Genomic DNA, 56,004 nt, shown 5'->3' with positions numbered 1-56,004 from the left:
CGCCTGTTCACCGTCGAGGAGCTGCAGCTGCGCTTCAGCAACGGCGTCGAGCGCACCTACGAGCGGCTGCTCAGTCGCGGGCTGGGCTACGGGGCGGTGATGGTGGTGGCCATGGAGGACGCCGAGACCGTGCTGCTGATCGAGGAGTACTGCGCCGGTACCGATGGCTACGAGCTGTCGCTGCCCAAGGGGCTGATCGAGCCGGGCGAGGACGTGCTGGCGGCGGCCAACCGCGAGCTGAAGGAGGAGGCCGGCTTCGGCGCCCGCCAGCTCGAGCACATCACCGGCCTGTCGCTGTCGCCGGGCTACATGAGCCAGCGCATCCAGGTGGTGCTGGCCCGCGACCTCTATCCCGAGCGCCTGCCCGGCGACGAGCCGGAGGCGATCCGCGTCGAGCGCTTCAGCCTGCGCGACATCTCGCGTCTGGCGATGGCCGACAACTTCAGCGAGGGGCGCGCCCTGGCGGCACTGTACCTGGTGCGCGACCTGCTGACCCAGCGCGGCGACTACCAGCCGTGAGCCCGACCATGACTCATCCGCTGCTGCCCGCCGTGGTCGAGCTGGTGCGCCAGGCCGGCGCCGCGACCCTGCCGTTCTGGCGCGACGACGTGGCCATCGAGATCAAGGCCGACGCCTCGCCGGTGACCGCCGCCGACCTGGCCGCCCACCGCCTGCTGGCCGACGGTCTGGCGCGGCTGGCGAGCGATATCCCGGTACTGTCCGAGGAAGACTGCGAGATCGGCCTGGCGGTGCGTCGCCACTGGTCGCGCTGGTGGCTGGTCGACCCGCTGGACGGCACCAAGGAATTCATCGCCGGCAGCCCGGAGTTCACCGTCAACGTGGCGCTGGTCGAGCAGGGCCGGGTGCTGTTCGGCGTGGTCGGCGTACCCGCGCGCGGGCTGTGCTACTACGGCGGCGCCGGCCTCGGCGCCTGGCGCCGGGACGATGCCGGCGAGCAGCCGATCGGCGTGCGCATCGCCCCGCCCGAGGCCTTCACCGTGGTCGCCAGCCGCCGCCATTCCAGCCCGGCCCAGGAGCGTCTGCTCGCCGGCCTGAGCGCGCGCTTCGGCGACCTGGCGCTGGCCAGCGTCGGCAGCTCGCTGAAGTTCTGCCTGCTCGCCGAGGGCAGCGCCGACTGCTATCCGCGTCTGGCGCCCACCTCGCAGTGGGACACCGCGGCGGCGCAGGGCGTGCTGGAAGGCGCCGGCGGCGAGGTGCTCGACCTGCACGGCCGGCCGCTGGCCTACCCGGCGCGCGAGGACTACCTCAACCCGCACTTCCTCGCCCTGCCGCAGGCCGCGGAGTGGCGCGAGGAACTGCTGCAGCTGGCCCTGGCGCTGGATTGAGTGCGGGGCATCTAAGCTCATCGGTGCGCATGGCGCACCCTGCGTCGTACCGCCGCGCTGCTTAGCCGTAGGGTGCGCCATGCGCACCCAGAGCCCTGGGTTCGGGCGCTGCCTACTTGTGCAGCACGTACTCCCCATGCAGATGCACCGCCGTCTCGCCGCTCGGTGCGGGGATGCGGATGTCCAGGTACAGGCGTGCGCGGCCGCGGCGGCGGTACAGGGTCTCGAACTTCTTCCAGTCTTCCTCGGCAGGCGCGGCGCAGATCGCCACGGCCTCCTCGACCACCGGCAGCGGGTAGTCGATCTGTCCGCCCTTGATCACGATGTGGCCGTCGTCGATGCCGGCCTCGCGCAGGCGCAGGGTCAGCCAGCCCCAGCCGGCCAGCACGCTGATGCTGTACAGGCTGCCGCCGAACATGCTGCCGGTGTGGTTGACGTTGGGCGCCAGCGGCATGGCCAGGCGCAGTTCGTGGTTCTCCCAGCCGGCCACGCGCAGCTGCATGGCGCGGGTCAGCGGGATGTCGCGGTGGAGGAGGTCTTGCAGGTATTGGCAGTCGGGATGCATGTCCGGGGGGATCCAGGTGCGCTGACAACAGGTGGCCAATGATCCTGCGTCGCGGCGGCCAGTGCAATCGCGCTGCCGCTTCGGCCGGTCATCGGCTGGTGGCTGGCCGCAGATGCCAGCGTTTCCAGCGGGAGTATAGTGAACGGATGCCGGCGCCTGCAGGGCGGCGAGGCGAGTCTGCTGCCGTTGCTGCCGGGCGGGGCTGAACGTACCTGCGGAGGTACTCGCCATGAAAATGCATTCCTTCAATCAGTACTCGCACGACCTGGGGATGGCGGTTCACGACCTCTGGCTCACCGCCAGGGTGAAGTCCGCCCTGGAAATGGCCAGGCCGACCCGTGGTCAGCACATCCACGTCAGGACCCATGCCGGGGTGGTGACCCTGAGCGGGCGGGTCGAATCGCACCGACTGTGCGAGCAGGCCATCGAGCTGGCCCGTGCGGTGCACGGCGTCAGCGAGGTGGATGCCCAGCAGCTGGAAATCTGGATGGTCGCTCCCGGCCATCTGCCCGAAGCGGGCAATGCCGAGGAAGGCGCCGACCACGAGGTCGAGATCGCCAGGCGCCGGGAACGGATCCGGGGGCCTCATGGTGGCGACACGCCCTGATGAAAAAAGCCCCGCCAGCGTGCGCTGGCGGGGCTTTTTCGTGCTGCGGAGGAATTACAGACCGGCAGCGGCGCGCAGCGCCTCGGCCTTGTCGGTCTTCTCCCAGGTGAAGGCGGTGAAGGTGTCGTCGCCGACGGTCATCTCCACCGGGGTGCGGCCGAAGTGGCCGTAGGCCGCGGTCGGACGGTACATCGGGTGCAGCAGGTCGAGCATTTTGGTGATCGCGTACGGACGCAGGTCGAAGACCTCGCGGACCAGCTTGATGATGGTGTCTTCGCTGACCTTGTTGGTGCCGAAGGTGTTGATCGAGATGGAGGTCGGCTGAGCCACGCCGATGGCGTAGGACACCTGGATCTCGCAGCGCTCGGCCAGGCCGGCGGCGACGATGTTCTTGGCCACGTAGCGGCCGGCGTAGGCGGCCGAGCGGTCGACCTTGGACGGATCCTTGCCGGAGAAGGCGCCGCCACCGTGGCGGGCCATGCCGCCGTAGGAGTCGACGATGATCTTGCGGCCGGTCAGGCCGCAGTCGCCCACCGGGCCGCCGATGATGAACTGGCCGGTCGGGTTGATGTGGAACTGGGTGTCCTTGTGCAGCAGCTCGGCCGGCAGGGTGTGCTTGATGATCAGCTCCATCACCGCTTCCTGCAGGTCGCTCTGGCTGATCTCCGGGCTGTGCTGGGTGGACAGCACCACCGCGTCGATGCCGACCACCTTGCCGTTCTCGTAGCGGCAGGTGACCTGCGACTTGGCGTCCGGGCGCAGCCACGGCAGCAGGCCGCTCTTGCGCGCCTCGGCCTGGCGCTCGACCAGACGGTGGGAGAAGCAGATCGGCGCCGGCATCAGCACGTCGGTCTCGTTGCTGGCGTAGCCGAACATCAGGCCCTGGTCGCCGGCGCCCTGGTCTTCCGGCTTGGCGCGGTCGACGCCCTGGTTGATGTCCGGGGACTGCTTGCCGATGATGTTGACGATGCCGCAGGTGGCGCCGTCGTAGCCGACGTCGGAGCTGTTGTAGCCGATGTCGACGATCACGTCGCGCACCAGCTGCTCGAGGTCGATCCAGGCACTGGTGGTGATCTCGCCGGCGACGATGGCCACGCCGGTCTTCACCAGGGTCTCGCAGGCCACGCGGGCGTGCTTGTCCTCGGCGATGATGGCGTCAAGCACGGCATCGGAGATCTGGTCGGCGATCTTGTCCGGATGGCCTTCGGACACGGACTCGGAGGTGAAAAGGGAATATTCGCTCATCTATCGGTTCCTGTTATTACCGGTGGGTGAGTCGGCCTCGCGGCCGTGTCATACAGCAGTGTTCAATTCCGATCCGGGCGGGCGAAGTGCCGTACCTGGATCTGGAAACCGTTGCGCAGGCCCAGATAGAGGCTCTCGCCGCTCTCCAGGCCCGCCTCGGCGGCCCAGCGCGCCAGCTCGTCCTGATCGAAGCCCAGCCACAGATCGCCGCACGCCTCGCGCGCCCAGCCCTGGGCATGGCTGCACAGCTCGGTCAGCAGCAGGCTGCCGCCCGGCCTGACCAGCCGCGCCAGCTGGCGCATCGCCGCGGCCGGCTCGGCGAAGTGGTGCAGCACCATGTTCAGCACCACGCAGTCGGCCGGCGCCTGTTCGTCATGCAGCGCGTCGGCCAGCTTCAGCTCGACGTTGGCCAGTCCCTCGGCCTGGCAGCGCTGGCGGGCCAGCTCGAGCATCGCCGGGCTGCTGTCCAGCGCGGTGACGGCGGCGAAGCGCCGCGCCAGCTCGGGCAGGAAGGCGCCGTCGCCGGGACCGACCTCCAGCGCCGTGGCGCTGAGCGGAAAGTGCAGGGCGTCGAGCAGAGCCAGCAGGCTGTCGCGGTACTGCGGCAGGCCGGCGATCAGGTCCTGCTGGGCGCGGAACTTCTCCACGGTGCGGGCGAAGAAGTCGTGCGCCGCGGCGGCGCGCTGCGCCTGCACCTCGGCGATGCGCGCCTGCACCGCGTCCGGCAGCTGCAGTTCGTCCACTTCCTCGAGCAGCGCCGCGTGCAGCGCGCTGCCGGTCTCGCCGCCGTGCGCCAGGGCGCGGCGGTAGAAGATCGCGGTGCCCTCGCGGCGGGTGGCCACCAGGCCGGCCTGGGCCAGCACCTTGAGGTGATGGCTGATCCCCGACTGGCGCATGGCGAAGATCTGCGCCAGCTCCAGTACGCCGAACGAGTCGCTGGCCAGCGCGCGCAGCACGCTCAGGCGCAGCGGGTCGCCGGCGGCCTTGCACAGGGCGGCCAGTTGCTCGCTCGGGGCGTGGCGGAAGGCGGGCTGCGTACTCATAAGGGGGCGAAGTCTAGTCGGCGCGTCGCGGTGGCGCAATGCCTGTATCAAAAAGTTTTGATATTGGCGCTCGATCACGCTGCGGACGGCGGACCGATTCGCGCGGATCGACCATCTGTGATTGCCCGTTCCCCCGCCTGTGGGCGAAAATGGCGGCCTTTTTTCGTCAAGCCCCCCTGCAGGAGACCAGCGATGCCCAGCCGTCGTGACCGAGCCAATGCCATTCGTGCCCTCAGCATGGATGCCGTGCAGAAAGCCAACAGCGGCCATCCCGGCGCACCCATGGGCATGGCGGACATCGCCGAAGTGCTGTGGCGCGACTTCCTCAAGCACAACCCGCAGAACCCGCAGTGGGCCGACCGCGACCGCTTCGTGCTGTCCAACGGCCACGGCTCGATGCTGATCTACTCGCTGCTGCACCTGACCGGCTACGACCTGTCGATCGACGACCTGAAGAACTTCCGCCAGCTGCACAGCCGCACCCCGGGCCACCCGGAATACGGCTACACCCCGGGCGTGGAGACCACCACCGGCCCGCTCGGCCAGGGCATCGCCAACGCCGTCGGCTTCGCCATCGCCGAGAAGGTGCTGGGCGCGCAGTTCAACCGTCCGGGCCACGACATCGTCGACCACCACACCTACGTGTTCCTCGGCGACGGCTGCATGATGGAAGGCATCAGCCACGAAGTCTGCTCGCTGGCCGGCACCCTGGGCCTGGGCAAGCTGGTCGCCTTCTACGACGACAACGGCATCTCCATCGACGGCGAGGTCGAGGGCTGGTTCACCGACGACACTCCGGCGCGCTTCGAGGCCTACGGCTGGCAGGTGATCCGCAACGTCGACGGCCACGACGCCGACGAGATCAAGATGGCCATCGAGACCGCCCGCGCCGAGACCGAGCGTCCGACCCTGATCTGCTGCAAGACCGTGATCGGCTTCGGCTCGCCGAACAAGGGCGGCAAGGAAGAGTGCCACGGCGCGCCGCTGGGCGATGCCGAGATCGCCGCCACCCGTGCCCAGCTCGGCTGGAACCATGGCCCGTTCGAAATCCCCGCCGACATCCAGGCCGAGTGGGACGCGAAAGAGGCCGGCGCTGCCCGCGAGGCCGCCTGGAACGAGCGCTTCGCCGCCTACGCCGCCGAGTTCCCGGAACTGGCCGCCGAGTTCCAGCGCCGCCTGGCCGGCGAGCTGCCCGCCGACTTCGCCGAGAAGGCCGCCGCCTACGTGGCGGAAGTCGCCGCCAAGGGCGAGACCATCGCCAGCCGCAAGGCCAGCCAGAACACCCTCAACGCCTTCGGCCCGCTGCTGCCCGAGTTCCTCGGCGGCTCGGCGGACCTGGCCGGCTCCAACCTGACCCTGTGGAAGGGCTGCAAGGGCCTGGCCCATGACGACGCCGGCGGCAACTACGTGCACTACGGCGTGCGCGAGTTCGGCATGAGCGCGATCATGAACGGCGTCGCCCTGCACGGCGGCTTCATCCCCTACGGCGCCACCTTCCTGATCTTCATGGAATACGCGCGCAACGCCGTGCGCATGTCGGCGCTGATGAAGCAGCGCGTGCTCTACGTGTTCACCCACGACTCCATCGGTCTGGGCGAGGACGGTCCGACCCACCAGCCGATCGAGCAACTGGCCAGCCTGCGCGGCACCCCGAACCTCGACTGCTGGCGCCCGGCCGACGCCGTGGAATCGGCGGTGGCCTGGAAGTACGCCATCGAGCGCAACGACGGTCCGTCGGCGCTGGTGTTCAGTCGCCAGAACCTGCCGCACCAGGCGCGCAGCGAGCAGCAGATCGCCGATATCGCCCGTGGTGGTTATGTCCTGAAGGACTGCGCCGGCGAGCCGGAACTGATCCTGATCGCCACCGGCTCGGAAGTCGGCCTGGCCGTGCAGGCCTTCGAGGCGCTGACCGCCCAGGGCCGCCAGGTGCGCGTGGTGTCGATGCCGTCGACCAACGTGTTCGACCAGCAGGACGCCGCCTGGAAGCAGGCCGTGCTGCCGCTGGAAGTGTCGGCGCGCATCGCCATCGAGGCCGCGCATGCCGACTTCTGGTACAAGTACGTCGGCCTGGAAGGCCGCATCATCGGCATGACCACCTTCGGCGAATCCGCGCCGGCCGGGCAGCTGTTCGAGGAGTTCGGCTTCACCCTCGACAACGTGCTGGCCACCGCCGAAGAGCTGCTGGAAGACTGATGCCGTCAGGGTGGATGGCTGCGGCCATCCACCGATCCTCGGGTAGGGTGCGCCGTGCGCACCGCCGGTTCGTCTGTGGTGCGCATGGCGCACCCTACGAGGTGCTCCCCCGAGCCGAGCGACAGACACTGCGAGATCCCATGCCCAACCGTCCCTACAAAGTCGCCCTCAACGGCTACGGCCGCATCGGCCGCTGCGTGCTGCGCGCCCTCTACGAGCGCGGCGCGGATGCCGGCCTGGAAATCGTCGCCCTCAACGATCTGGCCGACCAGGCCAGCATCGAGTACCTGACCCGCTTCGACTCCACCCACGGCCGCTTCCCCGGCGAGGTGAAGGTCGCCGGCGACTGCCTGCACCTCAACGGCGACTGCGTGAAGGTGCTGCGCCAGGCGACGCCGGAGGGCATCGACTGGGCCGCACTGGGCGTCGACCTGGTGCTGGAGTGCTCGGGCGTCTACCACAGCCGCGCCGACGGCGAACGCTTCCTCGCTGCCGGGGCGCCGCGGGTGCTGTTCTCGCAGCCGATGGCCAGCGAGCAGGACGTCGACGCCACCATCGTCTACGGCGTCAACCAGGCCAGCCTGAGCGGCGCCGAGCGGCTGCTGTCCAACGCCTCCTGCACCACCAACTGCAGCGTGCCGCTGCTCAAGCTGCTCGACGAGGCGGTCGGTCTCGACTACGTGACCATCACCACCATCCACTCGGCGATGAACGACCAGCCGGTGATCGACGCCTACCACCACGAGGACCTGCGCCGCACCCGCTCGGCGTTCCAGTCGGTGATCCCGGTGTCGACCGGCCTGGCCCGCGGCATCGAGCGCCTGCTCCCCGAGCTCACCGGGCGGGTCAAGGCCAAGGCGATCCGCGTGCCGACGGTCAACGTGTCCTGCCTGGACATCACCCTGCAGACCCGCCGCGACACCAGCGTGGCCGAGATCAACCGCGTGCTGCGCGAGGCCGCCGAAAGCGGCCCGCTGCAGGGCCTGGTGGCCTACACCGAGCTGCCCCACGCCAGCTGCGACTTCAACCACGATCCCCACTCGGCCATCGTCGATGGCAGCCAGACCCTGGTTTCCGGCCCGCGGCTGGTCAACCTGCTGGCCTGGTTCGACAACGAGTGGGGCTTTGCCAACCGCATGCTCGACGTGGCGGAACACTTCCTGCGCGTCGCCCATCGCCCACAGCCCATGTAAAGGACTGAGCCCATGACTGTTTTGAAGATGACCGACCTGGATCTCGCCGGCAAGCGCGTGCTGATCCGCGAAGACCTCAACGTTCCGGTGAAGGACGGCGTGGTCAAGAGCGACGCGCGCATCGTCGCCTCCCTGCCGACCATCAAGCTGGCGCTGGAGAAGGGCGCGGCGGTCATGGTCTGCTCGCACCTGGGTCGTCCGACCGAGGGCGAGTTCTCCGCCGAGAACAGCCTGCAGCCGGTCGCCGACTACCTGTCCAAGGCCCTCGGCCGCGAAGTGCCGCTGGTCAGCGACTACCTGGGCGGCGTCGACGTGCAGCCGGGCCAGGTCGTGCTGTTCGAGAACGTGCGCTTCAACAAGGGCGAGAAGAAGAACAGCGACGAGCTGGCGCAGCAGTACGCCGCGCTGTGCGACGTGTTCGTCATGGACGCCTTCGGCACCGCCCACCGCGCCGAGGGCTCGACCCACGGTGTGGCCAAGTTCGCCAAGGTCGCCGCCGCCGGCCCGCTGCTGGCCGCCGAGCTGGACGCCCTGGGCAAGGCCCTCGACAAGCCGGCCCGGCCGATGGTCGCCATCGTCGCCGGCTCCAAGGTCTCCACCAAGCTCGACGTGCTCAACTCGCTGGCCGAGATCTGCGACCAGCTGATCGTCGGCGGCGGCATCGCCAACACCTTCCTCGCCGCCGCCGGCTACAAGGTCGGCAAGTCGCTGCATGAAGCCGACCTGCTGGACACCGCCAAGGCCATCGCCGCCAAGGTCGCCGTGCCGCTGCCGGTCGACGTGGTGGTCGCCAAGGAGTTCGCCGAAACCGCCGAAGCGACGGTCAAACTGATCGGCGACGTGGCCGACGACGACATGATCCTCGACATCGGCCCGCAGACCGCCGCCATGTTCGGCGAGATGCTCAAGGCCTCGCAGACCATCCTGTGGAACGGCCCGGTCGGCGTGTTCGAGTTCGACCAGTTCGGCAACGGCACCAAGGTGCTGGCCCAGGCCATCGCCGAGAGCCCGGCGTTCTCCATCGCCGGCGGCGGCGACACCCTGGCGGCCATCGACAAGTACGGCGTGGCCGAGCGCATCTCCTACATCTCCACCGGCGGCGGCGCCTTCCTCGAGTTCGTCGAGGGCAAGGTCCTGCCGGCCGTGGCGGTGCTGGAAGAGCGCGCCAAGGCCTGATGCCTGATGGCTCCCACGCTCCGGCGTGGGAGCTGCGCCCGGGACGCTCGGCGTCCCGGTGCATGGACGCCGGAGCGTCCGGGGATGCATTGCCACGCGGGAGCGTGGCAACGATCGTCCGCCAGCATATTGCGCCCGACCTGCCCCTGCGGCAGGCTGGGCACCGATCAAACGACCCTTACTGGGAGCTACACAGATGGCACTTATCAGCATGCGCCAGCTGCTGGACCACGCCGCCGAATACGGCTACGGCGTGCCGGCCTTCAACGTCAACAACCTCGAGCAGATGCGCGCCATCATGGAAGCGGCCGACAAGACCGACTCCCCGGTGATCGTCCAGGCTTCCGCCGGCGCCCGCAAGTACGCCGGCGCGCCCTTCCTGCGCCACCTGATCCTCGCCGCCATCGAGGAATTCCCGCACATTCCGGTGTGCATGCACCAGGACCACGGCACCAGCCCGGACGTCTGCCAGCGCTCGATCCAGCTGGGCTTCAGCTCGGTGATGATGGACGGCTCGCTGATGGCCGACGGCAAGACCCCGGCCGACTACGACTACAACGTGCGCGTGACCCAGCAGACCGTGGCCATGGCCCACGCCTGCGGCGTGTCGGTGGAAGGCGAGCTGGGCTGCCTGGGCAGCCTGGAAACCGGCCAGGCCGGTGAGGAAGACGGCGTCGGCGCCGAGGGCACCCTCGACCACAGCCAGATGCTCACCGATCCGGAAGAAGCGGCGGCCTTCGTCAAGGCCACCCAGGTCGACGCCCTGGCCATCGCCATCGGCACCAGCCACGGCGCCTACAAGTTCACCAAGCCGCCGACCGGCGACGTGCTGGCCATCGAGCGCATCAAGGAAATCCACAAGCGCATCCCCAACACCCACCTGGTGATGCACGGCTCCAGCTCGGTGCCGCAGGAGTGGCTGGCGATCATCAACCAGTACGGCGGCGACATCAAGGAAACCTACGGCGTGCCGGTCGAGGAGATCGTCGAGGGCATCAAGCACGGCGTGCGCAAGGTCAACATCGACACCGACCTGCGCCTGGCCTCCACCGGCGCCATGCGCCGCATGATGGCCGAGCAGCCGAGCGAGTTCGACCCGCGCAAGTTCTTCGCCAAGACCATCGAAGCCATGCGCGACATCTGCATCGCCCGCTACGAAGCCTTCGGCACCGCCGGCAATGCTTCGAAGATCAAGCCGATCTCCCTGGAAGGCATGTTCCAGCGCTACGCCAAGGGCGAGCTGGCCGCCAAGGTCAACTGATCCGGCGCGTTCGCTTCTAGTAGTCCCACAAGGCCCGCCGCGTGCGGGCCTTGTGCTGTCCGGGGTTCAGTCGTCGCGGGTCAGCACTTCCAGCAGCTCGATCTCGAAGATCAGGTTGGAGTTGGGCTTGATGTGCGCGCCGATCTGCCGCTCGCCGTAGGCCAGGTGCGCCGGCACGAACAGCCTGCGCTTGCCGCCGACCTGCATGCCCATCAGCCCCTGGTCCCAGCCCTTGATCACCCGGCCTGTGCCGATCACGCACTGGAACGGGCGGCCCTTGGCGTAGGAGGAGTCGAACTCGGTGCCGTCCTCCAGCCAGCCGGTGTACTGGGTGGTGATCAGGGCGCCCTTGACCACGGCCTTGCCGTCGCCCGGCCGGATGTCCTCGATCTGCAGTTGCTCGCTCATCGCTCGTCTCTCGCTGGCTGCGCCGGTCGTGGCCGGCAGGGTGCGGCGTTTTCGCAGGAAATGCGCGGTCGCGCAAGTTCCGGGCGGGTTGCCGGCGGCCTGCCGTGGCTGCGCCAGCGCCGCGTCCGGCGCTATAGTCGCGGCACCTCCGCCACCAGGTCCGTACTCATGGATGAGTTCAATCCCTACGCCCCGCCGCGCTCGCCGGTGGCCGTCCCGCCCGCGGTGCCGCCGGAGCCGGCCGGCTATGCCCTGTATCGCTGGCTGAATCTGCTGTATGGCGCGGCGATGGGCCTGTCGTTGCTGGTGCTCGCCGGCGGCGGCCGGCTGCAGGCGCTGCCCGTGCATCTGCTGGTGGTGTCGATCTTCCTCGCGCCGCTGCTGAGCTTCGCCCTGGTCCTCGGCCGGCGCCGGCAGGCCTTTCGGCGCTGGCGCTGGTTCCAGGCGGCCGGCAGTGGCGTCCTGCTGCTGTTCTGTCTGCAGGACGTCGTCGGCAGCGGGGTGCTCAATCGCGCCGGCCTGTTCATGACCCTGGCCAACCTGTTCTCCCTGGGCGCCGGCCAGTACTTCCTGGCGCGGCGGCTGTCGCCCGGCGCGGCTGGCGAGGCGGCGGGCTGAGCGCAACGGGGCCGGGCAGCGGGTAGAATGCCGACTGTTCTTCCGTCCAGAGCCGCCCGATGACCCCGCTCAAATACCTCGCCGCCTACCCGCCCCATCTGCAGGAGCAGGTGCGCCGGCTGATCGCCGAAGAGCGCCTCGGCGACTACCTGGCCAAGCGCTATCCCGAGCGCCATGTGGTGCAGAGTGACAAGGCGCTGTACGCCTACGTGATGGAGCGCAAGCAGCGCTTCCTGCGCAACGCGCCGGGGATCGACAAGGTGCTCTACGACAGCAAGCTCGACGTGGTGCGTAACGCCCTCGGCCTGCACACCGCGGTCTCGCGGGTGCAGGGCGGCAAGCTCAGGGCGAAGAAGGAGATTCGCGTGGCCGCGCTGTTCCGCGACGCGGCGCCCGAGTTCCTCGACATGATCGTGGTCCACGAGCTGGCGCACCTGCGCGAGTTCGACCACAACAAGGCGTTCTACCAGCTCTGCGAGCACATGCTGCCGGGCTACCAGCAGCTGGAGTTCGACCTGCGCCTGTACCTGACCTGGCGCGAGCTGGGCTGAGACAGGCCGCGCTTACTGTGCCGCCATCACAACCTTCAGCACCTTCTTGAAGGCCTCGAGGTCCTCGGCGCTGACCCCGGCGAACACCGCCTCCTGCTGGCGCCGCGAGATGTCCCACAGCGCCTCGGTCTGCGCGCGGCCGGCCTCGGTCAGCGCGTGGCCGGCCGCGCTCTCGCTCACCAGGCCCTTCTGCCGCAGGTTGGCCAGCGCCTCCTTGATCTCGCGGGTCGGCATCGCTACCTCGCGCTGCAGGGCGACCAGGTCGAGCTGGGCGCTGTCCTCCAGCACCATCAGCATGCGTGCCTCGCTGGTGCTCAGGCCGGTGGACAGCTGCTTGGGCGCGTAGCTGGCCTGGTAGGCGTTGACCGCCTGGATCATCAGGTAGAACAGGTTGCTGCCCATCAGCCGGCCGTGCATCGCCGGGGCCGGCGCGGCGTTCGGGTCGCTCCTGCGCGGCGCGCGCGGGTGCGGCAGGACCATCGAGTAGGCGCCCTGGTGGTAGAGCAGCGGCGAGCGGCCGAAGTCGTCGAAGGCCACCACCTTGCCGATCAGGATCCAGTGGTCGCCGCCGTCCACCTGCTGGTGGCGCTCGCACTGGAAGCGCGCGGCGCAGTCGGGCAGCAGCGGCGCGCCGCCGAGGCCCGCTTCGTAGCCGATCCCGGCGAACTTGTCCTCCTGCGGGCGGGCGAAGTGGTTGGACAGCTCGATCTGGTCGGCGGCGAGGATGTTCACCGTGAAGTGGCTGGCGGCCTCGAACACCGCGTGGCTGGCCGAGCGCTTGTCGATGCTCCAGAGAATCAGCGGCGGGTCGAGCGATACCGAGTTGAAGCTGTTGGCGGTGACGCCGACCTGCTCGCCGCTCGGGCTGCGCGCGGTGACTATGGTGACGCCGGTGGCGAAGTTGCCCAGCGCGCGGCGGAACACGCGGGGGTCGAAGGCGGTTTCACTGCTGGTGGTCATCGCGGACTCTCCGGTCGTGGCGTCTGGGGCGCGCCTGCGGGCACTTGTGAGATTCAGTCTAGGGCGGCCTGGCGGGCAGGACCAGCGAGCATGTATGCCGGGGCGCCCAAACTACTCAGGGCGAGGGCGGGCCTGGCGGCGACGGGCTGTGCTTGCGCGGCGAGCCGAACAGGCGCAGCGCGCTGACCAGCAGCGGCACGTAGGGCCCGGCCTGGCGCAGCCAGTGGCGCAGGCCGCCGGTGCCGCGGCCGCCGAGGAAGCCGAGCAGGGTGACTCCGGCCAGTCCCCACAACGACGCATGCCGCAGGTTCAGGCGCTGTTGCCAGGCGCGCACCTGCTGCAGTGGCTGGGTCAGGCGCAGGCTCTCATAGTGCAGCTGCTGACGGTGCAGCTCCAGGCGCATGCGTACCAGCGCCTTGCGCATCTGTTGCGGGGAGGTGTGTTCCGGCAGGCGTGGCGGGATCATGGCAGCAGTTGCTCGCGGTCGCGCGCCAGCTCTTCGAGGCTGGCGCTGAAGGGGGAGGCCTGCCGGCACAGGGCGACGCGCAGGCGCCACAGCGCCAGCAGGCAGCCCAGCCCGTGGAACAGGCACAGGGCGACGGTCGCCTCCAGGCGATAGCTGTCCCAGCACAGCAGCAGCACCAGCACGCTGAGGGCGAACAGCAGGAGCAGGCCGAACACCAGGGCCAGGCCGGCGCACAGCAGCTGGCGCAGGCTGGCGGCCTTCTGTTCCTGCAGCTCGATGCCCAGCAGCTCGAGGTGCCCGTGCAGCAGGCCGAGGGCGGCGGCTCCTGCTCCGCGCAGCGCCGAGCTGCCGGCGTCGTTGGCGGGGGCGTCCTGCGTTCCCGCGCTCATCGCTTCAGCGCCGGGCGATCAGCATGCCGAGCAGGAAGCCGATGCCGGCACACAGGCCGAGCGACTGCAGGGGATGCGCCTGCACGTAGTGCTCGGTCGCCTCGACGCCGGCCTTGCAGCACTTGTTCATCGACTCCTCGCCGACCTGCAGGCTGCTGCGGGCGCGGGCGAGGCTGCTCCTGAGCTGTTCGCGCAGCCCTTCGGCCTGGTCGCCGGCCAGGCTGGCCGACTGCTGCAGCAGCTTCTCGGTGTCCTGAACCAGCGCCTGGAAGTCGGCGAGCAGTGGATCCATGGAGGGGTTTTTACGGGCCATGGACGGCTCTCCTCGGGTGGGTGAACCCTGAGTGTAGGACGCCAGCGCGGAATTCTCCCGGGCCGCCCTTCAGGCCGCCGCTGGTCGTGCGTCCTCGCCCGGGCGCAGCAGGCGCGCCGCCAGTTCTCGCAGCGGCTGGAGTTGGCGGCAGATCAGCGCCAGTTCGGTGCGCAGCAGGCGCTGGCGTTCGTCGCCGTCCTCCGGCAGCTGCTCCAGCTCGCGGGCCAGCGCCTCCTCGTCGCGCGGCGGCGCCTCCGGCGCCTGGCGCGCCTGCAGCCCGCGGGCGATGCTCTCGAGGCTGGCGGTCAGGTGGGCGGCGGCCTGCTCGACCAGGCTGCCGTGCAGTTCGAGGGGCTGGCCGGGGCGATGCGCGCCGAGCGCCGACAGGTAGCCGAGCAGGGTGTGCGACAGCGCCAGGCCACGAAAGCCCACGTCCGCCTCGCGGCGGAAGTGGCCCGGCTCCAGGCGCATGCTGGCCAGGCAGGCGGCCAGCGCGGCGTCGGCGTTGTGCGCGTTGCGCCGGGCCAGGCGGTAGGCGAGGTCGTCGCGCTTGCCGCTGGCGTACTGCTGGAGGATCTGCCGCAGGTAGCTGGCATGGCTGTGCAGGGTGCTGGCCATCACGCTGGGCAGGCGGCGGCCCTGCCAGTCGGGGAGGATCAGGAACACGGCGAGGCCGGCGATCAGGCTGCCGAGCAGGGTGTCGACCAGCCGCGGCCAGATCAGCCCGTAGCCGTCGCCGACCTGGTTGAAGCAGAACAGCACCATCAGGGTGATCGCCGCGGTGGCCAGGGTGTAGCGGCTGGCGCGGGTGGCGAAGAACACCACTCCGGCGGCCACCGCGATCAGCGACTGCACCAGCGCGCCGGGGAACAGGTCGAACAGCGCCCAGCCGGCCAGCAGGCCCAGCATGGTGCCGCCGATGCGCTGGACCAGCTTGGTGCGCGTGGCGCCGTAGCTGGGCTGGCAGACGAACACGGTGGTCAGCAGGATCCAGTAGCCCTGGGTCGGATGGATGGCGTGCAGCACGCCGTAGCCGGCGGCCAGCGCCGCGGCCAGGCGCAGGGCGTGGCGGAACAGCAGGGCGGTGGGGGTGAGCTGCAGGCGCAGGCGCTGCCAGACCTCGGCGAGGCTGTGCGGGTCGCGGTCGTGCAGGGTGCTGTCCTGCTCCTCGGCCAGGGTATCCGGGTTGCTCGCCGCGCCGAGCAGGCGCTCGAGGGTGCCGAGGTTGTCGGCCAGCGCGCGCAGGGCGCGCAGCAGCTCGCGCCACTGCGGGTTGTCCTGCGCCTGCAGGTAGGCCAGCGAGGCCTCGAGGTCGTCGCGGGCCTGGGCGCTGGCGCGCTGGTACTCGAATGGCTGGCGCAGCTCGATGGCCCGGGCCAGCGCTCGGCAGGCCTTGCCCTGCTGGCGCAGCAGCAGGCGGCAGCGGAACAGCACGTCGCTGTGGAAGAACGCCTCGGCCAGCGCGGTATAGGGGTAGTGTGAGGAGCTGGCGCGTTCGTGGATGTCCTGGGCGAGGAAGTACAGCTTCAGGTAGCGGCTGACCTGCGGGTTGGCGCGGCCCTTGCCGACGCGGTGCAGGATGATTTCCTTGGCCGCGTTGAGCGCCGCCACCAGGCGGCCGTTCTGCTGCGCCAGCTCCAGGCGCCGGCGCTCGACGTCCAGCTCGCGCACCGGCTCGAACAGCGCCGCCTTCAGGCGCAGGTACTGGTCCAGCTCGCGGAACACCCGGGCCAGCGCCTGCTGCACCGGCTGCTGGCTGAACAGCGCCTGCCAGAGCACCGAGAGCGCGCCGTACCAGGCGGCGCCGGCGACCAGCAGCAGCGGCTCGCGCCACAGGTCGGCGACCTCGCCGCCGCGCTGGTCGACGCCGATCATGGTGTAGATGGACAGGATCAGGGTGGCCGAGGCGATGGTGCCGTAGCGCTCGCCGACCGCGCCGAGCATGGTCAGGGCGAAGGTCGACAGCGCCAGGGCGGCGACGAACAGCCAGGGATAGGGGAACAGCAGCTCGACGGCGAAGGCCGCCGTGGCGAAGCACGCCAGGGTCACCAGCAGCGCGCGCAGGCGGCCGCGCCAGCTGTCGTCGGTCTCGGCCAGGGCGCTGGCGACAATGCCGAGGAACAGCGGGATCAGCAGCTCCATGCTGCCCAGGGTCCAGCACAGCGCCATGCTGCCGGTGAGGGCGACCAGCACCCGCAGGCTGTAGCTGAACTTGTCCAGCGCCCACAGGCGGCGCAGGGAGTGGCGGAGCGAGGTGGCGGGCATGGAGCGTCCTGCAGGCAAGGGGCGGGCGCGGAACCGGCCGGGCCGGCGACCGCTTGGCGAGCATTCTAAACACAGCCGCCCGGCGCGGTGCAGCTCCGGCCCGGCCGGGTGGCGTTCACAGCTCGTCCGGCGCCGCCGGCTCGTCCAGCGTCTCGCCCTCGGCCAGGCGGCGCCCCAGGTGCATGCAGTTGCGCCCGGCGGCCTTGGCCCGGTACATGGCCTGGTCGGCCTCGCGCAGCAGGTCCTCGCAGCACTGGCAGCCGAGGCCGAAGCTGATGCCGATGCTGGCGCCGATGCGGATCTCCACGCCGTCGAGGCGGAAGGGCCGGGCCAGTTCCTCGAGGATGCGCCCGGCCAGTTGCTCGGCCTGCAGTTCGCTGCCGATACCCTCGCAGACCAGCACGAACTCGTCGCCGCCCAGGCGCGCCACCAGGTCGCTGCTGCGCGCGCTGGCCTGCAGGCGGTGAGCGACCTGGACCAGCAGCCGGTCGCCGGTCTCGTGGCCGTGGCAGTCGTTGACCGGCTTGAAGCCGTCGAGGTCGAGGAGGATCAGCGCGAGCATCTCGCGGCGCCGGCGCGCGCGCTGCCAGGCCTGCTCGAGGTGCTGGCGCATGGCCGTGCGGTTGGCCAGGCCGGTGAGCGGGTCCTGCAGCGCCAGCTCGCGCAGGCGTTCGTTGGCGGCGGCCAGCGCCTCGGTGCGCTCGGCCACCCGCTGCTCGAGGATCCGCTCCTGCTCCTGCAGGGCGCGCAGGTCCTGCTGCTGGGCGTCGAGGGTGGCGTCGGCCTGGCGCTGGCGCAGCACGCTGAGGCGCTGCGCGAGGCCGAAGGACAGCAGCAGCAGCTCCAGCGCCGAGCCGAGCAGCAGGGCGTTGACGGTGAAGGCGTTGGACGCCGCCACGCCGAAGTTGCGCAGCGCCAGCAGCAGCGAGCCGCCCAGCAGCATCAGCCCGGCGGCGACGAACACCCGCGCCGCCGGCACCTGGCGGCGCGCACAGGCCAGGCCGCAGCCGAGCAGCAGGACGATGTTGGCCAGGCTGGCGTGGGCCAGCACCTGCAGCATCAGCGGGGCGGCGAGCAGCAGGGTGGCGAGGGTGATCGGCAGCTGCACGGCGAGGGCGATGTTCAGCAGGCGATGCCAGCGTGGCACATGACGTGCGCTGTCGAGGAAGCTGCGGCTGAACAGGATGGCGCCGAGGTTGGCCAGGCCGAGGAAGCAGGGCAGGGCGCGGGTGCCCCAGGCGCCGCCCTGCGGCCACAGGTACTGGGCGCCGAGGCCGGTGAGGGCGAGCATGGCCAGGCCGCCGCTGGCGGCGAACAGCACGTAGAGCAGGAAGCTGCGCTCGCGCAGGGCGAGGAACAGCAGCAGGTTGTAGCCGGCCAGACCCAGCAGGGTGCCGAAGTACAGGGCCAGCAGCAGGCTGGCGTTCTGGTTGTCGTGCAGGAAGGCTGCCGCCGTCCACAGGCGGGCATCGAGGGACAGGCTGCCCGAGCTGTGCGCCAGGAAGTACAGGGTGCGCCGCTCGCCGGGCGCCAGGTGCACGGCGAACAGCGGCGCGCGATGGTCGAGGCTGCGTTGCGTGCGCGGCAGGCTGTCGCCGGCGCTCTGCCGCTGCAGGCCGTCCGCGCCCAGGCTGAACAGCTCGATGCGATCGAGCGCCGGATAGCTGAAGGCGATGCGCCACTCGGCGGGCTGCGCGGCCTGCGACTGCAGCTCCAGGCGCAGCCAGACGCGGTCCGCGGTGTAGCCGAGGTTGAGCTCGCTGCGCCGGAGCAGCGGCTGGAAGTGCGCCTGCAGCGGCGGCGCCGGGTCGCCCGGCCGGACATCGTCGGTCGTGCGGTACAGGGCGAGGTAGGGGTACAGGTCGAGGGCCCGCTCGTGGCCGTCGAGGCGCAGCAGCGGCCTGGCCTCTTCGCCGCGCACCGCCAGGGCGAACAGTGTCAGCAGGGCGAGCAGCAGGACCCGCGCCGCGACCGTGCCGCGGGCAGCCCGCCGCGTTGCCTGCACGCGGTGCCGGCTGGAGTCCTGTGGCATGGGAGCCTCGCGAATTCCGTGGACAGTCGCCCGCGTGCCTGGCTGGCACGCGGCCGTCTTCCAACTGTAGCCACTGGCGGCGCGGCCGGCCGCGGGCAGGGGTGCCGTCAGTCGGCTGGCGCGGGCGTCCGCCGGCGCCTGCGGCTCAGAGGATCCGCGCCTTGAAGTGGCGGCCCTTGACCTTGCGTTCGCTCAGGCGCTGCAGTGCCTCGCGGGCCAGCTCGCGCTCCACCGCCACGTAGGCGTTGTAGTCGTAGAGGGCGATCTTGCCGATGCGTGCGCCCGGCAGGCCGTCTTCGCCGGTGAGGGCGCCGAGGATGTCGCCGGGGCGCAGCTTGTCCTTGCGCCCGCCGTTGATGCACAGGGTGGTCATCGGCGGCAGCAGGCGCGCGTCGTCCAGCGGCTTGAGGTTGTCCAGCCTGGCCCAGTTCAGCGGCGCCTGCTGCAGCGCCTCGATGGCGCTGGCGCGGCTGGCCTCGCTCGGCGCCACCAGCGACAGCGCCAGGCCCTTGGCGCCGGCGCGGCCGCTGCGGCCGATGCGGTGGATGTGCACCTGCGGGTCGCGGGTCAGCTCGAAGTTGATCACCGCCTCCACGGTGTCGATGTCCAGCCCGCGTGCGGCCACGTCGGTGGCCACCAGCACGCAGCAGCTCTGGTTGGCGAACATCGCCAGCACCTGGTCGCGCTCGCGCTGCTCCAGGTCGCCGTGCAGGGCCAGCGCGGAGATCTTGCGCGCGTTGAGCGCGGCCGCGACTTCCTGGCACTGCGCCTTGGTCTGGCAGAACACCACGCTGGAGGCCGGGCGGAAGTGCAGCAGCAGGCGCGCCACCGCGTCCAGGCGCTGGGCGGGATCGACCTCGTAGAAGCGCTGTTCGATCTGGCTGTCGTCGTGCAGCGCCTCCACCTCGACCCGCTGCGGCTGGCGCAGGAAGCGCGCGGCCAGTTGTTCGATGCCCTCGGGATAGGTGGCGGAGAACAGCAGGGTCTGCCGGCGCGCCGGGGTCTGCTCGATGATCGCGGCGATGGCGTCGACGAAGCCCATGTCGAGCATGCGGTCGGCCTCGTCGAGGACCAGACGGTTGAGGCCGTCGAGCCTGAGGCTGCCGCGGTTGAGGTGCTCGAGCACCCGCCCCGGCGTGCCGACCACGATGTGCGCGCCGTGCTCCAGCGAGCCGATCTGCGGGCCGAAGGGCACGCCGCCGCACAGGGTCAGCACCTTGACGTTGTCCAGGCCGCGGGCCAGCAGGCGGATTTCCTTGGCCACCTGGTCGGCCAGTTCGCGGGTCGGGCACAGCACCAGCGCCTGACAGCCGAAGTAGCGCGGGTTGAGCGGGGCCAGCAGGCCGAGGGCGAAGGCGCAGGTCTTACCGCTGCCGGTCTTGGCCTGGGCGATCAGGTCGCCCCCGGCGAGGATGATCGGCAGGCTGTGCGCCTGGATCGGCGTCATCTGCCGGTAGCCGAGGGCATCCAGGCTGGCGAGCAGGGGGGCGGGCAGGGGCAGGGTGGCGAAGGCGTCGGTCACGGGGCGGGCCTGGATGGAAACAAGGCCGGACAGTCTAGCAGGTTGGCGTGTGGGTGCCGCAGAGCGCCGGTTGAGTGGCTCTTGCATCGGGTCCAATGCCGGTTTCGCTGTCGTGCCTGCGGCTGTCGCGATCCGCTCGTTCGGTTGCCGGTGTGCGCAGTCGTGAATGAATAAATTCTTTCCTGAGCCGAAAGGGTGCCGTCGGAGCAGGGGACTTTCGGCACGCTGATTTGTCGCCAAATATTGCTGTGGCTGCCCTGGCATCCAGCACACTCGGCCTATCAGCCGGGCCTGAAATCGGGATTGCCGTTTCCATCGCCGGGGATTGCCGGGGCCGGCGCGACGCCCGCGCCTTGCCGCTGATCCCGGGTGCGGAGGTTTGCCGCTGCGGCAAGCCCGGGAGCCTGGCGGGATGTGCCGGGAATTGCGCTTGTCGAGCACATGCCCCGGACAACGCAGCATGACCTGTCCGGCCGCCCCCGGTCGAGGGGCTCGCCATCGCCGTGAGCCGGCGGAGCGGGAGGCGTCTGGGACGGGCTTCAGACTAAAGTCGGGGATTACTTTTGTCGCAGCCCCTTTGTTAGATTCAGGATGTGGTTCTTTCACCTGCAATAAAAACAATACGGAGAAAGGTAATGGCAGACGATAAGAGCAATTCTGCTGCGTACTGGAAGGCAAACGTTCGCCTTATCACGTGGAGTCTGGTGGTCTGGGCTCTGGTTTCATATGGTTTCGGCATTCTTCTACGCCCGATGCTGATGGGTATTTCAGTCGGCGGAGCGGACCTGGGCTTCTGGTTCGCTCAGCAGGGATCCATCATCACGTTCATCGCGCTCATCTTCCACTACGCGTGGAGGCTGAACAGGCTGGACAAAGAATTCGGCGTCGAGGAGTAAGCCAGCATGAGCCAATTTGTAATCAATATGCTGTTCGTAGGGGCATCCTTCGCGCTCTACTTCGGTATCGCGGTCTGGGCTCGCGCCGGATCGACCAAGGAGTTCTACGTCGCCGGCGGTGGCGTGCATCCGGTAACCAACGGCATGGCCACTGCGGCCGACTGGATGTCCGCGGCTTCCTTCATTTCCATGGCCGGTCTGATCGCTGCCGGCGGCTACTCCACCTCGGTCTACCTGATGGGCTGGACCGGTGGCTACGTGCTGCTGGCCATGCTGCTGGCGCCCTACCTGCGCAAGTTCGGCAAGTTCACCGTACCGGACTTCATCGGTGACCGCTTCTACAGCCGTGGCGCGCGCCTGGTGGCGGTGATCAGCCTGCTGCTGATCTCCCTGACCTACGTGATCGGCCAGATGGCCGGTGCCGGTATCGCCTTCTCCCGCTTCCTCGAAGTGAGCAACTCGGCCGGTATCTGGATCGCCGCTGGCGTGGTGTTCGCCTATGCGGTATTCGGCGGCATGAAGGGCATCACCTACACCCAGGTGGCCCAGTACGTGGTGCTGATCGTTGCCTACACCATCCCGGCGGTGTTCATCGCCTTCCAGCTGACCGGCAACCCGATTCCGTCGCTGGGCATGATCGGTACCCACGTCGAGTCCGGCGAGCCGCTGCTGGCCAAGCTGGATGCCGTGGTCACCGATCTGGGCTTTGCCGCCTACACCGCCGACGCCGACAACAAGCTGAACATGATCCTGTTCACCCTGTCGCTGATGATCGGTACCGCCGGTCTGCCGCACGTCATCATCCGCTTCTTCACCGTGCCGAAGGTGGCCGATGCCCGCTGGTCCGCCGGCTGGACCCTGATCTTCATCGCCCTGCTGTACCTCACCGCTCCGGCCGTGGCTTCCATGGCGCGCCTGAACCTGATGACCACCGTGTATCCGCAGGGTACTTCGGCTCCGGCCCTGGCCTACGAAGAGCGTCCCGAGTGGGTGAAGACCTGGGAAGAAACCGGTCTGATCAAGTGGGAAGACAAGAACAGCGATGGCCGCGTGCAGTTCTACAACGACGCCAACGCCAAGTTCACCCCGACCGCTCAGGAGCGTGGCTGGAACGGCAACGAGCTGACCGTCAACAACGACATCATCGTGCTGGCCAACCCGGAAATCGCCAACCTGCCGGGCTGGGTCATCGGTCTGATCGCCGCGGGCGCCATCGCCGCTGCGCTGTCCACCGCTGCCGGTCTGCTGCTGGCCATCTCTTCCGCCGTGAGTCATGACCTGATCAAGACCCTGATCAATCCGAAGATCAGCGAAGAGAACGAAATGAAGGCCGCACGGATCTCCATGGCGGTATCGATCCTGCTGGCCACCTGGCTGGGTCTGAATCCTCCGGGCTTCGCGGCACAGGTAGTGGCACTGGCATTCGGTCTGGCGGCAGCGACCCTGTTCCCGGTCCTGATGATGGGTATCTTCTCCAAGCGCGTGAACGACAAGGGCGCGATCGCAGGCATGGTTGTCGGCCTGCTGGTCACCATCGTCTACATCTTCATGTACCTGGGCTGGTTCTTCATTCCGGGCACCGCGACCTTCGCCAACACTCCGGACAACTGGCTGTTCGGCATCTCCCCGCAGGCCTTCGGTTCGGTGGGTGCGATCATCAACTTCGCCGTGGCCTACGCCGTGTCGCTGGCTACCGAGGCTCCGCCGAAGGCAGTCCAGGATCTGGTGGAGAGCGTGCGTACTCCGAAGGGTGCTGGTGCCGCACTCAGCCACTAAGCAATAATGCGACCAGAAGCCAGATTAATAATCTGAGCCACGGTTGAAGCAAACATCGGGCTTCCATTTGGAGGCCCGATGTTTTTTGAGGAGGCTATATATGATCTGGCATCTGATTGCCGCAATCTGCGCAGCCCTGGCGGGTGCGGGAATCGCATTGGTATTACGCAGCCTGACGCGCAAGCGGCTGCCGAAGTGGATCATTCCGGCATTCGCGGGTCTGGGGATGCTTTCCTATACCATCCACTATGAATACACCTGGTTCGATGCCAAGCAGGTGCGCCTGCCGGAAGGTTCCGTGATCGTCTCGAGCGAAAAGGGCGACATGCTCTGGCGCCCCTGGACGGCCCTGTTCCCGATGCCGCTGGCCTATACGGTGCTGGATTCCGCCAATGCGCAGATCGAGGAGACCAGTCGCGGGCGCATGGGCCGTTTCGTGCTGTATCGCTTCGAGAAGCAGCACCTGATGTCCACCGTGACCAGCGCCACCTATCAGCTGCTCTGCAGCGAGCAGGCGATGTTCAGGCTCAATGAGGCCGGTCAGGCGAAGTTCGAAACCATGACCAGGCTGGAGCAGGACGCGCCGCTGTATCGGGCCATCTGTGCCGCCAACGGCTGAGCGGCCGCTGCGGACTTAGCGCCCCCGGTCGAATCGATGCATCCGGGGACCGGGCTTGCCGCTTCGAGCGTCTGACAGGAACAACAATCAGGACGGAGAGCTTGTCATGTCGGTTTCGTTCAAGATGGATAACCTGCCCTTCAGTCTGCTGGATGCGCGGGAGCAGGCCTTGCTGAGCGACAGCCTGGAGATTGCCAGCTTCCACAAGGGCGAGGCGATCATCGAGGCGGGCAAGCCGCCGCAGGGCGTATTCGTCATTGCCAGAGGCCGCGTCGCGGAAAGCGATGTGGCCGAGCCGGATGCCGATGGCAAGCCGCTGGCCAGCCACGTTTTCGTGCATTACGAGGACGAGGACTATTTTGGCGGCTGGTCCGCGATCAATGGCGTGGCGATCCACAACTTCATCGCGGTCGAGGAAACCATCGGCCATGTGCTGCCGACCAGGATCCTGCTGGAGCTGATGGCCAGCAACCCGCGGTTTGCCGACTACTTCCAGCAGAGCCTGGCGGCCAAGCGGGAGATCGTCGCGCAGCACGGGCAGGGCCAGGACATGACCGAGTTCATGCTGGCCCGGATCAGCGATGGCATGGTGCGCGAGCCGCCGATCGTGGCGGGCGGCACCAGTCTGCACGAGGCGACCCGCCTGATGCGCGAGATGAAGTCGGACTGCCTGCTGGCGAGGAAGGGCAACCGCTACGGCATGGTGACCCGCACCGACCTGCTCGATGCGGTGGTGCTGAAGGGGATGCCGCTGGCCACGGATGTCGCCGAGATCGCCAGCTACCGCCTGGTCACCGCGGAGCCCGACGACTACCTGTTCAATGCACTGATCCTGATGACCCAGCATCAGATCGAGCGGGTCGTGGTCATGGGCGAGGACGGCGCCCTGGTCGGGGTCGTCGAGCTGACCGATGTGCTCAGCCACTTCTCCAGCCATTCCCACGTCATCGGCCTGCGCGTCGAGCGCGCCAACACCATCGAGGAACTGCGCGAGGCGGCGCTGGGGCTCACCGACCTGATCCGCGCGCTGATCTCCACCGGGGTGAAGATCCGCTTCACCATGGAGCTGCTGGCCGCCATGAACGGACGGATCATTTCCAGGCTGTTCGATCTGCTCATTCCCCAGGACATGCGCCCGCACGTCTGCCTGATCGTGATGGGCTCCGAGGGGCGCGGCGAGCAGATCATGAAGACCGACCAGGACAATGCGCTGCTGGTGCGCGACGGGCTGGAGTGGCCCGGGATGATGGACACCATGCGCCACTTCAGCGAGACCCTGATCAGCTTCGGCTTTCCGCCCTGCCCGGGCAACATCATGGTGTCCAATCCCGAGTGGGTGAACTCGATCGAGGAGTGGGCGCGCAAGCTGACGCACTGGAGTCACAGCTACGATGGCGCGTCGGTGATGAACCTGGCCATCGCCGTGGACAGCAAGCCGATCGCCGGCAACATCGCCCTGTTCAAGGTGGCGAGGAATGCCTTCCTGCGCCGGGTGCAGAGCAACGACATCTTCTTCTCGCACTTCGCCAAGGCCGCGCTGAACTTCGATACGCCGCTGACCATCTTCGGCAACCTGCGCGACAAGGAGCAGCTGGACATCAAGAAGGGCGGCATCTTCCCCATCGTCCACGGGGTCAGGACCATGGCGCTGGAGCAGCGCATCCTGGAGACCAACACCTTCAGGCGCATCGAGGTGCTGGTGGCGATGGGCCGGATGGACAAGGCCATGGGCGAGAACCTCGGCGAGGCTCTGTCGATCTTCATCCAGTTGCGCCTGAACCAGCAGATGCAGCGTATCGAGGCCAGTGCGAAGGGCCAGGACCGGACCCCCAACCTCATCGACCTGCAGAAGCTGAACAAGCTCGAGCGCGACCTGCTGCGCGATGCCCTGCATGTGGTGAAGGACTTCAAGAAGCTGTTCGCGTTGCGTTACCACATCAACGCCTGAGGCGCGGCCGGCACGCGGCCGCTCTGCGCGGCGTCCGCAGGCCCACGCAGGTCGCCGCGCTCAGATGGAGCGCTGCGCGGCCTCGCGGGCGCGCTGCCAGTACCTGACCCGCTCGGCCAGTTCGTCGACCCGCTCGATGCCCATGCGCCGGGCGCGGTTGAACAGGATCAGGGCGATTTCCGCAGTGGCCAGGGCATCCGCCGAGGCGTGATGGCGCTGGGCGATGTCGAGGCCGAAGTAGTCCATCCAGAAATCCAGGCTGCCGCGCCGGGTCAGCACCTCGGGGAACAGCATGGGCGCCAGGTCGGCGACGTCGAGGAAGGGGTTCTCCAGGCTGTAGCCCAGTTCGTGCTTCAGCGCGCGGGTCAGCATGCGCTGGTCGAAGGGCGCGTGGAAAGCCAGCATCACGCTGTCGGCGGCGAACTCCATGAAGCTGAGCAGGGCCTCGGCCGGCGGCTGGCCGGCGGCCAGCTCGCTGGGCGCGATGCCGTGGATCAGCACGGCCTCGTTGACCTTGACCTGGCGGCGCAGGGTGCATTCGAACTGCTGCGCCATGTCGATGGCGCCACCGTCGATGGCGACTGCGCCGATCGAGATGACGATGTCGCGGCTGAGGTTCAGGCCGGTGGTTTCCAGGTCGAGCACCACGAAGCGCTGCCGGTGCAGCGGGGTAGCCAGCGCCGGCGGCGGAGGCGGCGGCAGCGCCCGCAGGCGCTGGCGCTGCTGGTCGTCGAGTTCCAGGTGGCGGCGCTGCAGGCGGGACAACAGGGCGCGGATCGGATTCATAGCTGGTAGCGCACGCTCAGGCTGCTCTGCAGGCGCTGGGCCTGGCGGAAGGACTCGCGCAGGATGCGCCGGTCCAGTTGATTGAGGGTGTCGGGATCGAGGCGGTTGCTCAGCGGCTGGCCGGCGCGCTCCTGGCGCTGGTGCAGCTGCATGCGCGTCATCTGGATGAAGTGGTAGGCCTCCTCGTAGGCGGCGGCGTCCTGGGCCTTGAGCACGCCGCGCGCGCCCAGCTGGCGCAGGCGTTCGAGGGTGTTGCACTCGCCGATGCCATGGGCGAGGGCGAGGATGCGCACCCCTTCGACGAAGGGCATCAGGCCTTCCACCTTGATGTCCAGGGTGTCCTTGTCGTCACCGCGGCTGGCGACGATGAAGTCGCGGAAGCGGCCGATGGGTGGCGGATGGCGCAGGGCGTTGACCGCCATCATGTGCTGGAACAAGCTGTTGCCTTCGATCATCTGCAGCAGCGCTTCCTGGAGCTGCCGGCAGCCTTCGCTCGGCCCCCAGACCGGGCGCAGGTCGAAGAAGATCGACGAGTGCATCAGGTTGTCGCGGGTCGGACTCTGGATCATCCCGCTGAAGCGGCGCAGCCACTCCTGACGCGACAGGCACAGCTCCGGGTTGCCGGCCATGATGTTGCCGTTGCACAGGGCGAAGCCGCAGCGGTCCAGCGCGGCGTTGATCGCCCGGGCCAGCGGCAGCAGGCGCTGGCGGATCCGTTCGGCCTCCTCGGGGCTGGCGGCCTCGAACAGGATGCCGTTGTCCTGGTCGGTGAGCAGCGCCTGCTCGCGGCGCCCCTCGCTGCCGAATACCAGCCAGGTGAAGGGCACGCCGGGATCGCCGTGCGCCTCGATCATCAGCTCGATGACCCGCGCCACGGTGTGGTCGTTGAGCAGGGTGATGATGTGGGTCAGCTGCTCCGGGTTGGCGCCATGGGCGAGCATGTTGTCGATCAGGTGGGCGATTTCCTCGCGCAGTTCGACCAGGGTGTCGATATGCGGCGCCGCGCTGATGGTGCGCGCCAGATGCACCAGGTCGACGCGCTGCAGGGAGAACAGGTCGCGCTCGGACAGCACGCCGACCAGCCGGCCCATCTCCACCACGCAGATGTGGGCGATGCGCCGCCGGGTCATGGTCAGCGCCGCCTCGAAGGCGGTGGCGGTCGGCGGCAGGTGGATGGGATCGGGGGTCATCAGCTCGTCGAGCGGCTGCTGCAGGTCGCCGCTGCCGTCGGCGATCACCCGGCGCAGGTCGCGCAGGGTGAAGATGCCGATGGGGTAGTGGCGGTCGTCGATCATGATCAGGCTGCCGACGTGCTTCTCGTGCATCAGCTTCACCGCATCGCGCAGGCTGATGCCGCTGCGGCAGGTCACCGGCTCGGGGGCGGCGAGGATGTTCAGCCGGGTCTCCAGCGAATAGCGGGCGCCGAGGCTTTCCGCAGCCTGCATCTGCACCTGCTGCTGCACCTGGCCGACCAGGCTGCTGACCCCGCGCAGGGCGAAGTCGCGGAAGGCCTCCGACTGGTTGTAGGTGTGGACGAAGGCGGCGCGGCCGAGCTGCAGGCAGAAGGTGTCCTCGGCGGCGATGTAGTGGCTGCGGGTGGCGCGCTCGCTGACCATGGCCGCCACCGGGAAGCATTCGCCCGGGGCGATCTCCTGGGTGGTCTCCATGCCGTCGCCGCTGAGGGTCGGCCGCTGGCCGAGCACCAGCCCCTGCTTGACGATGTAGACATCCTCGATCTTGCCGTCGCTCGGGCCGACGATCGGATCGCCGGCGGCGTAGAAGCGCAGGCGGCACTGCTCGACCATCTGCGCCAGGTGGCTGAGTTCCATCTGGTTGAACGGGGCATAGCGCAGCAGGAAGTGCATGGTGCCCTGGATGTTCTGCAGGACGGCGGTCTTGCCGACCTCCGCGAAACCATCGTTCTTGCTCATCTTGTGGTTCTCCGGGGGGCGTCCGTTGATGATTCGCGCGGCACCCTGGCGCAGCCCCTGATCTGCGCCAGGCTGGCTGCACTCAGGGCTGCGACGCGATGGCCTGTTCCACGGCCGCGAGCAGTTTCGCATCATCCGGTCCGGTCATGCTGGAGAAACTGGCCACCACCTTGCCCTGGCGGTCGATCACGTACTTGTAGAAGTTCCAGCGCGGCGGCCCGCTCTGCGCGGCGAGGTTGCGGAACAGCGGGATGGCCTCCTGGCCGGTGACCTTCTGCACGGCGCTCATGCTGAAGGTGACGCCGTAGTTGACGTAGCAGACCGTGGCGGTTTCCGCGGCGTCGTCGGCCTCCTGGCGGAAGTCGTCGGACGGCACGCCGAGCACCTCGAGGCCCTGGCCACGGTAGCGCTGGTAGAGCGCCTCCAGGCCCTTGAACTGGCCGGTGAAGCCGCAGTGGCTGGCGGTGTTGACCACCAGCAGCGGCTTGCCGGCGAAGCGGCACAGGTCGATGGGTTCCTTGCCGCGCAGGGGCGGCAGGCTGCCTTGCAGCAGCGGGCCGCAGTCGGCGGCCTGGACACCGAGGCTGCCCAGCAGCAGGGGCAGGCCGAGGAGAAAACGTAAACGGCGCATGGCTGTCTCCGGAGTGGGTCTGTCAGGTACCCATCGGGCCACGCTAACCGCCCGTCGTGTCGCTGGCAATCGGCCATTGGCCGTGTCCGGCCGGTTTTTGCCGGGCCACAACGCACGACGCGCCGCCTCCCGGGGGAGCGCGGCGCGTCGTGGACGGGAGCGCAGGGCGCTCCCGGGTTGCCGGCAGGCCGGCGGGGTATTACTGGGCGTTGCGAGCCTTGAACTCGCGACGACGGCGGTGCAGCACCGGCTCGGTGTAGCCGTTGGGCTGCCTGGTGCCTTCGATGCACAGTTCCAGGGCGGCCTGGAAGGCGATGTTGTCGTCGAAGTTCGGCGCCATCGGCCGGTACAGCGGGTCGTTGGCGTTCTGGCGGTCGACCACCAGAGCCATGCGCTCGAAGGTCTCGCGCACCTGGGCCTCGGAGCACACGCCGTGGCGCAGCCAGTTGGCGATGTGCTGGCTGGAGATGCGCAGGGTGGCGCGGTCTTCCATCAGGCCGATGTCGTTGATGTCCGGCACCTTGGAGCAGCCGACGCCCTGGTCGATCCAGCGCACCACGTAGCCGAGGATGCCCTGGGCGTTGTTGTCCAGCTCGTTCTGGATCTCCTCGGCGCTCCAGCTGATGCTCGGCGCCAGCGGGATGGTCAGGATGTCGTCCAGCGAGGCGCGCTCGCGCTTGGCCAGCTCCTGCTGGCGGGCGAACACGTCGACCTTGTGGTAGTGCAGGGCGTGCAGCGCGGCGGCGGTCGGCGACGGCACCCAGGCGGTGTTGGCGCCGGCCATCGGGTGGACGATCTTCTGCTCGAGCATGCCGGCCATCAGGTCGGGCATGGCCCACATGCCCTTGCCGATCTGCGCGCGACCGGACAGGCCGGTGGCCAGGCCGATGTCGACGTTCCAGTTCTCGTAGGCCTTGATCCAGGCGGCGTTCTTGATGTCGCCCTTGCGGATGAAGGCGCCGGCCTCCATGGAGGTGTGCAGCTCGTCACCGGTGCGGTCGAGGAAGCCGGTGTTGATGAACACCACGCGCTCGCGGGCGGCCTTGATGCACGCCTTGAGGTTGACGGTGGTGCGGCGCTCCTCGTCCATGATGCCGACCTTGAGGGTGTTGCGCGCCAGGCCGAGGACGTCCTCGATGCGGCCGAACAGCTCGTTGGTGAAGGCGGCTTCTTCCGGGCCGTGCATCTTCGGCTTGACGATGTACACGCTGCCGGTGCGGCTGTTCTTGCGGCTGGTGTTGCCGCTGAGGTTGTGGATGGCGATCAGGCTGGTGACCAGGCCGTCCATGATGCCTTCCGGCACCTCGTTGCCGTCCTTGTCGAGGATCGCGTCGTTGGTCATCAGGTGACCGACGTTGCGCACGAACAGCAGGGAACGACCGTGCAGGGTCAGCTCGCCGCCATTGGCCGCGGTGTAGACGCGGTCCGGGTTCATGGTGCGGGTGAAGGTGGTGCCGCCCTTGGCCACTTCCTCGGCCAGGTCGCCCTTCATCAGGCCCAGCCAGTTCTTGTAGGCGATGACCTTGTCTTCGGCATCGACCGCGGCGACCGAGTCCTCGCAGTCCATGATGGTGGTCAGCGCGGCTTCCATCAGCACGTCCTTCACGCCCGCCGCGTCGGTCTTGCCGATCTGGCTGTTGCGGTCGATCTGGATCTCGAAGTGGATGCCGTTGTTCTTCAGCAGCACGGCCTTGGGCGCCGCGGCTTCGCCCTGGAAGCCGATCAGCTGGGCCGGGTTCTGCAGGCCGGTGCTGCCGTTGGCCAAGCTGACGACCAGCTTGCCGCCGTCGATGGCGTAGCCGGTGGCGTCGACGTGGGAGGCGCCTTCCAGCGGCGCGGCCTCGTCGAGGAAGGCGCGGGCGAAGGCGATGACCTTGGCGCCGCGCAGCGGGTTGTAGCCGGCAGTCTTCTCGGCGCCGTCGGTTTCCGGGATGGCGTCGGTGCCGTACAGGGCGTCGTACAGCGAGCCCCAGCGGGCGTTGGCGGCGTTCAGGGCGAAGCGCGCGTTCATCACCGGCACTACCAGCTGCGGGCCGGCCATGCGGGCGATCTCGTCGTCGACGTTCTCGGTGGTGGCCTGGAAGTCTTCGGCTTCCGGCAGCAGGTAGCCGATTTCCTGCAGGAAGGCCTTGTAGGCCACGGCGTCGTGGCCCTGGCCGGCGCGCTCCTGGTGCCAGGCGTCGATCTTGGCCTGCAGCTCGTCACGCTTGGCCAGCAGGGCGCGGTTCTTCGGCGCCAGGTCGTGGATCACGCTGTCGGCGCCAGCCCAGAACTGGTCGGCGCTGACGCCGGTACCGGGAATGGCTTCGTTGGTGACGAAGTCGTAAAGGGCTTTGGCGACCTGCAGGCCACCGACTTGCACGCGTTCAGTCATTGCTTGCCTCACTCTGCTTGGCAGCCGCCTGGGACTGCGGCCACGCCGTTCATGTAGTGCTCGGTCGCTGGATACTACATGAAGCCGGATGAGAAATGTATGAAGGGCAGGGCGCACTTCGACAAAAGTCGTGGAAAACCGCGACCCAAGGCCGATGCGGGGTGGTTGTCCACAGCGCCTGCGGGGCTGTGGCCGGTGGTGCCCGGCGCTTGTCCCCGTTTGGCGTGGATGGGGCTGTGGACAAGCATGGGGCACAGTGCTGCAGGCCAGGCATGGCGCGGCCTGCAGGCGATCGATCGATTCTTGATCAGCGCCGCCGGGGTTATGCACGGCGGACGTGGATGCGCCTGTGGACAACCTCTGGAGCGCTGGCTGCAGCCCAGTGCCGGCGGGGTCTGGCGGCATCTGGCTGTTTTTTGAGCAGGATTTTTTCCACAAGCTGTGGAAAAGCCGCTTTCGCGGCCCTGTGCACAGGCCATTGTTGTCCACACAGGAGGTGGATCAGGGTGTGGACAAGCTGCGCGCAGCTGGCTGCAGGCCACGGCTGGCGTGGCCTGCAGGCGATTGGTCGAATCTTGATCAGCGCCCGGCGGGCACGTCGGCACGGGGTTTTCCACAGCGGCGGGGGATCAGCCTGTGGATAAGCTCGGGATGGATCGCCAGGCCGCGCCAGCCGCGGGCTGCGCAGGGGGTCTGGCGATTTTCTGCACAGCCCGGTCGCTGGCGCTTGTGCACAGTGGAGGTGAACCACCCTGTGGACAACCTCGGGGCAGTCCGCTGCAGGCCGCGGCTGGCGCGGCCTGCAGGGTGTTGATCGAAAAACGATCAGGCGGGACTGGCGGCGCGGCGCAGCCCGCGCAGGCTGTCGAGGCTGAACACGGCGAGGCCCAGCCAGATGCAGGCGAAGGCCAGCAGCTGCGGGCCCTGCAGCGGCTCGCCGAACAGCAGCACCGCCTGCAGCAGCACCAGGGTCGGCGCCAGGTACTGCAGGAAGCCGAGGCTGGCGTAGGACATGTGCCGTGCGGCGGCGTTGAAGCAGACCAGCGGGATCAGCGTCACCGGCCCGGCGGCGGCCAGCCACAGGGCGTCGCTGCCGCTCCAGAAGCCGGGCTGGGCGCTCTGCGCGGCCGGATGCAGCAGCAGCCAGCCGAGCGCCGCCGGCAGCATCAGCCAGGTTTCCACCACCAGGCCGGGCAGCGCCGCCACCGGCGCCTGCTTGCGGATCAGGCCGTAGAAGGCGAACGACAGCGCCAGCAGCAGGGAGATCCACGGCAGGCTGCCGAGCTGCCAGACCTGCTGGGCCACCCCGGCGGCGGCGAGCAGCACCGCCAGCCACTGCAGCGGGCGCAGGCGCTCGCCGAGCAGCAGCATGGCCAGCAGCACGTTGAGCAGCGGATTGATGTAGTAGCCGAGGCTGGCCTCGACCATGTGGCCGTTGTTCACCGCCCACACGTAGGTCAGCCAGTTGGTGGCGATCAGCGCGCCGCTGGCGGCGAGGATGGCGAGGCGGCGCGGGTTGTCGCGCAGCTCGCGCCACCAGCCCGGATGCTTCCAGGCCAGCAGCAGCAGGCTGCCGCACAGCGCCGACCAGAGCACGCGGTGGACGATGATCTCGAGGGCGGGGATCTGCTCGATGGCCTTGAAGTACAGCGGGAACAGGCCCCAGATGAGGTAGGCGGTGAGGCCCAGGACAAGCCCCCGGCGCGGGGTGGCGGTGCTCATGGCGGCTCCAATTATTAGGAAGCTAAGTAAATGAGTGCACCATTCTAGGGCCTGGCCGGGTGGCTGTCTGTGGCGGCGCGGTGCCGGCACGGGCCGCCCGGCACGCCGCCGTCAGCTTTTCCTGACAGTTCAGTACAGGCGCAGCGGTTCCTCGTCGAGCGCCGCCAGTTGCTCGCGCAGGGTCAGCACCTGCTCGCCCCAGTAGCGCTCGCTGCCGAACCAGGAAAAGCTCATGGGAAACGCCGGGTCGTCCCAGCGCCGCGCCAGCCAGGCGCTGTAGTGGATCAGGCGCAGGCTGCGCAGGCCCTCGATCAGCGCCAGCTCGCGCGGGGCGAAGTCGTGGAACTCCTGGTAGCCGTCGATCAGCTCGCTGATCTGGCGCAGGCGCTCCTGGCGCTCGCCGGCCAGCAGCATCCACAGGTCCTGCACCGCCGGGCCCATGCGGCAGTCGTCGAGGTCGACGATGTGGAAGCGCTCGTCGCGGTACAGCAGGTTGCCGGGGTGGCAGTCGCCGTGCAGGCGGATCGCCTGGTAGGGCGTGGCGGCGAACAGCGCATCCAGGCGCGCCAGCAGGTCGCGCGCCACCGACTCGTAGGCCGGCAGCAGGCTGCGCGGGATGAAGTTGCCGTCGAGCAGGGTGGCCAGCGACTCGTGGCCGAAGTTGGCCACCGTCAGCGCCTCGCGATGCTGGAACGGCCGGCTGGCGCCGATGGCGTGCAGGCGGCCGAGCAACTGGCCGAAGCGGTACAACTGGTCAAGATCGCCCGGCTCCGGGGCATGGCCGCCGCGGCGCGGGAACAGGGCGAAGCGGAAACCGGCGTGCTCGAACAGGCTGTCGCCGCCGACCAGCAGCGGCGCCACCACCGGCACCTCGTGGGCTTCCAGCTCGAAACTGAAGGCGTGCTCCTCGCGGATCGCCGCATCGCTCCAGCGCCCGGGGCGGTAGAACTTGGCGATCAGCGGCACCTCGCCCTCGATGCCGACCTGGTAGACGCGGTTCTCGTAGCTGTTCAGCGCCAGCACGCGGGCGTCGCTGAGAAAGCCGAGGCTTTCCACGGCGTCCAGCACCAGGTCGGGGGTGAGGGCGGAGAAGGGGTGGCTCATGGCGGGCTCCAGTCGGTGAGCCCGCAGTGTACCCCCTGCCGGTCGCGTCAACCGCCGATGAAGTTGAACAGGGCGTACATGAGAGCGCCGAGGATCACGAAGAACAGGCAGTACTTGGCGAGCAGCAGCAGCTTGCCCTCGCCGGGGATCTCCGCGTTGCAGTGCGGGCAGCGGCGGGCGTGGCGCTCGACTTCCCGGTGACACTCGCGGCAGTGGGCGATGCTCATGGCTTTTGTTCCCCCGACCTGATGTGGTTGATGCGTTCCCTCTGCACACAGCGTAGCCCGTCAGTCCGGCGCCGGGGTGCGCGCCAGGCAGTAGACGTCGACCCGCGCCGCGCCGGCCCGGCGCAGCAGGCGCGCCAGCGCCTCGGCGGTGGCGCCGGTGGTCAGCACGTCGTCGACCAGGGCGACATGGCGGCCGGCGAGGGCCTGCGCATCGACCAGGGCGAAGGCGCCGCGCAGGTTGCGCCGGCGCGCCGCGGCGTCCAGACCCTGCTGGGCCGCGGTGTCCTGCGGGCGCAGCACGAGATCCTCGCGCACCTCGATGCGCAGGGCCTCGCCCAGCCAGCGCGCCAGCAGCGCCGCCTGGTTGAAGCCGCGCCGGCGCAGGCGCGCGCGGGCCAGCGGCACCGGCAGCAGCAGTTCGGGGCGCGGCAGGCCTTCCAGATGGGCGTGGCGCAGGTGCTCGGCGAGCAGCGCGCCGAGCAGGCGACCGAAGGGCCAGGCGCTCTGGTGCTTGAAGCGGGTGACCAGCGCGTCGACCGGGAAGGCGTAGCGCCACGGCGCCTCGACCCGCGCGAAGCTCGGTGGACGCCGCAGGCAGGCGGCGCAGGTCAGGCCCGCCGCCGGCAGCGGCAGGGCGCAGACGCTGCACTGCGGCCCCAGCCAGGGCAGCTCGTCCTGGCAGGCGCTGCACAGGGCGTGGGCGGTGTCGGCGGGGCCATCGCAGAGCAGGCAGGCGCCGGGGCGGCGCAGGGCGGCAGCGTGGCTCTGCAAGCGCTGTATGAATTTCGTCCAGATGTAAACCATGCCTTTCCCTGCGGTTGACAGCCTCTCCGCTGCCCGGAGAAGATGCGGCATCCGTGCCGCCCCGCCACTCTAGCAGGGGTGTGCTGTCCCCATAACAAGGAACACCGCCCGATGAGTGCCAACGCTTCCCTGCGCCACGACTGGACCCTCGACGAGGTCCGCGCCCTGTTCACCCAGCCGTTCAACGACCTGATCTTCCAGGCCCAGGGCGTGCACCGCCAGCACTTCAACGCCAACGAGGTGCAGGTGTCGACCCTGCTGTCGATCAAGACCGGCGCCTGCCCGGAAGACTGCAAGTACTGCCCGCAGTCCGGCCACTACAACACCGGCCTGGACAAGGAAAAGCTGATGGAGGTGCAGAAGGTGCTGCAGGCCGCCGCCGAGGCCAAGGCCATCGGCTCGACCCGTTTCTGCATGGGCGCCGCCTGGAAGCACCCGAGCGCCAAGGACATGCCCTACGTGCTGGAGATGGTCAAGGGCGTCAAGGCCATGGGCCTTGAGACCTGCATGACCCTCGGCACCCTCGACCAGGAGCAGACCATGGCCCTGGCCGACGCCGGCCTCGACTACTACAACCACAACCTCGACACCTCGCCGGAGTTCTACGGCAACATCATCACCACCCGGACCTACGCCGAGCGCCTGCAGACCCTCGGCTACGTGCGCGAGGCAGGCATGAAGATCTGCTCCGGCGGCATCCTCGGCATGGGCGAGTCGCTGGACGACCGCCTGGGCCTGCTGATCCAGTTGGCCAACCTGCCGGAGCACCCGGAGTCGGTGCCGATCAACATGCTGGTCAAGGTCAAGGGCACCCCGCTGGCCGAGGCCGAGGACGTCGATCCGTTCGACTTCATCCGCACCCTGGCGGTGGCGCGCATCCTTATGCCGCAGTCGCACGTGCGCCTGTCCGCCGGTCGCGAGCAGATGAACGAGCAGATGCAGGCCCTGGCCTTCCTCGCCGGCGCCAACTCGATCTTCTACGGCGAGAAGCTGCTGACCACCGGCAACCCCGAGGCCGAGCGCGACATGCGCCTGTTCCAGCGCCTGGGCATCAAGCCCGAGGCCCGCGAGGAGCACGCCGACGAGGTGCACCAGGCCGCCATCGAGCAGGCGCTGGTCGAGCAGCGCAATTCGCAGCTGTTCACCGACGCCGCCGCTTCCGTCTGATTCTGTAGGGGCGAATTCATTCGCCTGGGCGCGCCCTGGGCGAATGAATTCGCCCCTGCATGCCGTTTGTCGCCTGGAGCCACGCCGTGCCCTTCGACCTCGCCGCCCGTCTCGCCGCCCGCCGCGCCGACAACCTGTTCCGCCAGCGCCCGCTGCTCGAAAGCCCGCAGGGCCCGGAGGTGGTGGTCGACGGCCAGAAGCTGCTGGCCTTCTGCTCCAACGACTACCTCGGCCTGGCCAATCACCCCGAGGTGATCCGCGTGCTGCAGCAGGGTGCGGAAAAGTGGGGCGTCGGCGGCGGCGCCTCGCACCTGGTGATCGGCCACAGCCAGCCGCACCATGAACTCGAAGAGGCGCTGGCCGAGTTCACCGGCCGGCCGCGCGCGCTGCTGTTCTCCACCGGCTACATGGCCAACCTGGCCGCGGTCACCGCGCTGGTCGGCCAGGGCGACAGCGTGCTGGAGGATCGCCTCAACCACGCCTCGCTGCTCGACGCCGGCCTGCTCTCCGGCGCGCGCTTCTCGCGCTACCTGCACAACGATGCCGCCAGCCTGGCCAGCCGCCTCGCCAAGGCGAGCGGCAACAGCCTGGTGGTGACCGACGGCGTGTTCAGCATGGACGGCGATCTGGCCGACCTGCCGGCGCTGTGCGCCGCGGCGAAGCAGAAGGGCGCCTGGCTGATGGTCGACGACGCCCACGGCTTCGGCCCGCTGGGCGCCAGCGGCGGCGGCATCGTCGAGCACTTCGGCCTGGGCCTGGAAGACGTGCCGGTGCTGGTCGGCACCCTCGGCAAGGCCTTCGGCACCGCCGGCGCCTTCGTCGCCGGCAGCGCGGAGCTGATCGAGACGCTGATCCAGTTCGCCCGCCCGTACATCTACACCACCAGCCAGCCGCCGGCGGTGGCCTGCGCCACGCTGAAAAGCCTCGAACTGCTGCGCACCGAGGGCTGGCGCCGCGAACACCTGAATGCGCTGATCGCCCGCTTCCGCGCCGGCGCCGCCGAGCTGGGCCTGACCCTGATGGACAGCCCGACGCCGATCCAGCCGCTGCTGATCGGCGACAGCGCCCGTGCCGTGGAATTCTCCCGCCTGCTGCGCGAGCGCGGCCTGATGGTCGGCGCCATCCGCCCGCCCACCGTGCCGGCCGGCACCGCGCGGCTGCGGGTGACCCTGTCCGCCGCGCACAGCTTCGCGCAGCTCGAGCGCCTGCTCGAAGCGCTGGGCGAATGTCAGGCGCTGCTGCCGCCGCTGGAGGAATGAACGCCATGACCCGACTGATCCTGCTGCCCGGCTGGGGCCTCGGCCCGGCCGCGCTGCAACCGCTGGTGGCCGCCCTCAACGAACAGGGCCTGCCGACCGAGCTGGCCGAGCTGCCGGCGCTTGAGTCCGCCGATCCCGAGATTTGGCTGGCCGAGCTGGACGCGCGCCTGAGCGCCGATTGCTGGCTGGGCGGCTGGTCGCTGGGCGGCATGCTCGCCGGCGCGCTGGCCGCACGGCGCGGCGCGCGCTGCAAGGGCCTGCTGACCCTGGCCAGCAACGCCTGCTTCGTCGCCCGCGCCGACTGGCCGGGCGCCATGGCCGCGGATACCTTCGCCGCCTTCCGCGCCGGCTGCGCGACCGATGCCGCCGCCACCCTCAGGCGCTTCGCCATGCTCTGCGCCCAGGGCGGCGCGGAGGCCCGCGCGCTGGGTCGCCAGCTGCAGCAGGGCCTGCCGGCGCAGGAGCTGGCGCAACTGCTCGCCGGCCTCGACGTGCTGGCCGCGCTGGACAACCGCGCGGCGCTGGCGAGTTTCGCCGGCCCGCAACTGCACCTGCTGGCCGAGGCCGACGCCCTGGTGCCGGCCGAGGCGGCCGCGGCCCTGCTGGCGCTGCTGCCGGCCGGCGAGGTCGACCTGCTGGAGGGCAGTGGCCACGCCTGCGTCCTCGAGCAGCCGCAGGCGCTGGCCGCGCTGCTCGCCGAGTTCGTCCGCGAGGCCGGCGATGACTGACGCCGCCCTGCCCGACAAGCGCCAGGTCGCCGCCTCCTTCTCGCGCGCCGCGGCCAGCTACGACAGCGTCGCCGAGCTGCAGCGTGCGGTCGGCGCCGAGCTGCTGGCGCGCCTGCCGGCCGATTGCCAGCCCGCGCGTTGGGTCGACCTGGGCAGCGGCACCGGCCATTTCAGTCGCGCGCTGGCCGCGCGTTTTCCGCAGGCCAGCGGCACCGCGGTTGACATCGCCGAGGGCATGCTGCGCCACGCCCGCCCGCTGGGCGGCGCCAGCCGCTTCGTCTGCGGCGACGCCGAGCGCCTGCCGCTGGCCTCCGCCAGCCAGCAGATGATCTTCTCCAGCCTGGCCCTGCAGTGGTGCGCGGACTTCGCCGCCGTGCTGGCTGAGGCGCGCCGCGTGCTGGCGCCGGGCGGGGTATTCGCCTTCAGCAGCCTGTGCGTCGGCACCCTGCAGGAACTGCAGGGCAGCTGGCAGGCGGTGGACGGCTTCGTCCACGTCAACCGCTTCCGCCGCTTCGAGGACTACCGGGCGCTGTGCGCCGCCAGCGGTCTTGAAGTGGTCGAGTTGGCGACGGAGCGGCGGGTGCTGCACTACGCCGACCTGCGCCAGCTGACCCACGAGCTCAAGGCCCTCGGCGCCCACAACCTCAACCCCGGCCGCCCCGGCGGCCTCACCGGCCGCGCGCGGGTGCGCGCACTGGTCGAGGCTTACGAGCGCTTCCGCGACGACCACGGCCTGCCGGCCAGTTGGCAGGTGTTGTACGGGGTGCTGCGCAAGCCCTGAGCTGATGCATGATGGCTCCCACGCTCCTGCGTGGGAGCCAGACTCTACGGACGCTCCTGCGTCCGGGACGCGGGAGCGTCCCTGGCTGCGTGCCCACGCAGGAGCGTGGGCACGATCACTACCGAGGACAATCGCCCCATGACCGCTGCCTTCTTCATCGCCGGCACCGACACCGAGATCGGCAAGACCACCATCGCCGCCGGCCTGCTGCACGCTGCCCGCTCGCGCGGGCTGTCCACCGCGGCGGCCAAGCCGGTGGCCTCCGGCTGCGAGCGCACCCCGCAGGGGCTGCGCAACGGCGACGCGCTGGCGCTGCTCGGCGAGTGCTCGCTGGCGCTGGACTACGCCGAGGTCAATCCGTTCGCCTTCGAGCCGGCCATCGCCCCGCACCTGGCGGCGCGCGAGGTGGGTGTCGAGCTGACTGTCGACGCGCTGCTGCCGCCGGTGCGCCAGGTGCTGGCGCGCAGCGCCGACTTCGCCCTGGTCGAGGGCGCCGGCGGCTGGCGGGTGCCGCTGGCCGGTCGCGAGAGCCTGTCCGATCTGGCCGTGGCCCTGCGGCTGCCGGTGATTCTGGTGGTCGGCGTGCGCCTGGGCTGCATCAACCACGCCGTGCTGACGGCCGAGGCGATCGCCCGCGACGGCCTGAACCTGGCCGGCTGGGTGGCCAACCTGGTCGATCCGGCCACCTCGCGGCTCGACGAGAACCTCGCCACCCTGGCCGAGCGCCTGCCGGCACCCTGCCTGGGCCGCGTGCCGCGTCTGGCCGAGGCATCGCCGGCGGCGGTCGCCGCGCATCTCGACCTGGCGCCGCTGCGGCTCTGAGTCCTCAGCGCGCCGGCACCTGCTGGCGCTGGATCTCGCGGCGCTTCATCTGCAGGTAGTCGTCCAGTGCGGGCTCCTGCAGCTGGCGCGGGTAGCGGCTGACCCCGGCGTGCCACAGCTGCAGGCGCCGTTCGGCCTGCACGGCCGGCGGCGCCGCCAGGGCGTCGAGGTAGGCCTCGATGGCCAGGTAGTAGCGCATCACGTTGCGCTCGACCGCGCCGCGCAGGCCGTCGACGTGGATCGGCTGGCCGCGCTCGTCGCGGCCGACGACGCTGAAGCCCAGCTTGTCGCGGCCGAGGGTCATCAGGTAGCCCTGCATGGCCAGACGCGCGCGCAGGCCGTAGGCGTGGGCATAGGACAGGTGCAGGAAGCTGCGCTGCGCGTCGAGGGGCGCCAGCTCCACGCGCATGCGGTGGCCGCTGGTGCCCAGCGGTCCGCTGTCGGCGTCCAGCGCCAGCGCCAGGTAGTCGGGACGCGCGCTCAGCACGCGGAAGCGGAAGGCGAACGGCTGGGTGTCGTCCAGCGGCTGCTCGAACTTGCGTCCGAGGTTGAGTTCGAGCCGATCGCCGGGCCGCACCCGGCAGCCCTTGACGTTGGGATGCAGGATGAGGATGTCGCACCAGTGGCCGACGTCCTGCAGCGCCGCGCCGAGCACGGCGAAGGGCTGCCCGAAGCGGGCGTGGACGTCGCCCTGCAGGGTGCCGTCGCCGACCTGCGAGGCGATGTGCAGCGGGCGCCGGTACGGGTTGCTGTCCAGCTGCTCGCGCAGGGCGGCATGGCGCGCCTGCAGGCTGGCGGCATCCTGCGCCGCCGCCAGCGAGGCGAACAGCAGGGCGACCAGCAGCGCCAGCCACCGTTTGTCGGCGCCCCCGCGAGGCGCCCGGTCCGCGACCATGGGTGTGCCTCCCCCGCGCCGTGCCGCCCGGAAAGCATAGGTGCCCGCCGCGGCCGGAGCGGCCGCCGGCGCCGAACGGCTTGCCGAGCGGGGCGATCGGCCATACTGTCGAGCAACGACAGACGGTTTCAGAGGACGATCACCATGCCCGACTACAAGGCCCCCCTGCGCGACCTGCGCTTCGTCCGCGACGAGCTGCTCGGCTACCCGCAGCACTACCAGAGCCTGCCCGCCTGCCAGGACGCCACCCCCGACGTGGTCGACGCCATCCTCGAGCAGACCGCGCAGTTCTGCGAGGAGGTGCTGGCGCCGCTCAACCGGGTCGGCGACCTCGAGGGCTGCACCTGGACGGCGGAGGGGGTGAAGACCCCGAGCGGCTTCAGGGAGGCCTACCGCCAGTATGTCGAGCTGGGCATGCCGAGCCTGGCCCACGAGCCGGAGCACGGCGGCCAGGGCCTGCCCGAGTCGCTGGGCCTGGTGGTCAGCGAGCTGGTCGGCGAGGCCAACTGGGCCTGGGGCATGTACCCGGGGCTGGCCCACGGCGCGATGAACACCCTGTCGGCGCACGGCACGGAAGAGCAGAAGGCGGCCTATCTGCCCAGGCTGGTGAGCGGCGAGTGGACCGGCACCATGTGCCTGACCGAGCCGCACTGCGGCTCCGACCTCGGCCTGTTGCGCACCCGCGCCGAGCCGCAGGCCGACGGTTCCTACAAGATCAGCGGCACCAAGATCTTCATCTCCGCCGGCGAGCACGACCTGGCCGACAACATCGTGCACATCGTCCTCGCCCGCCTGCCCGACGCCCCGGCCGGCACCAAGGGCATCTCGCTGTTCATCGTGCCCAAGTTCCTGCCCGCGGCGGATGGCGGAATCGGCCCGCGCAACGCGCTGTCCTGCGGCTCGCTGGAACACAAGATGGGCATCCACGGCAACGCCACCTGCGTGATGAACTTCGACGGCGCCACCGGCTGGCTGATCGGCCCGGCCAACGAGGGCCTCAAGTGCATGTTCACCTTCATGAACACCGCGCGCATCGGCACCGCCCTGCAGGGCCTGGCGCACGCCGAGGTGGCCTTCCAGGGTGCGGTGAAATACGCCCGCGAGCGCCTGCAGATGCGCGCCCTCAGCGGGGCCAAGGCGCCCGACAAGCCGGCCGACCCGATCATCGTCCACCCCGACGTGCGGCGCATGCTGCTGACCATCAGGGCCTTCGCCGAGGGCAACCGCGCGCTGATCTACTACGCCGCCAGGCTGGTCGACGTGGTGCGCTACAGCAGCGACGAGGTGGCGCGCAAGGAGGCGGACACCCTGCTGGCCTTCGTCACCCCGATCGCCAAGGCCTTCGCCACCGAGACCGGCTTCGAGAGCGCCAGCCTCGGCATGCAGGTGTTCGGCGGCCACGGCTACATCGCCGAGTGGGGCATGGAGCAGAACGCCCGCGACAGCCGCATCGCGCTGATGTACGAGGGCACCACCGGCATCCAGGCCCTCGACCTGCTGGGGCGCAAGGTGCTGCTGACCCAGGGCGAGACGCTCAAGGCCTTCACCAGGGTCGTCCACAAGTTCTGCAAGGCCCACGAGGGCGACGCGGCGCTGGCCGAGTTCGTCGCCCCGCTGGCCCAGCTCAATCGGGAGTGGGGCGAGCTGACCCTGCAGATCGGCATGAAGGCCGTGCAGGACCGCGAGGAGGTCGGCGCCGCCGCGGTGGACTACCTGATGTACTCCGGCTACGCCTGCCTGGCGTACTTCTGGGCCGACATGGCGCGCGTGGCGCAGGAGAAGCTGGCCGCCGGCACGGACGAGGCCGCCTTCTACCGCGCCAAGCTGCACACCGCGCGCTTCTACTTCCAGCGCATCCTGCCGCGCACCCGCACCCATGTGGCCTGCATCCAGGCCGGCGCCGGCAGCCTGATGGCGATGGGCGAGGAGGAATTCGAACTCGGCCATTGAGCATCGCCCGGCTGCTGCGCCGGTCGATGCTGGCCATGCGTAAGCATAGGCTTACACAAGGTGGGGGCTAACCGCCCTAGGAACTCCCCGGCCCGGCAACTAACCTAAGCACATCTGGACTTGGCGCAGGAAGCGCGAATCAGAACATGGATTACAGGGATCCCATCAGGATGGTGGGGCGATCACGGATGTCAGGACACGGTCTGCAAGAACCCCGCTTCGGCGGGGTTTTCTTTTGCCCGCGATTTTTCCGCCCGCTGCTGCGCTCGCGCGGACCGGCCACAGGGCGTCTCAGATCCCGCCTTCGAGCACCGAGCGCAGCAGCTCCAGGGTCGCCTGCTGACGCTGCGCGTCGCGATACACCAGGCCCACCTGCAGCGGGATACGCGGCTCGCTGAGCGGCTTCCACAGCAGCTGCGCGTGGCCCTGCACCTGGCGCGCGCGGCCGGGCAGCACCGAGGCCAGCTGGGTGTGCGCCAGGCTGTCGAGGATGCCTCCCATCTGGTTCAGCTCGGCCTGCACCCGCGGCCGGCGGCCGATCGCGCTGAGCTGCTCCTGCCAGATCTGGCGGATGCGGAATTCCTCGCCGAGCAGCAGCATCGGCAGCTCGGCGGCCTGGGCCAGCGACACCTTGCGGAACTCGCGCAGCGGATGGTCGGCGGCGATCACCAGCTGCAGCTCGTCCTCGTACAGCAGCAGGCTGTGCAGCCCCGGCTGGCGCGGCGGCAGGAAGCCGATGCCGACGTCCAGGCTGCCGGTGAGCAGGCGCCGCTCGATGTCGATCCCCGACAGCTCGTAGATCTGCACCACCAGCTGCGGCTGCAGGGCGCGCAGGCGCTCCAGCAGCAGCGGCACCAGGCTGGCATTGACCGTCTGCAGCACGCCGATGGCCAGGCTGCGCGGCGCCTGGCAGCGGAACGCGCGCATGGCCTCGCGGCAGCGCTCCAGGCCGTCGAGCAGCGGCAGCGCGTGGTGGTAGAGGGTGTGTGCCGCCGGCGCCGGCAGCAGGCGCTTGCCGCCGCGCTGGAACAGCGCCACCTCCAGCTCACCCTCCAGCTGGCGGATCTGCTGCGACAGCGCCGGCTGGGAGATGCTCAGGCGCTCGGCGGCGCGGCCGACATGGCCCTCCTCGTAGACCGCGACGAAGTAGCGAAGCTGGCGGAAATCCATAAGGAAAACCTATTTCAAATGCTGGCAAATCGAAATGGCCCGCAGGCCGGCCGAGCCCTAGTCTAGCGTCCATCAAGCGCCAACAGGGGATTGCAGGACCATGCACAGCCTGCGGATTCGGGAAGTTTTCATAGGCAAAGTCGAAGAGGCTTCCAGCAGCACCGAGGTGCGCCGGCTGGACGGCGAATGCTGGCTGGCCGGCGACGGCCTGCCGGGCGACGAGCTGGCGCGCCGCCGCCACCCCGGCGCGGCCGATTGCGCCCTGCTGCACTACCCGGCCGAGCACTACCGCCACTGGCGCAAGCGCTTCCCGCTGCACAAGTGGCGCCCGGCGGCCTGCGGCGAAAACTTATCCACCTTCGGCGTCGGCGAGGCCGAGATCTGCATCGGCGACCTGGTGCGCTGGGGCGAGGCGCTGCTGGAGGTCAGCCAGCCGTGCCTGCCCGACTACCGCCTGGCGCAGCGCTGGAACCTGGCCGAGCTGCCGGCGCTGCTGCAGGACAGCGGTCGCTGCGGCTGGTTCTATCGGGTGCGGCGCCCCGGCCTGGTCGACACTCGGGCGCCGCTGCAGCTGGTGCAGCGCCACTACCCGGAACTCAGCGTGGCGCGGCTGCTCGCCTGGTTCGTCCACGAACCGCTGCAGCGCAGCGCCCTGCGCCAGATGCTGGCCTGCGACGCGCTGGGCAGCGAGTGGCGGCGGATCGCCGCGCGGCGCCTGGCCAGCGGCGAGCTGGAGGACTGGCAGCCGCGCCTGTACGGCCGCGCCAGCGCGCAGCCAGCCGCCGAGGGCGCCGACCATGCGTGACGATGCCCTCGCCAGCCTGCGCCTGATGCCCAGCGTGGCGCGCCCCGAGCAGGTCTTTGTGCGCGGCCAGGGTTCCTGGCTGTGGGACCGCGAGGGCCGCGCCTACCTCGACTTCACCCAGGGCTGGGCGGCCAACAGCCTCGGCCACAGCCCGAGCGTGGTGGTCGAGGCGCTCAAGCGCCAGGCCGAGCGGCTGCTCAACAGCGGTTCGGCCTTCCAGCATCCCGGCCTGCTCAAGCTGGCCGGCCGCCTGTGCGAGGCCACCGGCAGCGACCAGGCCTACTTCGTGGGCAGCGGCGCCGAGGCCTGCGAGGGGGCGATCAAGCTGGCGCGCAAGTGGGGCCAGCGCCACCGCGACGGCGCCTTCACCATAGTCACCGCCCGGCACAGCTTCCACGGCCGTACCCTCGGCGCCATGTCCGCCTCCGGCAAGCCGGCCTTCCAGCAACTGTTCGAGCCCAAGCTGCCGGGCTTCGAGAAGGTGCCCTACAACGATCTGGAGGCGCTGGCCCAGGCGATCGATGCGCATACCGTTGCGGTGATGCTGGAGCCGGTGCAGGGCGAGGCCGGGGTGATACCGGCGACCCTCGACTACCTGCAGGGCGCCGAGCGCCTGTGCCGCGCGCGCGGCGTGCTGCTGATCCTCGACGAGGTGCAGACTGGCATGGGCCGCTGCGGTTCGCTGCTCGCCGAGGAGCTGTACGGCGTGCGCGCCGACATCGTCACCCTCGGCAAGGGCCTGGGGGGCGGCGTGCCGCTGGCCGCCGTGCTGGCGCGCGGCAACGCCTGCTGCCTGGAGCCGGGCGAGCAGGGCGGCACCCACCACGGCAACGCGCTGATGCTGGCCGCCGGCCTGGCGGTGCTGAAGACCCTGCTGGAGCCGGGCTTCCTCGAGCAGGTGCGCGAGCTGGGCGAGCACCTGCGCGACGGCCTGGCGCAGCTGGCGCGCCGCCATGGCCACGGCCCGCTGCGCGGCCAGGGCCTGCTCTGGGGGCTGCCGCTGCAGCGCCTGGCGGCGCCGGCGGTGGTGCGCGCGGCGCTGGACGAGGGCCTGCTGCTCAACGCGCCGCAGCCGCACGTGCTGCGCTTCTCGCCGGCGCTGACGGTCAGCCACGCCAACATCGACGAGATGCTGCGCCGCCTGGAGCGCGCGCTGGTGCGGGTCAGCCAGGCGCGCCTGCGCGAGGAGCGGGCGAGCGCCTGACCACGAGCTTTCCCTGAAGGGGCTCCCCGCGGGCTCCTGTTCGCCCGGCACCCGCCCTGTGCCGGGCGTTTTTTATTCCCGCCCGGCGCTCAGTGCGTGGTCTGGCGCTGCAGCCGGTAGTCCTTGGGCGACAGCTCGAACTGCTTCTTGAACGCGCGGCTGAAGTGCGCCGAGTCGGCGAAGCCCCACTTGAAGGCGATCTGGGTGATCGACTCGTGGCGCAGCTGCGGGTTGCCGAGATCCTCGGCGCTGCGCTGCAGGCGCTGGCGCTGGATGTAGCGGCAGACGCTGTCGCCCTGGTCCTCGAACAGCCGGTACAGCTGGCGGATGGAGATGTGCAGGCGCTCGGCCAGGTACTGCGGGGAGAGCTGCGCCTCCTGCAGCAGCTGGCCGATCAGGCGCTGCGCCTGGTCGCGCAGCAGCGCGGCGTGCGGCGTCTCGCCCAGCTCGCTGCGCGCCGGCGTGCTGCCGCGCAGGGTCGGCAGCAGCAGGGCGATCAGCGCTTCCTGGAGGGCGCTGCCCTCGTCGGCGGCGGTCTGCCCGCTGTCGTCGGCGAGGATCTGTCCGGCCAGGCTGGCCAGCAGGCGGCCGCTGGTCGAGCCCAGGTCGAGCTTGCCGAACAGTCGCTGGTTGGGCGCGAAGTGGCGGCACAGCGTCTCGCGCGACAGGTGGAAGGACACGTGATCGATCAGGTCGCCGCTGGTGATCTCGCTGGCGCGGGTGGAGTCGAACAGCGCCATGTCGCCGGGCGCCAGCTGGATGCGGCCGTTGTCCTGGCGCACCTCGGAGTGGCCGCTGCGGTTGACCACCAGGAAGCAGTGGCGGTCGTCGCCGCGGTCGCTGCGGCACTGCTGGCGGGCGATGCGCCCCGCGTTGGTGCGGATGTGCGCCAGCTCCAGGCCGCCGTGGTCGTGGCGGGCGATCTCGCCGACGAAGCGCTCGCCGCGCCCGGGCGGGCTGGCCTCGAAGTGGCCGCACACGCGGTGCAGGTCCTGCAGCCAGTGGTCGAACGTCGCTGATGTGCTGTGGAAGCCGTTCACGCTGCACCTCATGGGGACTGTGGGCGGTGGCCGCCACTCGGGATGGTTGGCGGTAACATTGTTAACATGTTAGCCATTTTCGTGCCAACGCCCGGTCATCATCCTTTGGTATGGGGCAAAGCCGCGTCCCAGAGCCGTTGCCGAGGTCTTCACGGAAGCGTGCGAAAACGCGAAGGGCGCCCGCGGGCGCCCTTCGGTAACACTTTCTGGGGTGTGGCGACTCAGCCCCTGGGCATCTCCGGCTGGAACAGGCCACGCTTCATCACCAGCTTGACCCACAGCGCGGCGATCACGCTGACGATCAGCAGCACCACGCCGGTCAGGCTGTAGACGGTCTGGGTCATCTCCGGCGACGGCGAGTTGTTCAGCGCCACGTAGCCCATGCCGAGGATGCCGAGCAGCTGCGGCAGCGGGTAGAACGGCGTGCGGAACGGCCGCGCCAGGTCGGGCTGGCGGCGGCGCAGGACGATCACGTCGAGGTGGGCGATGATGTAGGCCAGCAGCCAGCTGGTCGAGGCGGCGATCAGCAGCGGGATGATCGAGTCGATGCCCAGCAGCAGGAAGGGCAGGGCGATGATCGCGGCCATGAACAGGATCGCCACCCACGGCGTGTTGAAGCGCGGGTGCAGGCGCTTGAGCTGCGGGAACGACTGGCCGTTGAGCGCCATGCCGTGCAGCATGCGCGGCACCGAGGCGAGCACGGTGTTGACCGTGCTGCAGGTGGCGGTCACCGCCATCACGGTGGCGACGATCAGCCCGGCCTTGCCGAACACCGCGTCGACGTAGTCGAGGTAGGGCAGCGGCGAGGTGGTCAGGGTGTCCAGCGTCAGGTAGCGGCTGGCGCCCCAGCAGAACAGCAGGAAGATGGCGAAGATCAGGCACAGCGACAGCATCATCGCCCGCGGCACGTTGCGCTCGGGGTTGCGCACTTCCCCGATCAGCGGGCAGATGAACTCGACGCCGACCAGCAGCCACATGGCCAGCGCCACCAGGCCGAGGAAGCTGCCGTCGAGGATGCCGTCCCAGCTCCACTGCACCGCGCCGGGGAGTTCGGCCGGCGCCGGGTTGGCGCTGCCGGTGACCGCGGTCAGGCCGACCAGGAGCAGGGCGGCGACCATGGCGAAGGTGAAGACGTTCTGCAGGCGGGCGAACACGTCGGTGCCGAGGATGTTGAGCAGGGTCAGCACGCCGAGGATGCCCAGCGGCACCACCATCTCCGGCACCATCCCCGGGAACAGCTGGCCGATCACCGCATCGACCAGCAGCAGCTCGGCCGACAGGCCGAACATCGCCACCACCACGTAGCCGGCGTACACCGCGACTATCGCCGGGAACGGGCCGAGCGCCGCCTCGGTGTAGCTGCCGAGGGTGCCGCCGGCGCGCGGGAACATCAGCGACAGCTCGGCGAAGCTCAGCGCGTTGCACTGGGCGAGCAGGAAGGCGACCACGGCGGCGGCGAGGAAACCGGCGCCGCCGAAGCCGATGCCCTGCAGGGCGCTGACCATGCTGCCCTGCACCACCACCACGCCGATGCAGATGGCGATCATGGTGGCGAAGCCGAGGCCGCGTTTCAGTGCCGGGCTGCCGGCTGCGTCGGGGAGAAGAGTGTCTGAGGCACTCGCGGTGCTCTTGTTCATGTGCGTATCTCGTTCCGGGTGAGGGGGCGGCGCCTGGCGCCGGTCGTGCCCGTCGGCCGCGTTGCTGCATCGCTGCAGACGGTGGGGTCGAACGAAGTCGTATCGATCATTGGCCAGGCCCGGCGGGCGCGTCTTGCTCCTGCCTGCCGAGCTTCTTGACTGTGCTTGCCGGACGGGCGCGCTGGCAGTCTCGGGCAAGAAATCTGGCAGCGCCGGGCAAGACGCCCGGGTGGGCGGGGGGCCTAATAGGTTCACGAAACGAGGCGGCAATCCGGATGCGCGATCCCAGCGCTCCGGGCCGGCAATCCCAACGCCCCCTGGTAATGCGCCATGATCAACATCGAAACGCCGACCTACTACACGGCGACCAAGAAATACGACCTGAGCTTCCCGTCGCTGGAGGCCGATCTCGACGCGGACGTGGTGGTGATCGGTGGCGGCTTCTCCGGCATCAACACCGCGCTCGAACTGGCGGAAAAAGGCATCAGGAACATCGTCGTGCTGGAAGGCCGCTACATCGGCTTCGGCGGCTCCGGACGCAACGGCGGCCAGGTGATGGCCGGCATCGGCCACGATCTGGAGGCGATCAAGGCGGACGTCGGCGAGGACGGCCTGCGCCGCATCTTCGAGATCAGCGACCAGGGCGCGCAGATCATCAAGGCGCGCATCGACAAGTACGGCATCGACGCCGACTTCCGCCACGGCTACGGCTACATGGGCTTCAACGCCCGCCAGGAGAAGACCCTGCGCGCCTGGGAAGGCGAGTTCAAGAAGCTCGCCCCGCACCAGGAAATCGGCCTGCTCACCGGTGCCGAGGTCAGGCGCCTGGTCGGCTCCGACGCCTACAGCTGCGGCCTGCTGCACATGGGCGGCGGCCACGTGCACTCGCTCAACCTGCTGCTCGGCGAGGCCCAGGCGCTGGCCGGGCACGGCGTGAAGATCTTCGAATACAGCCCGGTGCTGGAAGTCCGTTACGGCGAGCGCATCGAGGTGCGCACCGCCAAGGGCTCGGTGCGCGCCAGCAAGCTGCTGTGGGCCTGCGACAGCTTCCTCAACCAGCTGGAGCCCGAGCTGCACCGCAGCACCATCAACACCTACGCCTTCCAGATCATGACCGAGCCGCTGTCCGACGAGCTGATCGAGCGCATCAGCCCGATCCGCGGCGCCTACAGCGACATCCGCCCGGTGATCGACTACTACCGGGTGACCAACGAGAACCGCCTGCTGTTCGGCTCGGCCACCCCGCTGGTCGAACATATCCCCAGCGACCTCAAGGCCTGGAACCGCAACCTGATGCTGAAGATCTTCCCCTACCTCAAGGACGTGAAGATCGACCTGGCCTGGGGCGGGCCGATGGCCTGCAGCGCCAACCTGTTCCCGCAGATCGGCGCGCTGCCGGGGCGGCCCAACGCCTTCTTCGTGCAGGGCTACTCGGGCTTCGGCGTCACCCCCAGCCACATCGTCTGCAAGGTGCTGGCCGAGGGCATGAGCGAGGGCTCGGCGCGCTACGACCTGATCAGTTCGGTGCGCCGGCCGACCATTCCCGGCAAGGACCGCTTCCGTTCCCTGCTGCTGACCGGCGGCAAGTGCTGGCACCAGGCCTCCGGCTACTGGACCGGCCGCCGCTGACAGTTGAACCATTCATTGTGTGAGGACCGACTGATGTATCCGATCAAGCAAGGCACCACCATCGCCGAACTGGACGCCTGGGGCACCGTGGCCGACCTCGGCTCGGAGATTCTCGAGGGCGAGGGCAAGGCCTTCGGCAAGATGACCTTCGGCGCGCCGACCGACCCGGTCAGCTCGGCCTACTTCGGCGTGACCAGGAGCAAGTTCCGCATGGTCTACCCGTTCAACGAGCAGGCCACCGTGGTCAGCGGCGAGGTGACCCTGACCGACGAGGCCAGCGGCAAGACCACCACCTACAAGGCCGGCGACAGCTGGTTCGTCGAGAAGGGTACCCCGGTGCTGTGGGACGTGACCAGCGAGGCCTTCGTCAAGCACTACCTCGCGGTGGTCTGAGCCGCCCCGGGCCGTCCGCGCGGGCGGCCCGTTTCCCGCCCGCCGGGGAGGACAGCATGACTCCCAGCACCTTCGGCCAGCACTGCCTGCAGGCCTTCATGCAGGCCGTGCCGGCGCGCTGCGCCGTGTTCTACCGCATCGACGGCGACTTCCTGTTGCAGGGCATGCACGCGCCGATGCAGATGGCCGCCGCGACCCTGCCCGGCGTGCCGGCGGACGAACCGCCCCAGCTCACCGCCCGCGAGCGGCAGATCGCCCTGCTGCTGCGCGACGGCGCCAGCAACAAGCTGCTGGCGCGGCAACTGGGCATCGGCCTGCCGACGGTGAAGACCCATCTGCTCAACCTGTTCCGCAAGGTCGGCGCACGCAACCGCACCGAGCTGGTCGCCCGGCTGTTCCTCTAGGCGCGACTCAACCATCCGGTTGATGTCGCGCGGGCGAACGCTCCGCCAGCATGGCGACGTCCTTCGCCCACCGAGGCAACCTCCCATGAGCAGCAACTCCGACTGGATCACCGTAGGCGCCCTGGCCGAGGGCTTCGCCCCCGAGGCCTTCATCCTCCCCGCCCTGGCCGACCTGGCCGGCCGGCGCCTGACCCTGAACTTCGCCAACGGCTGGACGATCGAGCACCGCTTCGAGACCGACCGCCTGCACTGGCACGCCGCCGACGGCCACTCTTGCCAGGGCGCCCTGGCACGCTCAGCAAAGTCTGCTGGCAGGGAGGTGCAAGCTGGCGTATCGCGAGCATGGGTTAATGGCATCGTGCAGGGATAACGCGAACCCGCAGCGAAGTGCTTCGAGGTCCATGCCTGGGGACCGGGAGGGATTTCCGTGCAAGCGACGCTGGGCATTTCAACAACAAGAACAGAGGTAAGCATGATCATGGGCAAGGGCCTGCACGGCTCGCTACTGGCCGCGGCGATCGCCATGGCGTCGGCCGGCGCGTCGGCCTACGAACTGCACTCCGCCGACGGCCTGACCGTCAATCTCAACGTCCAGGGCGCTTTCGGCGTGTTCCACAGCGACGAGAGCTACAACCAGGGCGGGCCCATCGCGCCGGGTTCGGTTAGCTGGCAGGAGGGCTTCCTGCGCTACGGCCTGAGCGGCGAGCAGCGCTTCGCCGGCGCCGCCGACTCCTCGCTGTACGGCGAGTTCAACGTGGTGAGCAACGCCACCTGGGGGCGGGGCGATGCCGCCGGCTACACCGACGGCAGCGAGCGGCGCACCGCGGTGGACCGGGCCTACGCCGGCTGGCGCTCGGGCGAGCTGTTCCCGGCGCTCGGCAAGGACGGCATCGACTTCTCCGCCGGCAGCCAGAAGGTCAAGGTCGGCGATGGCTTCATCATCAACGGCGACGGCCTGAGCGTCGGCAAGAACTTCGGCGACGGCAGCCGCGATCGCGGCGGCGCCTACTACCTGACCGCGCGCAACGCCTTCGATCAGACTGCCTGGCTGCGCCTGGGCGGCAAGCAGGGCTGGCGCGGCGACCTGATCTGGATCCAGTCGGACAACGAGGTGAAGGCCAAGCCGGAGCTGGGCGTGGCGGTGCTCGAGCACGTCGCCGAGGCCGGCACCCTGGGCCTCACCTACGTCAAGGGCCTGGACGTCGACGACAAGCTGGCCAACCCGTTCAGCGCCCAGCGCGACGGCCTGGAGGTGGTCAGCCTGCGCGGCCAGGGTAACGCCGGGGTCAAGGACCTGTTCCTGTCCGGCGAGTACGCCCGCCAGGACAAGAAGCTGGGCGACGAGAGCGCCTGGTACCTCGAGGGCGGCTGGACCTTCTCCGATGTCGCCTGGCAGCCGCGCGTCGGCTACCGCTACACGCGCTACTCGGAAGGCTACGACCCGCTGTTCAGCGGCTTCAGTCGCGGCTACGGCACCTGGTTCCAGGGCGAGGTGGCCGGCAACTACGCCGGTCCGTTCCAGCGCAACGCCGGCATCCACATGCTCAGCCTGGGCCTGACCCCGCGCCCCGACGTGGCCATGGGCCTGCTGTACTTCGACTTCGACACCCTCGACCGCAGCCAGGGCGACCTGCGCGGCAAGGAGCTGGACCTCTACCTGGACTGGACCGTCGGCCACTTCACCATCAGCCCGCTGGTCGGCCTGTACCAGCCGGAGAAGAGCGACGCCGAGGGCGGCTCGCAGCAGGGCAGCGACGACCTCAACCTGTACAGCCAGCTGGTCGTGTCCTTCGGCTTCTGAGCCCGCGCCGCCGGCAGAACCGCCGGCGGCCTGCCGCCCCCACATCCACAGTGCTCTTCCCATTCGCAGGAGACGCCAAGATGCGCAAACCACTGTCCGCCCTCGCGCTGGCCGTAGCGCTCGCCATTCCCGTGCTTTCGCTCAGCCTGCCCGCGCAGGCCGCTTCCACCGATCCCGCCCGCCCCAACATCCTGCTGATCGTCGCCGACGACATGGGCCAGGCCGACCTGGGCAGCTTCGGCGGCGAGATCGACACCCCCAACCTCGACTCCCTGGCCGCCTCGGGCGTGCGCATGAGCAACTTCCAGGCCGCGCCGGCCTGCTCGCCGACCCGCGCCGCGCTGCTCACCGGCGTCGATCCGCACCTGGCCGGGCTCGGCAACATGGCCGAGGAACTGGCGCCCAACCAGGAGGGCAAGCCGGGCTACGAGGGGCACCTCAACGAGCGGGTGGTCACCGTCGCCTCGCTGCTCAGGGACGCCGGCTACAACACCTACCTGGCCGGCAAGTGGCACCTCGGCAAGAGCGAGGACACCGGCCCCGACGACCGCGGCTTCGAGCGCTCCTTCACCCTGCTCAGCGGCGGGGCCAGCCACTGGCCGGACATGCGTCCCGCCTACGCGCCTACGCCGGACGCCAAGGCGCCCTATGCCGAAGACGGCAAGATGCTCGACAGGCTGCCGGATAACTTCGAGTACTCGTCGCAGTTCTACGCCGACAAGATCATCGACTACATCGCCGCCGACAAGGACAGCGGCAAGCCGTTTTTCGGCATGCTCAGCTTCACCGCGCCGCACTGGCCGCTGGCTGCACCGGACGAGGCGATCGCCAAGTATCGCGGCCGCTACGACGCCGGCTACGACGTGCTGTTCGCGCAGCGCCTGCAGAAGCAGAAGGAGCTGGGCCTGATCCCCGCCGATGCCGAAGGCGCGGCGCGGCCGCCCAAGGGGCGGGCGTGGGACAGCCTGACGCCGGAGCAGAAGAAGGTCGAGGCGCGGGCGATGGAGGTCTACGCGGCGATGATCGACCAGATGGACGCGCAGACCGGGCGGGTCTTCGACTACCTGAAGAAGAATGGCCTGTACGACAACACCATCGTGGTGTTCATCTCCGACAACGGTGCGGAAGGCCACGACCTCGACGAGACCTGGCCGGCCGAGCTGTTCCCGCAGATCCGCAAGGTGGTCGACGAGACCCACGACTTCAGCTACGCGCAGATGGGCCGTCCCGGTTCCTACACCCTCTACGGTCCCAACTGGGCGCGGGTGTCCGCTCCGGCGCTCAGCCTGCACAAGGGCTTCGCCACCGAGGGCGGCACCCGCACCGCCGGCATCCTGCGCATTCCCGGCGTGACCCGTAGCGGGCAGGTCGTGCGCGAGCTGGTCACCGTCAAGGACTTCGCGCCCACCCTGCTCGAGCTGGCCGGCGTCAGGCACCCGGGCAACCGCTACCAGGGGCGCGCGGTCGAGCCGATGTCGGGGATGTCCATCCTGCCGCTGCTCAAGGGCGAGAAGGTCGCCGAGCGGGTGCACGGCGGCGAGCTGTTCGGCAAGCGTTTCGTCCGCCAGGGCGACTGGAAACTGGTGCACATGCCCAAGCCCTGGGGCAGCGGCGACTGGCAGCTGTTCGATCTGCGCAGCGACCTGGCCGAGCGCCACGACCTGAGCGGCAAGCACCCGGAAAAGGTGGTCGAGCTGCAGCAGCTGTGGGCACAGTACGCCCGCGACAACAACGTGATCCTGCCCGATCAGGTCAGCGGTTACTGAGGGCGGCCAGCCGAGCGGGGCGTTGCCGGCCCGCTCGGCTGAAGAACAAGAGAGAGGAGCGATGCACGCGCGGACTAACCCGAGACCCGGCTGGCGGGAACAGTGGCTCGGCCTGCTGTTGCTGCTGTTGCCGCTGCTGACGCTGGCCGCGCCGGCCGCGCCGCAGCCGCAGCTGGCCGACGGCTACGTCGAGCAGGCGCGCTGCAGCGCCTGCCATGCCGAGGCTGCCAAGGCCTGGGCCGGCTCGCACCACAGCTGGTCGCTGCGCGCGGCCACGGCCGGCAACGTGCTCGGCGACTTCGCCGATGCCGAATACCGCGACGAGGCCGGGGTGGGCATGCGCTTCTTCCGCCGCGGCGAGCGCTTCTTCGTCCAGGCCGAGGGCGAGGATGGCCGGCGCGCCGACTTCCCCATCGCCTACACCTTCGGTTTCGCTCCGCTGCAGCAGTACCTGATCGAACGTCCTGGCGGTCGCCTGCAGAGCCTCACCGTGGCCTGGGACAGCCGCCCGCGCGAGGCCGGCGGGCAGCGCTGGTTCTCCCTGTACCCCGGCCAGCGCTTCAGCCCCGACGACGCCCTGCACTGGACCGGGCGCTACCAGAACTGGAACGCCATGTGCGCCGACTGCCACTCCGGCAATCTGAAGAAGGGCTACGACCCCGCCGCCGACAGCTTCCGCACCACCTGGAGCGAGATGGCGGTGGGCTGCCAGAGCTGCCACGGGCCGGGCGAGCAACATGTCGTCTGGGCCGAGCGGCGCGGCGCGCAGCCGGCGGCCGGGCTCAAGGCCGCCGACATGGGTCTGGCGGTCGACTTCCGCGGCGGCGGCCACGGCTACGAGGTGGAGCAGTGCGCGCGCTGCCATAGCCGGCGCGAGAGCCTGGGGGTCGGCAGCGCACCGGGGCGGCCGCTGCTCGACGCCATGCGCCCGACCACGCTGTCCGCCGGCCTCTACCATGCCGACGGGCAGATCCTCGACGAGGTGTTCGAGTACGGCTCCTTCGTGCAGAGCAGGATGTTCGCCATGGGCGTGACCTGCCGCGACTGCCACGAGCCGCACTCCGCCACCCTGCGTGCCGAGGGCAACGCGCTGTGCGCCGGCTGCCACAACCCGCAGGGCAACCCGCGCTTCCCCAGCCTGCAGAAGAAGCGCTACGACGATCCGTCCCACCACTTCCACCCGGCCGGCAGTCCCGGCGCGCAGTGCGTCAACTGCCACGCCCCGGCGCGCAACTACATGGTGGTGGACGCCCGCCGCGACCACAGCTTCCGCATCCCGCGACCCGATCTGGCCGCCAGCAGCGCTGCGCCGGATGCCTGCACGGCCTGCCACCAGGAGCGTGACCCGGCCTGGGCGGCGCAGGTGATCGAGGCGAAGTTCGGCCAGCCCAAGCGCCCGCCGCATTACGGCACGGTGCTCGCCGCCGCGCGCCGGCACGACCCGCAGGTGACCGGCGAACTGGCCCGGCTGATCGAGGACCGCACCCGCCCGGCCATCGTCCGCGCCAGCGCCGCCGAGCTGGCCGCCGGCTACGGCGCGCGGCTGGTCGACAGCCTGCAGCGCGCGCTGGGCGACGCTGAC

The 56,004-nt window shown here is 69.5% G+C and carries 49 protein-coding genes and 2 pseudogenes (1 of these 51 only partly in view); 28 read left to right on the top strand and 23 right to left on the bottom strand.

Features of this window, described 5'->3' with window-relative positions; translation table 11 throughout:
* Positions 1-519, top strand: the 3' portion of a protein-coding gene (nudE, locus tag E5198_RS07635) for an ADP compounds hydrolase NudE (protein WP_136489403.1). It extends 48 nt beyond the left edge of the window; the window shows 519 of its 567 coding nt (coding positions 49-567); its start codon lies off the left edge, out of view; the stop codon is at positions 517-519.
* 8 nt (positions 520-527) lie between these two features.
* Complete coding sequence (cysQ, locus tag E5198_RS07630) at positions 528-1,346, top strand: 3'(2'),5'-bisphosphate nucleotidase CysQ (protein ID WP_136489402.1); 819 nt, start codon at positions 528-530, stop codon at positions 1,344-1,346.
* Positions 1,347-1,458: 112 nt separating this feature from the next.
* Here the strand turns inward: cysQ and E5198_RS07625 are convergent, their stop codons facing one another.
* Positions 1,459-1,911 (bottom strand): thioesterase domain-containing protein, encoded by a 453-nt coding sequence (locus E5198_RS07625; protein ID WP_136489401.1) that lies wholly within the window; start codon positions 1,909-1,911, stop codon positions 1,459-1,461.
* A 229-nt stretch (positions 1,912-2,140) separates the two neighbouring features.
* Between E5198_RS07625 and E5198_RS07620 the strand changes: the two genes are divergently transcribed.
* A complete protein-coding gene (locus E5198_RS07620) occupies positions 2,141-2,518 on the top strand; it encodes a BON domain-containing protein (protein WP_136489400.1) in 378 nt (125 codons plus the stop codon).
* A 54-nt stretch (positions 2,519-2,572) separates the two neighbouring features.
* Here E5198_RS07620 and metK read toward each other — a convergent pair whose 3' ends face one another.
* Complete coding sequence (metK, locus tag E5198_RS07615; protein WP_136489399.1) at positions 2,573-3,763, bottom strand: methionine adenosyltransferase; 1,191 nt, start codon at positions 3,761-3,763, stop codon at positions 2,573-2,575.
* 62 nt (positions 3,764-3,825) lie between these two features.
* A complete protein-coding gene (locus E5198_RS07610; protein ID WP_136489398.1) occupies positions 3,826-4,806 on the bottom strand; it encodes a metalloregulator ArsR/SmtB family transcription factor in 981 nt (326 codons plus the stop codon).
* Positions 4,807-4,998: 192 nt separating this feature from the next.
* Here E5198_RS07610 and tkt point away from each other — a divergent pair, with 192 nt between their 5' ends.
* From tkt to fba, 4 genes are all read left to right on the top strand, one after another.
* Entirely contained in the window at positions 4,999-6,999 is a 2,001-nt protein-coding gene (gene tkt, locus E5198_RS07605) for a transketolase (protein WP_136489397.1), read from the top strand.
* Positions 7,000-7,139: 140 nt separating this feature from the next.
* Complete coding sequence (gene epd / locus E5198_RS07600; protein ID WP_136489396.1) at positions 7,140-8,192, top strand: erythrose-4-phosphate dehydrogenase; 1,053 nt, start codon at positions 7,140-7,142, stop codon at positions 8,190-8,192.
* Positions 8,193-8,204: 12 nt separating this feature from the next.
* Positions 8,205-9,368, top strand: a complete 1,164-nt coding sequence (locus tag E5198_RS07595; RefSeq protein WP_136489395.1) for a phosphoglycerate kinase — start codon at positions 8,205-8,207, stop codon at positions 9,366-9,368.
* A gap of 196 nt (positions 9,369-9,564) precedes the next feature.
* Positions 9,565-10,629, top strand: coding sequence for a class II fructose-bisphosphate aldolase (fba, locus tag E5198_RS07590; protein WP_136489394.1), 1,065 nt, complete (start codon positions 9,565-9,567; stop codon positions 10,627-10,629).
* Between the two features lie 66 nt (positions 10,630-10,695).
* On the opposite strand, the gene E5198_RS07585 is transcribed toward fba, so the two are convergent.
* Positions 10,696-11,037 (bottom strand): FKBP-type peptidyl-prolyl cis-trans isomerase, encoded by a 342-nt coding sequence (locus E5198_RS07585; protein WP_136489393.1) that lies wholly within the window; start codon positions 11,035-11,037, stop codon positions 10,696-10,698.
* A gap of 168 nt (positions 11,038-11,205) precedes the next feature.
* Here E5198_RS07585 and E5198_RS07580 point away from each other — a divergent pair, with 168 nt between their 5' ends.
* Both E5198_RS07580 and E5198_RS07575 read left to right on the top strand, forming a co-directional pair.
* Positions 11,206-11,655 (top strand): hypothetical protein, encoded by a 450-nt coding sequence (locus tag E5198_RS07580; protein WP_136489392.1) that lies wholly within the window; start codon positions 11,206-11,208, stop codon positions 11,653-11,655.
* Between the two features lie 59 nt (positions 11,656-11,714).
* Entirely contained in the window at positions 11,715-12,206 is a 492-nt protein-coding gene (locus tag E5198_RS07575) for a M48 family metallopeptidase (RefSeq protein WP_136489391.1), read from the top strand.
* 12 nt (positions 12,207-12,218) lie between these two features.
* On the opposite strand, the gene E5198_RS07570 is transcribed toward E5198_RS07575, so the two are convergent.
* The 7 genes from E5198_RS07570 to dbpA all read right to left on the bottom strand — a co-directional run bounded on the left by E5198_RS07570 (position 12,219) and on the right by dbpA (position 20,153).
* A complete protein-coding gene (locus E5198_RS07570; protein WP_136489390.1) occupies positions 12,219-13,166 on the bottom strand; it encodes a p-hydroxyphenylacetate 3-hydroxylase reductase component in 948 nt (315 codons plus the stop codon).
* Positions 13,167-13,281: 115 nt separating this feature from the next.
* The gene (locus E5198_RS07565; RefSeq protein ID WP_136489389.1) at positions 13,282-13,632 is read right to left on the bottom strand and encodes a hypothetical protein; all 351 of its coding nucleotides are present in this window, start codon (positions 13,630-13,632) and stop codon (positions 13,282-13,284) included.
* The gene (locus E5198_RS07560; protein WP_136489388.1) at positions 13,629-14,021 is read right to left on the bottom strand and encodes a phage holin family protein; all 393 of its coding nucleotides are present in this window, start codon (positions 14,019-14,021) and stop codon (positions 13,629-13,631) included. The genes E5198_RS07565 and E5198_RS07560 overlap by 4 nt, the downstream gene beginning before the upstream one ends.
* A gap of 4 nt (positions 14,022-14,025) precedes the next feature.
* Positions 14,026-14,334, bottom strand: coding sequence for a YqjD family protein (locus E5198_RS07555; protein ID WP_136489387.1), 309 nt, complete (start codon positions 14,332-14,334; stop codon positions 14,026-14,028).
* Positions 14,335-14,403: 69 nt separating this feature from the next.
* Positions 14,404-16,599: a YccS family putative transporter gene (yccS, locus tag E5198_RS07550; protein WP_136489386.1), complete on the bottom strand. Its 2,196-nt coding sequence runs from the start codon at positions 16,597-16,599 to the stop codon at positions 14,404-14,406.
* Between the two features lie 115 nt (positions 16,600-16,714).
* Positions 16,715-18,631, bottom strand: a complete 1,917-nt coding sequence (locus E5198_RS07545; protein WP_136489385.1) for a diguanylate cyclase — start codon at positions 18,629-18,631, stop codon at positions 16,715-16,717.
* Between the two features lie 145 nt (positions 18,632-18,776).
* Positions 18,777-20,153 (bottom strand): ATP-dependent RNA helicase DbpA, encoded by a 1,377-nt coding sequence (gene dbpA, locus E5198_RS07540; protein ID WP_256659009.1) that lies wholly within the window; start codon positions 20,151-20,153, stop codon positions 18,777-18,779.
* Positions 20,154-20,788: 635 nt separating this feature from the next.
* On the opposite strand from dbpA, the gene E5198_RS07535 reads away from it, so the two are divergent.
* From E5198_RS07535 to E5198_RS07520, 4 genes are all read left to right on the top strand, one after another.
* On the top strand, positions 20,789-21,049 hold the full coding sequence (locus E5198_RS07535; RefSeq protein ID WP_136489383.1) for a DUF4212 domain-containing protein: 261 nt from the start codon (positions 20,789-20,791) through the stop codon (positions 21,047-21,049).
* Positions 21,050-21,055: 6 nt separating this feature from the next.
* Positions 21,056-22,825 carry a sodium:solute symporter family protein gene (locus tag E5198_RS07530; RefSeq protein ID WP_136489382.1) on the top strand — a complete coding sequence of 590 codons (1,770 nt, stop codon included), beginning with the start codon at positions 21,056-21,058 and terminating at the stop codon, positions 22,823-22,825.
* 100 nt (positions 22,826-22,925) lie between these two features.
* Entirely contained in the window at positions 22,926-23,444 is a 519-nt protein-coding gene (locus E5198_RS07525; RefSeq protein ID WP_136489381.1) for a hypothetical protein, read from the top strand.
* A 106-nt stretch (positions 23,445-23,550) separates the two neighbouring features.
* Complete coding sequence (locus E5198_RS07520) at positions 23,551-25,392, top strand: putative nucleotidyltransferase substrate binding domain-containing protein (RefSeq protein WP_136489380.1); 1,842 nt, start codon at positions 23,551-23,553, stop codon at positions 25,390-25,392.
* 60 nt (positions 25,393-25,452) lie between these two features.
* Here E5198_RS07520 and E5198_RS07515 read toward each other — a convergent pair whose 3' ends face one another.
* The 8 genes from E5198_RS07515 to E5198_RS07480 all read right to left on the bottom strand — a co-directional run bounded on the left by E5198_RS07515 (position 25,453) and on the right by E5198_RS07480 (position 34,971).
* Complete coding sequence (locus tag E5198_RS07515) at positions 25,453-26,178, bottom strand: PolC-type DNA polymerase III (RefSeq protein ID WP_136489379.1); 726 nt, start codon at positions 26,176-26,178, stop codon at positions 25,453-25,455.
* Positions 26,175-28,109, bottom strand: coding sequence for a putative nucleotidyltransferase substrate binding domain-containing protein (locus E5198_RS07510; protein ID WP_136489378.1), 1,935 nt, complete (start codon positions 28,107-28,109; stop codon positions 26,175-26,177). The genes E5198_RS07515 and E5198_RS07510 overlap by 4 nt, the downstream gene beginning before the upstream one ends.
* Before the next feature lie 82 nt (positions 28,110-28,191).
* Positions 28,192-28,740 (bottom strand): glutathione peroxidase, encoded by a 549-nt coding sequence (locus E5198_RS07505; RefSeq protein WP_136489377.1) that lies wholly within the window; start codon positions 28,738-28,740, stop codon positions 28,192-28,194.
* Between the two features lie 199 nt (positions 28,741-28,939).
* On the bottom strand, positions 28,940-31,114 hold the full coding sequence (locus E5198_RS07500) for a malate synthase G (protein WP_136489376.1): 2,175 nt from the start codon (positions 31,112-31,114) through the stop codon (positions 28,940-28,942).
* Between the two features lie 825 nt (positions 31,115-31,939).
* Positions 31,940-32,836 (bottom strand): EamA family transporter RarD, encoded by an 897-nt coding sequence (gene rarD / locus E5198_RS07495; RefSeq protein ID WP_136489375.1) that lies wholly within the window; start codon positions 32,834-32,836, stop codon positions 31,940-31,942.
* A gap of 129 nt (positions 32,837-32,965) precedes the next feature.
* Positions 32,966-33,940 (bottom strand): serine/threonine protein kinase, encoded by a 975-nt coding sequence (locus E5198_RS07490; RefSeq protein WP_136489374.1) that lies wholly within the window; start codon positions 33,938-33,940, stop codon positions 32,966-32,968.
* 47 nt (positions 33,941-33,987) lie between these two features.
* Positions 33,988-34,167, bottom strand: coding sequence for a hypothetical protein (locus tag E5198_RS07485; protein WP_136489373.1), 180 nt, complete (start codon positions 34,165-34,167; stop codon positions 33,988-33,990).
* Between the two features lie 60 nt (positions 34,168-34,227).
* Positions 34,228-34,971: a ComF family protein gene (locus E5198_RS07480; protein WP_136489372.1), complete on the bottom strand. Its 744-nt coding sequence runs from the start codon at positions 34,969-34,971 to the stop codon at positions 34,228-34,230.
* Positions 34,972-35,082: 111 nt separating this feature from the next.
* Between E5198_RS07480 and bioB the strand changes: the two genes are divergently transcribed.
* The 5 genes from bioB to bioD all read left to right on the top strand — a co-directional run bounded on the left by bioB (position 35,083) and on the right by bioD (position 39,728).
* The gene (gene bioB / locus E5198_RS07475) at positions 35,083-36,138 is read left to right on the top strand and encodes a biotin synthase BioB (RefSeq protein WP_136489371.1); all 1,056 of its coding nucleotides are present in this window, start codon (positions 35,083-35,085) and stop codon (positions 36,136-36,138) included.
* A gap of 86 nt (positions 36,139-36,224) precedes the next feature.
* The gene (bioF, locus tag E5198_RS07470; RefSeq protein ID WP_136489406.1) at positions 36,225-37,397 is read left to right on the top strand and encodes an 8-amino-7-oxononanoate synthase; all 1,173 of its coding nucleotides are present in this window, start codon (positions 36,225-36,227) and stop codon (positions 37,395-37,397) included.
* Positions 37,398-37,402: 5 nt separating this feature from the next.
* Positions 37,403-38,125 (top strand): alpha/beta fold hydrolase, encoded by a 723-nt coding sequence (locus E5198_RS07465; protein WP_136489370.1) that lies wholly within the window; start codon positions 37,403-37,405, stop codon positions 38,123-38,125.
* Complete coding sequence (bioC, locus tag E5198_RS07460; protein ID WP_136489369.1) at positions 38,118-38,906, top strand: malonyl-ACP O-methyltransferase BioC; 789 nt, start codon at positions 38,118-38,120, stop codon at positions 38,904-38,906. Before E5198_RS07465 ends, bioC begins: the two co-directional genes overlap by 8 nt.
* A 138-nt stretch (positions 38,907-39,044) precedes the next feature.
* Positions 39,045-39,728, top strand: coding sequence for a dethiobiotin synthase (gene bioD, locus E5198_RS07455; RefSeq protein WP_136489368.1), 684 nt, complete (start codon positions 39,045-39,047; stop codon positions 39,726-39,728).
* 4 nt (positions 39,729-39,732) lie between these two features.
* Here the strand turns inward: bioD and E5198_RS07450 are convergent, their stop codons facing one another.
* On the bottom strand, positions 39,733-40,623 hold the full coding sequence (locus E5198_RS07450) for a hypothetical protein (protein WP_136489367.1): 891 nt from the start codon (positions 40,621-40,623) through the stop codon (positions 39,733-39,735).
* 144 nt (positions 40,624-40,767) lie between these two features.
* Between E5198_RS07450 and E5198_RS07445 the strand changes: the two genes are divergently transcribed.
* A complete protein-coding gene (locus tag E5198_RS07445; protein WP_136489366.1) occupies positions 40,768-42,573 on the top strand; it encodes an acyl-CoA dehydrogenase C-terminal domain-containing protein in 1,806 nt (601 codons plus the stop codon).
* Positions 42,574-42,864: 291 nt separating this feature from the next.
* Here E5198_RS07445 and E5198_RS07440 read toward each other — a convergent pair whose 3' ends face one another.
* On the bottom strand, positions 42,865-43,743 hold the full coding sequence (locus tag E5198_RS07440; RefSeq protein WP_136489365.1) for a LysR family transcriptional regulator: 879 nt from the start codon (positions 43,741-43,743) through the stop codon (positions 42,865-42,867).
* Positions 43,744-43,843: 100 nt separating this feature from the next.
* Here E5198_RS07440 and E5198_RS07435 point away from each other — a divergent pair, with 100 nt between their 5' ends.
* Both E5198_RS07435 and E5198_RS07430 read left to right on the top strand, forming a co-directional pair.
* On the top strand, positions 43,844-44,548 hold the full coding sequence (locus E5198_RS07435; protein ID WP_136489364.1) for an MOSC domain-containing protein: 705 nt from the start codon (positions 43,844-43,846) through the stop codon (positions 44,546-44,548).
* Complete coding sequence (locus E5198_RS07430) at positions 44,541-45,752, top strand: aspartate aminotransferase family protein (RefSeq protein ID WP_136489363.1); 1,212 nt, start codon at positions 44,541-44,543, stop codon at positions 45,750-45,752. Before E5198_RS07435 ends, E5198_RS07430 begins: the two co-directional genes overlap by 8 nt.
* An 89-nt stretch (positions 45,753-45,841) precedes the next feature.
* Here the strand turns inward: E5198_RS07430 and feaR are convergent, their stop codons facing one another.
* Positions 45,842-46,792, bottom strand: coding sequence for a transcriptional regulator FeaR (feaR, locus tag E5198_RS07425; protein WP_256659007.1), 951 nt, complete (start codon positions 46,790-46,792; stop codon positions 45,842-45,844).
* A 221-nt stretch (positions 46,793-47,013) separates the two neighbouring features.
* Positions 47,014-48,429, bottom strand: a complete 1,416-nt coding sequence (locus tag E5198_RS07420; protein ID WP_136489361.1) for an APC family permease — start codon at positions 48,427-48,429, stop codon at positions 47,014-47,016.
* A 330-nt stretch (positions 48,430-48,759) separates the two neighbouring features.
* On the opposite strand from E5198_RS07420, the gene E5198_RS07415 reads away from it, so the two are divergent.
* From E5198_RS07415 to E5198_RS07385, 7 genes and pseudogenes are all read left to right on the top strand, one after another.
* Positions 48,760-50,058: an FAD-binding oxidoreductase gene (locus E5198_RS07415; protein WP_136489360.1), complete on the top strand. Its 1,299-nt coding sequence runs from the start codon at positions 48,760-48,762 to the stop codon at positions 50,056-50,058.
* Positions 50,059-50,091: 33 nt separating this feature from the next.
* Positions 50,092-50,451, top strand: a complete 360-nt coding sequence (locus E5198_RS07410) for a cupin domain-containing protein (RefSeq protein ID WP_136489359.1) — start codon at positions 50,092-50,094, stop codon at positions 50,449-50,451.
* Positions 50,452-50,681: 230 nt separating this feature from the next.
* A pseudogene (locus E5198_RS21960) lies at positions 50,682-50,855 on the top strand (helix-turn-helix transcriptional regulator); the annotation flags it as partial.
* A gap of 85 nt (positions 50,856-50,940) precedes the next feature.
* A pseudogene (locus E5198_RS07400) lies at positions 50,941-51,153 on the top strand (MoaF N-terminal domain-containing protein); the annotation flags it as partial.
* Positions 51,154-51,327: 174 nt separating this feature from the next.
* Positions 51,328-52,656 (top strand): alginate export family protein, encoded by a 1,329-nt coding sequence (locus E5198_RS07395; protein WP_256659006.1) that lies wholly within the window; start codon positions 51,328-51,330, stop codon positions 52,654-52,656.
* An 80-nt stretch (positions 52,657-52,736) separates the two neighbouring features.
* A complete protein-coding gene (locus E5198_RS07390) occupies positions 52,737-54,422 on the top strand; it encodes an arylsulfatase (RefSeq protein ID WP_136489357.1) in 1,686 nt (561 codons plus the stop codon).
* Positions 54,423-54,483: 61 nt separating this feature from the next.
* A partial coding sequence (locus tag E5198_RS07385; RefSeq protein WP_218569043.1) for a cytochrome c3 family protein occupies positions 54,484-56,004 on the top strand: 1,521 nt, incomplete at its 3' end.

Source organism: Pseudomonas sp. A-1 (genome assembly GCF_004801855.1).
In the GTDB taxonomy this organism is placed as follows: Bacteria; Pseudomonadota; Gammaproteobacteria; order Pseudomonadales; family Pseudomonadaceae; genus Geopseudomonas.
This window is presented reverse-complemented; position numbering and strand designations above follow the sequence as displayed.

Bases quoted from the DNA above. Each gene is read 5' to 3' on its own strand.
- cysQ (WP_136489402.1), top strand. From the start codon at position 528: ATGACTCATCCGCTGCTGCCCGCCGTGGTCGAGCTGGTGCGCCAGGCC.
- E5198_RS07625 (WP_136489401.1), bottom strand. From the start codon at position 1,911: ATGCATCCCGACTGCCAATACCTGCAAGACCTCCTCCACCGCGACATC.
- E5198_RS07620 (WP_136489400.1), top strand. From the start codon at position 2,141: ATGAAAATGCATTCCTTCAATCAGTACTCGCACGACCTGGGGATGGCG.
- metK (WP_136489399.1), bottom strand. From the start codon at position 3,763: ATGAGCGAATATTCCCTTTTCACCTCCGAGTCCGTGTCCGAAGGCCAT.
- E5198_RS07610 (WP_136489398.1), bottom strand. From the start codon at position 4,806: ATGAGTACGCAGCCCGCCTTCCGCCACGCCCCGAGCGAGCAACTGGCC.
- tkt (WP_136489397.1), top strand. From the start codon at position 4,999: ATGCCCAGCCGTCGTGACCGAGCCAATGCCATTCGTGCCCTCAGCATG.
- epd (WP_136489396.1), top strand. From the start codon at position 7,140: ATGCCCAACCGTCCCTACAAAGTCGCCCTCAACGGCTACGGCCGCATC.
- E5198_RS07595 (WP_136489395.1), top strand. From the start codon at position 8,205: ATGACTGTTTTGAAGATGACCGACCTGGATCTCGCCGGCAAGCGCGTG.
- fba (WP_136489394.1), top strand. From the start codon at position 9,565: ATGGCACTTATCAGCATGCGCCAGCTGCTGGACCACGCCGCCGAATAC.
- E5198_RS07585 (WP_136489393.1), bottom strand. From the start codon at position 11,037: ATGAGCGAGCAACTGCAGATCGAGGACATCCGGCCGGGCGACGGCAAG.
- E5198_RS07580 (WP_136489392.1), top strand. From the start codon at position 11,206: ATGGATGAGTTCAATCCCTACGCCCCGCCGCGCTCGCCGGTGGCCGTC.
- E5198_RS07575 (WP_136489391.1), top strand. From the start codon at position 11,715: ATGACCCCGCTCAAATACCTCGCCGCCTACCCGCCCCATCTGCAGGAG.
- E5198_RS07570 (WP_136489390.1), bottom strand. From the start codon at position 13,166: ATGACCACCAGCAGTGAAACCGCCTTCGACCCCCGCGTGTTCCGCCGC.
- E5198_RS07565 (WP_136489389.1), bottom strand. From the start codon at position 13,632: ATGATCCCGCCACGCCTGCCGGAACACACCTCCCCGCAACAGATGCGC.
- E5198_RS07560 (WP_136489388.1), bottom strand. From the start codon at position 14,021: ATGAGCGCGGGAACGCAGGACGCCCCCGCCAACGACGCCGGCAGCTCG.
- E5198_RS07555 (WP_136489387.1), bottom strand. From the start codon at position 14,334: ATGGCCCGTAAAAACCCCTCCATGGATCCACTGCTCGCCGACTTCCAG.
- yccS (WP_136489386.1), bottom strand. From the start codon at position 16,599: ATGCCCGCCACCTCGCTCCGCCACTCCCTGCGCCGCCTGTGGGCGCTG.
- E5198_RS07545 (WP_136489385.1), bottom strand. From the start codon at position 18,631: ATGCCACAGGACTCCAGCCGGCACCGCGTGCAGGCAACGCGGCGGGCT.
- E5198_RS07535 (WP_136489383.1), top strand. From the start codon at position 20,789: ATGGCAGACGATAAGAGCAATTCTGCTGCGTACTGGAAGGCAAACGTT.
- E5198_RS07530 (WP_136489382.1), top strand. From the start codon at position 21,056: ATGAGCCAATTTGTAATCAATATGCTGTTCGTAGGGGCATCCTTCGCG.
- E5198_RS07525 (WP_136489381.1), top strand. From the start codon at position 22,926: ATGATCTGGCATCTGATTGCCGCAATCTGCGCAGCCCTGGCGGGTGCG.
- E5198_RS07520 (WP_136489380.1), top strand. From the start codon at position 23,551: ATGTCGGTTTCGTTCAAGATGGATAACCTGCCCTTCAGTCTGCTGGAT.
- E5198_RS07515 (WP_136489379.1), bottom strand. From the start codon at position 26,178: ATGAATCCGATCCGCGCCCTGTTGTCCCGCCTGCAGCGCCGCCACCTG.
- E5198_RS07510 (WP_136489378.1), bottom strand. From the start codon at position 28,109: ATGAGCAAGAACGATGGTTTCGCGGAGGTCGGCAAGACCGCCGTCCTG.
- E5198_RS07505 (WP_136489377.1), bottom strand. From the start codon at position 28,740: ATGCGCCGTTTACGTTTTCTCCTCGGCCTGCCCCTGCTGCTGGGCAGC.
- E5198_RS07500 (WP_136489376.1), bottom strand. From the start codon at position 31,114: ATGACTGAACGCGTGCAAGTCGGTGGCCTGCAGGTCGCCAAAGCCCTT.
- rarD (WP_136489375.1), bottom strand. From the start codon at position 32,836: ATGAGCACCGCCACCCCGCGCCGGGGGCTTGTCCTGGGCCTCACCGCC.
- E5198_RS07490 (WP_136489374.1), bottom strand. From the start codon at position 33,940: ATGAGCCACCCCTTCTCCGCCCTCACCCCCGACCTGGTGCTGGACGCC.
- E5198_RS07485 (WP_136489373.1), bottom strand. From the start codon at position 34,167: ATGAGCATCGCCCACTGCCGCGAGTGTCACCGGGAAGTCGAGCGCCAC.
- E5198_RS07480 (WP_136489372.1), bottom strand. From the start codon at position 34,971: ATGGTTTACATCTGGACGAAATTCATACAGCGCTTGCAGAGCCACGCT.
- bioB (WP_136489371.1), top strand. From the start codon at position 35,083: ATGAGTGCCAACGCTTCCCTGCGCCACGACTGGACCCTCGACGAGGTC.
- E5198_RS07465 (WP_136489370.1), top strand. From the start codon at position 37,403: ATGACCCGACTGATCCTGCTGCCCGGCTGGGGCCTCGGCCCGGCCGCG.
- bioC (WP_136489369.1), top strand. From the start codon at position 38,118: ATGACTGACGCCGCCCTGCCCGACAAGCGCCAGGTCGCCGCCTCCTTC.
- bioD (WP_136489368.1), top strand. From the start codon at position 39,045: ATGACCGCTGCCTTCTTCATCGCCGGCACCGACACCGAGATCGGCAAG.
- E5198_RS07450 (WP_136489367.1), bottom strand. From the start codon at position 40,623: ATGGTCGCGGACCGGGCGCCTCGCGGGGGCGCCGACAAACGGTGGCTG.
- E5198_RS07445 (WP_136489366.1), top strand. From the start codon at position 40,768: ATGCCCGACTACAAGGCCCCCCTGCGCGACCTGCGCTTCGTCCGCGAC.
- E5198_RS07440 (WP_136489365.1), bottom strand. From the start codon at position 43,743: ATGGATTTCCGCCAGCTTCGCTACTTCGTCGCGGTCTACGAGGAGGGC.
- E5198_RS07435 (WP_136489364.1), top strand. From the start codon at position 43,844: ATGCACAGCCTGCGGATTCGGGAAGTTTTCATAGGCAAAGTCGAAGAG.
- E5198_RS07430 (WP_136489363.1), top strand. From the start codon at position 44,541: ATGCGTGACGATGCCCTCGCCAGCCTGCGCCTGATGCCCAGCGTGGCG.
- E5198_RS07420 (WP_136489361.1), bottom strand. From the start codon at position 48,429: ATGAACAAGAGCACCGCGAGTGCCTCAGACACTCTTCTCCCCGACGCA.
- E5198_RS07415 (WP_136489360.1), top strand. From the start codon at position 48,760: ATGATCAACATCGAAACGCCGACCTACTACACGGCGACCAAGAAATAC.
- E5198_RS07410 (WP_136489359.1), top strand. From the start codon at position 50,092: ATGTATCCGATCAAGCAAGGCACCACCATCGCCGAACTGGACGCCTGG.
- E5198_RS07395 (WP_256659006.1), top strand. From the start codon at position 51,328: ATGATCATGGGCAAGGGCCTGCACGGCTCGCTACTGGCCGCGGCGATC.
- E5198_RS07390 (WP_136489357.1), top strand. From the start codon at position 52,737: ATGCGCAAACCACTGTCCGCCCTCGCGCTGGCCGTAGCGCTCGCCATT.